A 56641-nucleotide genomic window follows, 5' to 3' on the forward strand; every position below is an offset into this window, starting at 1 on the left:
CTAAAGGGTGGAGTCTTCTCAGAAAACTAGATAATACCCATCGCATACAGGCACCTACAATACCTAGACGCACCAGATATATCGATGCATATTTTCTGATTTCGGAGTTATCAGGACCCGTCGACTGTACATCGGAATTATTGCCAGATACGTTTTCTACCGGCTCGTGAGCCACATTTTACCTTTCACACCAAGAGCACTCGAATGGGGCACGGTGTGGCACCCCGCAGTGGTTATACACCGGGTTTCGTGAAGTAGTCCTTATGGTTCATCCACGAGGCATGCCGGACGAAAATAATCGAGAAAATAAGCTCTGCCACGGGTACTGCCCCAGCCACGAGGAATATGATAAAAATGGCGAGTAATCCCGAGGATCCAAACGCCGTTATCATGGCTATACCGCCCAAGAGCATTAAACCAGCAAGCACAATCCCCAGAGACGAAAGCACAATGCCAATAATGTTAATGACAAGCACCCTCACGTGGTGCTGATTTTTCCTAACGGCAAGCAGCCCAAAAATATGACATATCGGGTACGCGATAAAAATGACAAGGAAAATCGACGACCCCGTGATTGCTGAGGTGTTATCTTCACGGCATATCCGCTGCGAGTATTCACTCCACGAGTAGCTGCCGGTTCCGCAGTCGCTAAGTTCGATGATCGCACCGATAAGGTTGAAAGTCGTTACAACAATACCGATCGCGATAAGAGCACCCACAATGCACAGGCGCAGCAGGTACATCAGCGAACGTTTGCGGACAATCTCGTCGTGCGGGTTTGCCGGATATGCAGTGTACGGGTATGCGGCGGGATTCGGCACTGCATATCCCGAATATCCGGGTACGACATGCGGATTCGCATAGGGATTTGGAGGCGTCGATGGACTCGGCGCAGGGTATCCCGGTTGTAACCCAACATACCCTGGCGCTGACGGAGCAGTCTGCTGGTTCTGGGCGTTGCCGGAGTTGTTGGGGTTTTGTTTATCCTCGGGTGAGGGATCCGACTTTGAGGTACGCCCGCTGTGTTCGTGCTGCGATGCGCCGCCGGTTCCGGCGGTTTTATGTGCGGTGCTGTCCCCCGAATGCTCGTCTACAGGCGACGTCGCCGAAGATTCCTGCGGCGTAGTTCTAGGTTCCTCAGGCTGACGGGAAGAATCATCGTTTTTCATGGGGTCTGTGCTCATATGTACATCCTCGTTACCGGTAATTTTTGTGTAGCCCGGCGCGCGGGTGCCTCGCTACACCAACGTTGGGTTATGTCATACACTACCACGCTTGCAGGGAGTAACGGCTGCAATCATGGCACGTTGGGGAGCGGATGAGCTCAGGAACTCATTACGGTATATCAGAGTCTGAGCGGTGTGTACTCTGTGCTTCGGCCTTAGTCAGCGTATGGTCGTTGACTGCCTGGTCTTCAGACAGGGAAGACTCTTCTGACAGTTCGCGAGTCTCTTGGGCTTCACGTTCGGCACGGGAGGGGAACCTGCGGAAGATCAGGAAGACGAATATAAGGGAGCATAAAATCTCGATCACGAAGGACGCCATAATCCAAATGGTCAGAATGGGGTACGAGCCTCCCAAGAGTTTCCATAGTGTTCTTGGCCCGTGAATAAACACCAAAATATAGGCGAAAAATCCGGTGATAACGGATGCCGCCAGGGCGCTGAACAGGTTTCCCACCATAACAAGCCCCATAGATTTATTCCGCGCATACGCGACCGCAAACCAGCCGTGCAGAGACAGGTACATGAGGGGAACCGCGCCGATAGGGTCAAGCCCGATAGCCTCGAAAAAATACACCAGCGTCAGTGCAGGCACCACGAGGAAAAGCATGCGGACAAGGTACAGGCGCCGCACGGGTGGCGGCGTGGAACAAGCCTGATCCCAAAAACCCGGGTTATATTTTTCGCTCATAGGTACCCTGTCTGCCGCTGGCGTTGTGAAGCACTGCCGGAGGCGCCATCGAGAAAGCACTCAATACTACGGTACGAGATGAAACTGAGATAACGCTGAAACTTACGCCCTATTTACTGAAGCGTCACCAAGAGCTTGCAGAACGCAGCAAAAATTTCAGAGTTTATCCCTCGAAAATCCCGCGGGCACGATCCTTACGCACGGTGTGCGCCGGGAAAATTCGGCCGCTCATGCTGATGTAAACGCCCGGTTCCAGCAGGTTAAGTGCGGAAATCGCAGCCCCCAGGTTGAACCCCGCATCCGAATGCGCCATGACCGCCGGCTGCATGGCACCGGTCAGCACCACAACCTTTGACCCCAGATCGGCGTGCTTGGCGATGTATCGGGCGGATTCGCTCATTGTGTCGGTCCCGTGGGTGATGAGAACCTGGTCGTGTTCAATCGCGTTGAGGGCGGCAACGAGTTCGGCGCGGTCTTCGTCGGTCATATCCAGGCTGTCTTTGCCGATGAGCGCGCGAATATCAAAACGAATGTCGGTGAGCACTCTCGACAGCACATCGTGCGCGGCAGGCTTGCCAATATCGAGGGTGCCCGCCACCGAGTAGAACTTATCGATAGTTCCGCCGGTTGCCAGGATAGTGATAACGTCCGGGTTTTTGATGGTGCTCATGGGCGCGGGCTCCTTAGGGGCTGAAACATCGCCGGGGTATATCTTTGCCCCGGTACCGCATATATTCTAGGGCATTGGAGCGATTTTCTTTACGTTCTGTGGCAAGAATTAGACAGCTACGCTTCACCCACTATCCGTCTAATTCTCTGTCTACACCGAGGGTAAAGAAGAAGAACTGGCTCAGGCGATGAATACTCGGGGGCAGTTAGTGTTTATTGATGACCCGGTTTCTCTGAAGGTGGCGGATTTTAAGACTAAATCTATTTCTATTACCCCTGAATTTATGTTTACTCGATCGATGTTTGAAACTCCTGATATGGGGTATCAGGGGGGGAGCTCTTGCAAGAGGTAGCTTCGATGCTTGATAATGGCGACCTTCAGGGAACAGCCCAAGAATATCTATCTGGTTTGTCGGTAGAGACTTTTCGGAAGGGGCATCGGGTGAGTGAAACCTCACGAACTGTGGGGAAGATTGTTATTTCTTACTAAATGCGCTGGCAACTGGTGAGCGGAGCTTCAGAAGCAAGGAGTGAGTGATAGTAGTTTATAAAACGGATACGCAGGTAGAGGATAATTCGGCTAGCTGGACCGGATTAGTCCTCTCCCTGCGTATCGTGTCAGGAGGGCGAATATCTACCTAAGAGGGATTAGCTCAATTTGGCGATAATTGCCTTATTAAATGCCTCAAGGTCGCCAGGGTTGCGGCTAGTGATGAGGTTGCCGTCTTCGACGACTTCTTCATCTACCCATTCGGCGCCAGCGTTTTGAAGATCCAGCTTTACCGAAGTATAGGAGGTCATTTTCTTACCTGCTACCTTGTTGGAGTCGATAAGCAACCAGGGTGCGTGGCAGATTGCCGCAACAGGCTTCTCTGCTTCAAAGAACTGAACGGTGATGGAGCGAGCCTCAGAGTTGATGCGCATTGCATCAGCGTTGAGGGTACCGCCGGTGAGCACGAGTGCGTCGAATTCTTCAACGCTAACGTCTGCTAGTGCAAGATCGGGAGTGAAGGTATCTGCTTTCTCCCAGTCGCCATTCATAGCCTGGAACTCTTTACCATCGGCAGCAGCAACTACAACCTGAGCGCCAGCGTCCTTGAGTGCATCACGCGGTGAGGTGAGCTCAACCTGCTCTACACCCTGTCCAGCTAGAATCAGTACTTTCTTGCTGTTAATCTCAGCCATGATTACTCCTTATATCTAGTGATATTTAAGAAAATTTACTATTTTAACGATAGTAGATAGAGGAAGATGTACAAAGTTTTTTCGCAATCACCGAACCGGGCTAAACGTCATAAAAAGATGTTAACTACCTCTGCTCTAATACCACTAGATGAACCTGGGAGGGCAAAGCGGCCAATAAAGTTCGATGCGGTACTGATGATTTAGAAGGCTTATAAATAAGTCTTCTAAATCATCAGTGCATTCTTACTTCAAGGCCGCCGCTAAAAAGGGAGCCGACGCACTTTCCGTTGAAGTAGCAACCTCCGCCGGTATACCAACCGCCACGATCTGACCGCCTCCCTCTCCCGCGCCAGGGCCCATATCAATCACATAATCAGCCGTTGCGATAATTCGCATATCCAACTCGACCATCACTACCGTATTACCAGCATCAACCAAAGTCTGAAGATGCGATATCAAACGGTCAGCATCTGAACAGTGCAGACCGGTAGTGGGTTCATCAAGTACATACAGAGTGTCGCCGCGTTGTGCCCGTTGCAACTCCGTGGCTAGTTTGACGCGCTGTGCCTCACCACCAGATAACTCAGTCGCAGGCTGCCCCAAACGCAGGTAACCCAAGCCAACATCTCTCAACGCAGCCAGTGAACGCGTAATCTCCACTTCGCCGTCGAAAAACCCCAGAGCTTCCTCCACACTCATTTCTAAAATTTGGGACACATTCTTACCACGCCAGAGTATTTCTAAGGTGCTTGACTGGTAGCGGGTACCTTGGCAGTCCGGGCACTTTGTGTACACCGAGGGTAAGAAGAGTAGCTCTACCATCACCGACCCCTCACCTTCGCAGGTGGGACAGCGCCCGCCCGCTACGTTAAAGGAGAATCTGCCTGGTTTGTATCCCCGGCGTTTGGCTTCTGTTGTATCGGCAAAACGACGGCGCACATGGTCAAAGAGCCCTGTATAGGTGGCAATATTGGAACGAGGTGTTCGCCCAATAGGTTTCTGATCGATGGCAACCACGCGGCGTATACCGCTGAAATCACCTTCAACAGTTCCCCTCGTTTCAGGGGCCTGTTCGGCCCTTAAAATTTCATCTCCCTCTACGGGTGTTTCATCTACTTGCACCGTTTTACCTAGTCGATGACCTATCAGTTGAGGTAGGCACTGGCTGACTAAGCTAGATTTCCCCGAACCTGAAACACCTGTGACGGCAGTGAGAACCCCTAGTGGGATTTGTACATCCACGTTATGGAGATTATTTCGGCTAACTCCAGAAAGTTTTATCCACTGCTCGGGTTTCCGGGGAGTATGCGGTGGGAGCCCACTGTCTCCAAAGAGATAACCGCGTGTAAGAGATTCCTGGACGTGGGCTAAACCATCAACTTCACCGCTGTAAAGGACTCGACCACCATGTTCTCCAGCTCCCGGCCCTACATCCACAATCCAGTCAGCATGTTGCATTACTTCAAGAGAATGTTCCACCACAAACAGACTATTTCCCCGTGCTTTGAGTCCGTCAAGAACGTCAAGAAGCGCACGGGTGTCTTGAGGATGTAGACCAGCAGAAGGTTCATCTAATACATAGACCACACCAAAAAGTTCAGACGTCAGCTGAGTAGCTAAGCGTAAACGTTGCAGTTCACCACCGGAAAGGGTAGGAGTCATTCGATCAAGAGAAAGATAGCCTAAGCCGAGGTCGATAATGGGGCGAAGACGCTCAATGAGGCCAGCGGCCAGCCGAGAGGTAGCGGCAAGTTTTTCAACAGGCTGAGGGGGATTTTTATGAGCTTCCGGTTCTGTCTCAGCAACAAGTTCACTTGTGTGACTGCCTGACTCTGTAGCTTCTTCTCCCCTTTTTTGGTCCAAGCTCTGCCCGAACGTTTCTTTCTCATCTGCCTTAATAGTGATTGTGTGGGAAGCATCTTCAACAGCTTTTTCAAGAAGATTGGTTAGCTCATAGAGAGGGAGCTGGGAGAAATCAGCAATATCTAACCCTGCAAAAGTTACTGAGAGAGCCTCTGGTTTGATGCGTTTGCCGTGGCAGGATGGGCAAGGGATGGATGTGAGAAACTGCGCTACCTTGCGTTTCATGGAGGCACTTTTAGTATTAGCAAAGGTATCCAGTACATAGCGTTTTGCACCCACGTAGGTGCCGCTATAAGAAGGTTCAACATGTGCTTGTTTAGCCGCTTGAGCCTCAGCAAGTGTCATACGCGAGTAGACCGGTACATGTGGTGTTTCGTCCGTATAAAGAATCCAGTCTCGATCTTTTTTGGGAAGATCTTTCCAGGGGATATCCACATCGTAGCCAAGTGCCACCAATACATCTCGAAGCTGATGACCGTGCCAGGCGGTAGGCCAAGAAGCTATGGCTCGTTCACGGATGGTTTTGGTGGGATCGGGAACCATGTGATCTTCGGGTACTTCATAGACTCTGCCAATTCCATAGCATTGAGGGCATGCCCCCTGCGGGGTGTTGGCAGAGAAATCCTCGGCATAGAGCATGCTCTGGTGCTCTGGATATTGGCCGGCGCGTGAATACAACATACGAACCAGGCTTGAGATGGTCGTGATGCTACCAACGGTCGACCGGGAGTTTTGTCCACCTCGCTGTTGTTGCAGGGCTACAGCGGGGGGCATCCCTGTAATGGAATCGACGTCGGGCACTCCCGCTTGATCGATAAGACGGCGGGCATAGGGTGCCACCGACTCTAGATAACGGCGCTGCGATTCTGCATAGAGGGTTCCGAACGCGAGGGAAGATTTACCTGATCCTGACATGCCGGTAAAGACCACGAGAGCATCACGGGGCACAGAAAGATCAACATTGCGCAGGTTATTTTGACGTGCGCCCAATACTTGAACATTTGGCTGGATGTGAGTTTCTTTATTTGTGGTGGATTCGGGTAAATCGCTCATAGATGAATTTGACCAATCGCTTCTGTGTGAGGCACCGGTAGCCTCAAAATCGTTGTGATCTTTTGTCGTTTGCCATTTTACTCCCTATCCCGGCGATTCGTAGACAACGATTTTTTATTCTCTTTCACATGGGGGGTGAAGATCTTGTTCTACCACCTCTATGCTATGGTAAGTTTGCTGAGGAACTAAACGCCCCTTGAGGTTGATAAAACACTCGCTCTCCTGTGAAGTATGTTATTGATCCGCACGGTAGCATTCCTGCCGCTAAGTAATTAATTCTTGAAAAAAAGGAATAGGTAGAGGGGATTAAGATTTCGCTTAATTCCCTCTATTTTTTAAGTCTTACCAATACGAGGTATTAGTTTGAGTGGCTTCAATAAATTTGGCATCAGCCCACACTTCAGACTTGATCTGAGCCACATCACGCATCCGTAAAAGTCTCCTCCGGCCGGTGCATCGCCGAACAATTCCGAAATAATCCCGTCTGAGGGTCAAACAAAGCCTTCGCGTGAGCGTCCCAATGAGTCACCCACCTACCGCCGGAACACAGAACGCACCCATACCCCAAGACGTACCCCAACCTTCTCCGGACCAGGCAAAACCGTCCGCATAAAAGCCTCCACGAACCTCTTCGCCCAGGACATACCCACCTCACACACAACACTGGCAATAGGAAGGAGTAGTTTCCAGAAAACAGCAACCGCAAAAAGCAACCAGCACACAACAGGATGCTCACATAAAACTTCAAAACCTTTCATGAGTCTCTAAATCCTCCCCGCCACCATCGACATCAAAAAAATTTTCTCGAACACAACAACGCACGCCCAGACCACGACGACATGAATAACTTTCATAAGTAAGTCGGGGATGAACAGGAAAAACGCAACAAGTAGAGTGAAGAACTTTCCCGACCTCAACCCGTAGAGTATCTACTGATACATCCCTTGAACCGTCTACGCTCCACACCCCACAGGTTAGGGTGCTTGTGAGTACTGTGTTCGTGGGGTGCTACAACGGCAATGGAGAACAAAAACCCTTCTCTGACCCCAAAAAATTCTCGAACAACGGCACCCACCACGAAACGAGGGACTCAATAATGTATTACGCATGTGGCAAGTAAAAACGCGGCACCGCCTGACAAAAAACTTGCAACATCACACCAGCAAGCGGTTCCAAGACACAAAAAAGGTAGTCACCCCAGGGAAACCGTAGGAGCAACCGCCTCAAAGCTCATATCATATTGAACCCATATGATATGACATGGAAAGGAACAAAATTACTTATGCTTCAAAATTCGTAAACCTTATGAAACATTATTTCCTCTCCTTCTGAACCTTAAACCATGCGATTTCGCGGTAGAACGGGTTCTGCGGAGTCACATCCATGAAGGAATCCTGAGCCGATGCCGCATCGTCGTTCATATTGGCGGCACGGTAACGAGTATAAATATAGATAACAGGTTTCCCCTCACTGTTTCCCTGCGCATAACCAACATTTCCAATAATGCTTCCGCCTGTGCGACCTTCAAAGCTGCCAGTTTGTACTTTATTCTTTAGATAACTAAAGTGAAAGAATATCAATAGTTCGAGTTGTTTTCTGTTTCGCTTGTCTAGTATGAGGTCATTCACTGGAAAGATCGTTCCAAACATTCCAAAGCTCAAAAACAACTACAAAGACAATGAATAATACAATGAGGATGATAAAAATACCGAAAATCTTTTCACCAGTGTTTAGCTTTTCATCATCCCGCAAATTACTTTTAGTGGTCATGGTTATTTTTCTTTCTTCCGATATTTTTAATATCAAGAAAATATTGACAAGACTAGGCCGAAGAAAATGACCAGAATTTCAAAAGTCGTTCCAATAAAATAATCTAACGTGACTTATGTTTCCCCTTAAGCAGTAGTGATAGTCCCGGTCTCTACCACAGACAGAACAATCGACAGCATCCGCGTAATCAGCTCTATCAGCAATCGTAACCAACAAAAACTTTGGGCTAGGCGGTAAATCCTGTTCGTATGCCCAATTAACCATCCGAAAAGACATTGAATCTATATATCCTCTAAAGGTCTTCTAAAACCGATGTTTCTAAGCCGCTGCTAGAGCTGTCCACGGAGCCGCGTGTGTCAGCTCATCCGGTGCGATCTGTAATCCCCAATCCTGCAAAAGGATTACATACCGATACATGCGTGCTTGCAAAATCTGCTCGGGTTCTCCTACACAGGCAGGCGTGTCAGACCGGCTTCGAGGAAAACAAAACTTCAGCTTGGATGAGTTATTTACACTTGCTGGTGCGCTTGATCTAACTGTTGGTGATCTCCTTGGAAACAGCATTGTCTCTGCACGGGTTCCTGAGCCTTCATATATTGAGGGACAGGGGAGAAATAAACGAAAAGTCGCCCCGAACGGCTTTGTACCGAACGGAGCGACGTACCAGATTCTTTCTGGTGAAGAGTGCGCCCTGTGGGGCTCGAACCCACGACCTGCGGATTAAAAGTCCGTAGCTCTACCAACTGAGCTAAAGGCGCGCCGTCCCGCGTGAACGCGAAGACATCATCTACTATACACTACAAATCCGTCACGAGTCGCCTTCGCAGATATGATTTTCGTCCGGCTGAATCCTTCGAAAAACTCGTGCCCTGCCCGTTACACTAAACACCTATGGCTCATCGTGCACATCATCGCCCAGTATCTCAGCCCAGCGAAAAGTTTGAACGCCGCGTTGGCGGTGAAGATCCCGCCGCCCGTGATGAGGCGGCGCATACGTCTGCTCGCATTCTGCTGGAGCGCGGACGCCAAAATTCTGACCCGGAGGTTGCCGCCCGACTCATAGACTTCACTGACGAATACGGTATTGAGGCGCTTGCGCAGCTCTGGTCTCATTCACCCGCGCGTTCCCTCCCCGGGGCGCTATGGCGCATGTATTCCCTGCGCGACATGGTACGACGCTACCCAAAGGCCACCGCACAAGCGTTCTCTACCGGTATGGGTGCCGATTACCGTTCGCATCTGCTGGCGGGGGTGCCAGACCCACCGGGCGCCTCCGAGGTCGTCAAAACGGCGGACAAAATTCTGGCCGGGCTCTACAGCGGCGATATTGATATAGCCCTCGAACGTTTTGCGGCGTTCGCGCGTGTGGTGGCACTGGGGCTGCGTCTCAACTATGAGCGTGCAGATATTAGTCGACTGTCCGGTAACCCGCAGGGAGTGCATCCGCCCAGTCATGAGGTTCGCCGCGAAGGCATTGAACGCATGTTCCGCGTGCCCGAACAATACCGAAAACTCGTGAAAATCGCCGAGGATTTGGAGGCGACCGCCGCGCACTGGCGGGCAAGCGGCGGACTCGAAGCATTGTAGCCCCGCACAGTACTCGCGCGCTATCAAATCCCGGGAAAATACAGGATTCGGAACTGATGCCGGGTGTTCTGCTTAGAGCTCATGTACCTTGACGGAGGCTCGGCGCGGGCGGATAATTTAAGACAAGATGTCGGGTTGCTAATAGGTAGCCCCGGGCTCCAAATCATTTGCCGCTTCGAGCGGCCTTCCGCCGAGAGGCGCTCCCAGCCCGACATCGCTAACGTTCACAGCGGGAGGGCTATCATGTAGCCTTCCCGCTGTTGTATTCTCAACCCGCCGCGCAGGAAGTATCAGACCCGCGCACCCTAAGCACACCCGCGTTAGACTGTAACTATGTTGCACCGCATCTTTCCACAAGCCAACAGCTCACTCACCTCGCTTGCACAAATCTCGGTGCAGGTGGCGGAGGCGGCGGCGCTCCTCTCCGAAATGGTTGGCTCATCTACCTCCGAATACCCCGAGCTCTTCGACCGCATGCTGGTGCACGAGGCGAACTCGACCGACCTATTCTTCATGACCCTCACCACCGTGCGAAGCTCATTTGCCACCCCGGTACCCCGCGAAGACCTCTACACGCTGGCCCGCAAACTCACGAACGCGGTCGAAAAGCTCACGAGTGCCGCGCACATCCTTTATCTGCACAAAATTGACGGTTTTGCCCCGCATACCACCGCGATACTCGACATTATCCAGCGGCAGGCGGTGCTGACCGAGGCAGTAATTCCCAAGCTCGCCGATATTAAGGGCCTGGATAACTATTGGATGGATATGCTGCGTATCTCGCGCCAAGCCGTTCGTACCGCCGAAGAATACGATGCAGAACTCGCCGAACGCTTCCCGATGGAACGCTACCGCCGGTACACCAAGTTCATTGCCCAACTGGTCGAAGCGGCGAATGCGATGCGCGGCGTGTCCTCTGAGATCGGGCGTATTATCGTGCAGGAGTCCTAGTGGTTCTGCTCAGTATTCTGTGTGTGGGCGCGTTTCTTTCCGCGATTTTTGTGACCGGCATGCACGATGCCTCCAACGCGATCGCGGTGCCGGTACGCACCCGCACGATGGGCGATACCGCGGCTTTGATTACCGCCGCGCTGTTCAACGGGATCGGCGTGTTTGCGGCGTATCTGCTGATTACCGATATGAGTGTGCCCTGGATTGCCGTTCCCAGCGGGCATTTGGGCCTTCCGGGGCTGACCGCCGCGCTTATCACCGCCGCCTTATGGGGTGTGGCGACCTGGGCCTTACGCATGCCAGCTTCCTCAACGCACGCCCTCATCGGCGCCCTTGCCGGGGTGGCGTGGTATGCCCGGGTTGATGGCGAAGGCTCACGGTTTATCCCCGCGATTTTCGATGCCACCCTGCTGCCGCTTCTTTACCTGCCGCCCCTGATTTTCCTCCTCTCCTGGCTTTTAGTACTCCCGTTTTATCGCTTAGCGATTCGCTCTTCGCCCAGCAGCGTGAACCGGCATTCGCGTGAGGTGCTGGCAGTGTCGGCATCCGCAATTTCGCTTCTGCACGGTATGCAGACCGGGTACCTGTACCTGTTGGTGCTGCACGTGCTGGGTGCGGTTTTTCCGCTTCCCACGCGGGATCTTCTCCCCTGGCATGTGCTCACTATTGCGCTGGCTCTGGCGGCGGGCACGCTCACGGGTGGGCGGCGCATCGGCTACACCTTCGCCTACCGTATGGTGCGCTTAGATCCAATGCGCGGCGCGGTAGCTCAAGGAACCACGGCTCTTATGCAGGCGCTCGGGTACTTCCTGCTGCAGCTGCCGTTCTCGTCTTCGCACCTGGCGACCGCATCCGCCCTGGGGGCTGGGGTGAATCAGCGGTTTAACTCGGTGAAGCCGAAGATCGTTGCGAACATTATGCTGACCTGGTTTGTCACGCTTCCGGCATGTTTTTTGTGTGCGATCGCCCTCATGATGGCTCTTGATGGCATATTTGGGTAGAATTTTTACCCCTAATGTGGGCTGGAATGCTCGCTTATTCCCGCGCAACTCCGTAGAATTCTAGACAACCCTATATATTTCCGCCCTAGGTGCCTTATGCACAGGCCTTATATATTCTTTGGAGAGCTTTGTTTTCCTCTGTCGCCGTCATTGTACGCACGAAAGATCGCCCAGTCTTTCTCGCACGTGCCCTGCAGAACATCGCCGAGCAACGGTATACGCAATACACCGTGTACGTGGTCGATGACGGCGGAAATCAGGAAGAATCTCAGCAGATTATTGACCGCAGCCCGGTTGCGGCACAGACCGTTCTTCTTCATGCTGCGGGCGGCAATATGGAAGCGGCCTCTAACCTGGGTGTGCGCTCCAGCGAGTCTACCTATATCGCCATTCACGACGACGATGACCTGTGGGATCCCCAATTCCTGGAACGTACCGTCGCAACCCTTGATGAGACCGGCGCCGATATGTGCGTGGTACGAATTATCGAGCGTTTTGAGCAGCAAACCGAGGACGGTTTTATTGTTCTGAACGAACGCACCTTCCACGAAGATCTGCCCGCCATGGGGCTGCAGTTCCTATTCCGCACCAACCGCGCGGTTCCTATCGGCGTGCTGTACCGCCGCACCCTGCACGAGAAGGTGGGGTATTTTGATGAGGAACTTCCCGTGGTGGGCGACTGGGAATTCAATATGCGCGCCGCCATGGCCAGTGAAGTTCAGCTTCTAGACGAGCCCCTGGCGTACTGGTGTAAACGCCCCGATGCGACGGGTTCTGCCGCCAACAGCGTGAGCCACGAGCAGCAGCATCGTATTTTTGATGCGCAGGTGCGCGCCAACGCGATCCGTGAAGACCTTGCCGCCGGGGCGCATATCGGGCCCTACCTTTACCAGGCGCACCTGACGAACGAACTTGACGGCCGTCTATTGGAAACTCTGGAGGCGCTTCAAGACGTTCAGGAACGTTTGGAACGTCTCGAAAATATGCAGCAGGAACAGTGTGAGCGGCTGCACCGCATGGAGCGGGCGATGTCGTGGAGAGGCAAACTTTCGCGTTTGCGTGCCGTTTTTTCACCTAAAGATTCATCAAGCAAATAGGTACGCATATGACTCGTGTTCTTGTTGTCGGCGATATTGGCCAGCCCGTCTACCATGTGGGGGACGAGGCCATGACGATCAGCACCGCCGAATACTTGGCGGATGCAGGAATGCAGGTTATCTTGGCAACCCGTGACGCCGATCAGAGCAGGCGTTATCTGGGGGCTCGGGGTTCGTCTGCATACGACTACATGCCGTTTTTACTGTTCCCGTGGGCGCCTGCCGAGCGCGAGATCACGTTGGAACGCCTCGAAGAGTTTCTTGTGAGCGGCGTTATGCCGAATCTGCCCGATTTTTGCCCGTCGGCGCAGCAGATCCGCGATTTTGTGACGAGCATTCAATCGATGGATGCGGTCGTCATCTCCGGAGGCGGCAACCTGAATTCGCGCTACGGCTGGCTGCTGTATGAGCGCGCCGCTATCGCACTGGTGGCACAGTATGCGAAGATTCCGGTCTTTGTGTCCGGGCAGTCGATTGGTCCCGTGCTTTCCCCGCGCGATGAGAAAGTTCTGCTGCGTATGCTGCGTTCGGCAACCTCGGTTGCGGTGCGCGAGCGCAGCTCCTACGAGTGGTGCCGCGAGCACGATCTTAAGGCACTTGCGGGTGTGGATGATGCCAGCGACTACCGGGCGCATATCCCCGAGATGACACTCGACTATGCGGATGCGCGGGTTGAGGTTCCTGAGCTTCCCGAGCGTTATGTGTGCGTGACGGTGCACGAGGTTTCGGGGAGCAAAGTACATGAACTAGCCGCTTTATTAGACAAGATTTACTCCGAGTATGGGCTGGCGGCGGTCTTCCTGGGGCATATGGGCGACCCGGCTTCGGAGGGCGGGCGCACCGGTGACTATAAGGCGCATGAACTGGTTGCCGCATCCATGACATTCCCTGCGACGGTGATACCGATTCTGCACGCGGATGCGACGGTGCGCATCCATCAGGGTGCCGCGTTGAATATTACCGACCGGTACCATCCCGCGGTCTTTAGCCTTAGCGCCGGTATTCCTGCGGTTGCGCTGGTGCCCGATGCTTTTACTGAGATGCGGATTTGCGGGGTCATGGGGCATTACGGGATGCAGAATTTTATGACTCCGCTTCATATGCTCGGCACCGACATTCCCGAGAAGCTCATTGCGTCTGCGCTCTCGCTCAGCAGGGGGCAACGCCAAGAGCTGCGGGCGCGGCATGAGGCAGTGACTGCGCTGCTTCACGCGTGGCGTGAGTATCTTGCGGCCTCTGTGCGCGGGGAGAAGCAGGCGCATATGCCGGAGAGTATTTCTGCGGCTGCGGCGGTTCCCGCACTGGAACCGTCCCTAGAGGCGATTAACAATGCGGTGCGCGAGCTTTTGCTGAAGACTTCGCTGGCCGAGGGCACCGAGTGGGCGCTTTCGGATCGCATGCACTCGTGGGAGGCGCATATGCGGGGCAAGTTTGAGCGTGCCGAGGATGAGCTGCAGGCGTTGAAGCGTTCGCGGATGGTGCGGGCGGCGCACCGTACCAGTCGGCAGGTGCAGGCGATGAGGCATATCGGGAGCCGGTTCCGGTAGCCTGCCGCCCCTAACCTCTTTTAAAAAAGAGCCTTGCCAAACATCAGAGATCCCGCTTTGTTTCGAATGAGGAGCCTTTGATGCATATCATCCAAGGGCGCAAAAGACCTGCGGCGGCACAATTTCAGGGCGGGTAGACTAGACACTATGGCACACGCATCCATGAAGGAACAATTCTTAAACTATGTCCGCGCCGGGGCTCACCGCGTTCGGGCGGGATTTTTTCAGTCTATTCAGATCACGATCGCCTCAATGGGGGCGTATCTTTTTGCGGAGCGTGTGCTGGGGCATGAGGAACCTATTTTCGCGGCGGTCGCGGCACTAGTCTCGCTCGGGTACGTGAGTGGCTCTACCCATTCGCGGCGCATTCTGGAGGTTTCGTTCGGTGTGAGCCTGGGCATTCTGATTGGCGATCTGTTTTTGCAGATGCTCGGGCGCGGCATCTGGCAGGCCACGCTTGCCCTGTTTATTTCGGTACTTCTGGCCAGGTTCTTGGATAACGGCATTATTTTTACGATTCAGCTCAGTTTTCAGGCCTGCCTGGTGATTCTGCTGCCGCCAACCTCGGATCTGCCGTTTACCCGCAGCCTCGACGGCGTGATCGGTGGTGTTGCGGCGTTCCTTATGATGTTTTTGATGCCCAAAGACCCGCGAAATGGGTCACGTCAGCGTGCCGAGGCTCTTATGAGCGCTTTCTCGGATGTCTTCTTTCTGGCTGCGAAGGCAATCCGCCGGTACAACTACGATCAGGCGTATCAGAGCCTGCAGGATTCGCGTAAACTTCAGCCGCTGTATGAGGCGAGTAAGAACGATTTGGTGACGGCGCGCGGTATGGCGCAGCTTTCGTGGGCGGGAAAGAAGACCCGAATCGAGCTTGATCGACTGGCGCAGACTCTCGGGGCTATCGATTTGGCGATTCGCAACACCCGCGTGTTTAACAGGCGCATGGCATCCACGATTGCACATGTGCAGCTGCGCCCGAAGGCTCTTGAAAAGCTTTCGGCGGCGCTCGAAGAACTGGCGCTTGCCACCCAGAGCACGGGGCTGGGTATGTATTCCAGTACCGAGCATGAGCGTGAACACTATATGGAGGTTGCCCGCGAGCGCCTGATTTCTCTCGCCGAGACTCTGGAACCGAAGCATCTGGGGGTAGAGACCTTCGAGGGCGAGTCGTTGGTGCTTATGCTGAGGCTTATAACCGTGGATATGTTAGAGGCTACCGGTATGGATCATGAGGATGCAGTCGCCACGCTGGTACCGCTGGGCGAGGCCGTGACGGAGCATGCGCCGCGTACCTCCGAGATTCCGATTGTGCAGGCTGATGTTGCGGGCGCTCAGGAGGAAGATTTGCGCACCCGCACCGTTAATATCATGCTACGCGATGAAGACCTTGAAGAGGGGCTGGGGTAGGTCTTTCCTGTTCGTATCGTGTGACTGATGGTGTGCACCTAATCCCCATGAGATCCGTCTATAAAACCCGACCATGAGACCCGCGCGCAGATAGTATTTTGGCGAGCAGATAGCAATCCGTTATCTGCTCGCCGAAATACTATCTGCTCGCGGTCACGTTACGATGTGCGGCAGTTATTTATCCTGCGGGAAGAGCAGGTTCAGCGCCTCGCCTAAGGTGGCGACCTCGCGCACGGTCACACCATCGGGCATCTGCCCCACGCCCGTTGGGGATGCGGGCACCAGCACATGCGTGAACCCCAGCCTGCCGACCTCGGCGATACGCTGGCGAATACCCGGCACGGCACGCACCTCCCCCGCCAGGCCGACCTCGCCAAACACCGCGAGTTTACGCGGCAGCGGCTTATTCTGCGCTGCCGATGCCAGCGCCATCACGCACGCCAAATCGGCAGCAGGCTCAGAGATTTTGGCGCCTCCCACCGTGGAAACATAGCAGTCGAGTTTGCCCACGTTCAGCCCGGCACGGCGCTGCAAAACCGCCAAAAGCATCTGGATGCGCGCCGAATCCAACCCCGCCACCGTGCGCCTGGGCGCGGGTGCCACCGCCTGATCCAAGAGCGCCTGGACTTCGGCCAAAAGCGGGCGGCGCCCCTCCATCGTCACGGTCACGCAGGTTCCCGCCACCGGATGCGGCGTGCGCGAAACGAACATGCCGGACGGGTCGAGCACGGGCGCGATCCCGTCCTCGTGCATATCGAAACAGCCGACCTCGTCGGTGGGTCCGTATCGGTTTTTGATGGCGCGCAGCATGCGAATATTGGAGTGTTTATCGCCCTCGAACTGGCACACCACATCGACCAGGTGTTCCAGCAGGCGCGGCCCGGCGATCGTGCCTTCCTTGGTCACATGCCCCACCAGCAGGGTGCACATATTGCGTGCTTTCGCGGCCGCTATCAGCGATGCGGCAACCTCCCTCACCTGCGTAACACCCCCGGCGCTGCCCTCAACATCTGCGGACGCAAGGGTCTGCACCGAGTCGATCACCAGCATCGCCGGGTCTACCTGCTCAATATGCGCCAGCGCGGTCCCCAGGTCGGTTTCGCTCGTCAAGTACAGGGTATCGGCGACGGCGTGAATGCGGTCCGCACGCAGCTTAACCTGCGCGGCGGATTCTTCACCGGTCACATACAGCACGTCGCGGGTTTTCGCTCGGGCACGCTCAGCGGCGGGAGTTCGCGGGGTGTATCCGCGCGCGAAGGTGGCGGCAACATCCAGCAGCAGGGTAGATTTGCCCACGCCGGGTTCGCCAGCCATCAGAATCACGGCGCCGGGCACCAGGCCCCCGCCGAGCACCCGGTCGAATTCGGGGTTGCCGGTGCTCATATAGGCAGCGACGGTCGAGTCTACCTCGCCAATCACCTGCGCCGGTTTCTGCACGCTGGATGCGGTACGGGTGCGCGCCACGGTACCCCCGGCGGCTTCCTCGACAGAGCCCCAGGTTTGGCATTCACCGCATCGGCCCACCCATTTGGCGGTGGTCCAGCCGCATTCGGTACAGCGGTAGGCGGGGGTTCCTTTAGTGGTTTTTGTGCGTGCAGCCATGGTTTTTATTGTACGGGCGGCCCTAACGTTTTAAACACCTAGATCGTCAAAAGCCGAAGAAGAGAATATCGGGGCTGGGTACGCACAAAGGCGGTGACACAGGCTAAAACGATACAATATATTCCGTGCAGACAGATTACAGTGACCTCCTCCTGAAGACCATTGCGCAGATCGCCCCCGGCACCGAGCTGCGTGAAGGGTTAGAACGCATCCTCCGCGGGCGCACAGGCGCACTCATCGTGCTCGGTTCAGACCGCACCGTCACGGGGCTCTCCTCCGGTGGGTTCACCATCGACACCGAATTTTCTGCCACCCGCCTGCGTGAGCTCGCCAAGATGGATGGCGCGATCATCTGTGATCGCGACGCCACCCGCCTACTCATGGCGGCAGTACAGCTCATGCCGGATGCAACCATTGACACCAACGAATCCGGAACCCGGCACCGCACCGCCGAACGCATGGCAATCCAGACGGGTTTCCCGGTGATCTCGGTTAGCGCCTCTATGTCCGTCATTTCGGTGTATGTGGACGGCACCCGGTACACGGTTGAAGACACCCAATACTTGATGGCGCGCGCCAACCAGGCAATCCAGACCCTTGAAAGCTATAAGAAGCGCCTCAACAAGGTGCTTTCCACGCTGTCCGCGCTCGAAATCGAATCACACGTTACGCTCAGCGATGTCGCTATCACCCTGCAGCGCATGGAGATGGTGCGGCGCATTATCTCCGAAGTCAGTCACTATGTGCTTGAACTCGGTGTGAACGGTCGCCTGGTGGCGCTTCAGCTTGAAGAGCTTCGCAGCCCCGATATGGCGGGTATCGACGTTATTCTGCACGACTACCTGCCGCGGCCCACCGCGCAAAGTATCTCCATCGCAATTCGGACTCTGCGCGCCCTTACCGACATGGATATTGTGGATCTCACTATGATCGCCCAGGCTGCAGGGTTCGGCGATTACGAGCTCGACACTCCCCTGCAGCCACGCGGCTACCGCCTGCTTGACGGCATCGCCACTATTCCGAACACAATTGCCGAACGCCTCGTTGAACGGTTCGGCACTTTGCAGGCGCTCATGGCCGCATCCTTAGAAGATCTGCGTGATGTTGATGGCATAGGTGAGCATCGTGCCCGCACCGTGCGCGAATCGCTCTCCCGCATGGCCGAAAGCAGCCTCGAAAAATACCTCTAACATTAGCCGGGTACGGTCCGAAGAACACCAGCCGCCCGATAGAAAGAGCCTTTATTTCAATAAAGCATTAAAACCCTCTTTATTGAAATAAAGGCTCTTTCTATACGTCTTTTATATATTCCCGCAGGGAAATACCGTGGGCGCTATTTCAACAGGAAGTTCACTCGCTGCGAGGTCACCCCGTTCACGGTAGCCGTCACCCAATATGTGCCCTTCGCCGTATTCTTCAGCGCATTACACCCGGAGGTATTGAGCTTACGATCCCACGCAATATCGCTGGCGGCTTCCTTGCCCGCAGGAATCTCGGTCTTCTTCGTGGGAGTGGGCGTGCACTTCGCAGACGAATACACCTGGGTATCGCCCGATGTAATGTTGATCTCCACACCCTCAGCAACCTTCTCGCCGCCAATAAAGCAGGGATTACCCGCAGAATTCGTGTACACCACATGGAATGACGGCATTTCACCGGGCGCATACTGCTTCTTTGAAGGCTCGACCGTCACCTTTAGATCCTTGGCATTGCACAGAGCCACGGCTGGCGTTGCGGATGCGCTCGCCAACCCAGACGGAGTTGCACTGCCGGATACCGCGGGAGTCCCAGAAACAGACGGGGTTGCCGATGCATTCGGGCTGCCGGATGCTGAACCGCTCACCGACCCCGAAGGCGCAACCGTAGAAGGTGTGGGGCGAGCGCTGAAATTCTGGAAAGGTTCGCCGGTGGCTGTCGCCTCTGCGGCGGCGTCGTCTTGAGGCCCCTTATTAATCTGGTTCACTAGGGTGGTAATACCAACAATGCCAACCAGCAAGACAAGAATAAGCACTACCACGGCAACGATACGACGGCGGCGGTATACTTCGGGGGGTAATTCGGGACCAAGTTCAGACATACCGTTAAGAATAACGGTTTTTTGGGTGTCGTGCATGCAAAACCATATATATAAACTACATGGAATAGATAAAAATACGTTGCCTGTATATTGTGGGTCAATTGGCACCCGACGCCCAATATAACCTACCCTAGAAACAGTAATACATTACAACGCAAGCAATTATTGCCATGTTCAATTTACAAAACTCACACGAACTACACCACCGCATAAATACCTGGTACCAGCATCATGCCCGCGACCTGCCGTGGCGCCGCGCCGACTGCACGGCCTGGGGCGTGATGGTGAGCGAATTCATGCTGCAGCAGACCCCCGTGAACCGCGTGCTTCCCGTTTGGGAAGAGTGGATGCGCCGCTGGCCCACGCCCGCATCCCTCGCAGCCGAGGACAGCGCGGAGGCGGTGCGCGCCTGGGGTCGTCTGGGCTACCCGCGCCGCGCCCAACGACTGCACGGCGCGGCGGTCGCTATTACGAAGCATCATGACGGCGAGGTTCCGGCGGATTATGACGAACTTCTTGAGCTTCCCGGTGTGGGGGCATACACCGCGGCGGCGATTACGGTCTTCGCCTTCGGCAGACGTGCCACCGTTATCGACACTAATATCCGCCGGGTGCACGCCCGCGCCGTCATGGGCAAGGCGCTGCCCCACAAGTATTTGAACACCGCCGAAACAACCCTTGCCGAAGAGCTGATGCCGCAGAATACCGCCGTATCCTGCGTGTGGAACGCTTCCGTTATGGAGCTGGGCGCACTCGTATGCGTCGCCAAGAATCCCCGCTGCGAACAGTGCCCTCTTGAGGATATCTGCGCGTGGGTGAAGGCGGGAAAACCGCAGGCCGAGTATACGCCTACGGGACAGAGCTGGCACGGCACCGACCGGCAGCTGCGCGGTGCCATGATGGCGGTTCTGCGCGCCGCGCACGCACCGGTGCCGCGGGAACTTCTAACGGACTTCTCCACCGATATTACGGTTCCCGATGCCCTGAAGGTTCCGGTGCAGGATTTACGCAAACTCGACTCGTCCCAAGAACAAATCGATCGATGCTACAGCGGGCTTCTGAAAGATAAACTCGCGAAAGAGCGTAAGGACAGAGTTTCGCTTTAGATTTTGACCTTTTATTCACTATTCCCCAACTCACGATAAACCCCGAAAAAATATTGTTTTCACCTGAAATCTTTGGAAAAATGGAGAAAACATTCTGGAAAGCTCATTTCTTCGTGAAGGAGGACTCCATGAAAATAGCGGTCATAGGGGCGACCGGCACCATCGGCTCGAAAATTGCCGCCGAACTGGAAAAACGCGGTCACGAGGTAGTTCCGATCAGCCGCTCACACGGGGTAGACGTTTCATCGCTCGCGGATTTAAGCGCGGCGCTGACCGGAGTGGATGTTGTGATCGACGCGATTAACAACATGATCATGAGCAGCAAAAAAGCGCAGACCGCCTTTATCAGCACCTCCAGCAATATCGCGCAAGCGGCGGCTGATAACGATGTGAAGCGCATCGTCTGCGTCTCGATCGCCGGAGTAGAAAACCCGGCGGTTAGCCGTGGATACGGCTACTATGCGGGCAAGGCGGCGCAGGAGAAAACCTATCAGGATTCCGCCGTAGACACCGTTATTATTCGTTCGACGCAGTGGTTTGAGCTTCTTGACCCCATTGTTCAGCAGGTTACGGTGGGGCCCGTCTCGGTGCTGCCGACCATGAAAATGGCGCCTATTCCCGCGGATGCTGCAGCACAGCTGGTATGCGATGTTGCCGACGGTTCCGAGAAGGTATCGGGTACGGGCATCGTCTCGATTCGCGGCGAAGAAGAAGGAACAACGGCGGAGTTCGTGAAGCGTCTTCTCACGGCACGCGGCGAGGTCGGCGGCAAAACGCCGAAGGTGGTGCGGCAGCTGCCGTATTTCGGTTCCGCTATTGCCAAGGGCGGGTTGATTCCCGATCCCGCAAATCACACCGTCTCCACCACGCTTGAGGAGTGGCTGGCAAGCCTGTAGCGGTTTCGATACTGCGCGAACCGATGCGGTCTTCGTATGCACGAAGACCGCATCATCGCGTTAAGCGCTCGTATGCCTATGCGCCCTTATGCTCAAGAAACCCGATAAGCCGGTCAAGCAGGTCTTGCAGCTGTTCACGCTCCTGTGAGGTGAATTCAGCGCTCATGGCACGCTCGACGGCGCGAACCTTCTCGTCAGCCTGAACAACCAGTTCTTCGCCCGCATCGGTGAGGGTCACGATATTCACGCGGCTATGAATTTCGGAGGGCACACGGGTAATCAGGCTTTTCGCATCCAGACGGGCAAGAATGGTGGCCATCGTCTGCGGGGTTACCGCTGCGGCACGCGCCAATTGCGCCGCAGACTGCCCGGGCACATAGTAGAGCGAAGTCATGGCGGCATACTGTGCGACGCTCAGATCGTACTCGCGCAGAACCTTAGATTTGACCGCCATCATCGCCTGCTCGGCGCGTTTAATCGACGACCCTATGCGCGACCGGGTTTCGGCGAGATAGGCTTCTTGCCCCTGTCCCGGCTGCGGAGGGTATTTTACAGACTGCTGTGATTTTTCCGATGATGCGGGCATGTACTAAGCATACTATCCCCCAGCGCCGTCTCGCTTTATTATTCACCGACATACACACTTATCAGAAGCGCAGCGATATTGGGAGGGGTACAGCAATAATTATCAGAAGCACGGCAAAAACACCCTGCACAACTAAGGCTTGTCCCCGAACCCTCACGCGAAGGATTCGGGGACAAGCCTTAGTTAGTAACTCCCGCAGGATTGCCTACAGGGGAAAGCCGCTAGTCAGAGGCCCCTCCGGTAATCTGCTCGGCTTCTTCCACGGCAGATTCCGCCATCTTATTGACGGTCTCCAGGGGTAAATCCCGCATCTGCTGCGAGGAGAAGACGAACTTCGCATCGTCGCCTTCACCCTCGACACCCACGGTAATCTTCTCGCCAGGCTTGATTTCGCCGAAGAGGATCTTCTCGGAGAGAGCATCCTCAATATTACGCTGCATTTCGCGGCGCAGCGGGCGGGCACCCATCGCCGGGTCGTAACCCTTCGAGGCCATGAGAACCTTTGCGGCATCCGTAAGCTCGATCGACATTTCCTGATCTGCCAGGCGCTTTGCCAATCGGCCCACAAAGAGATCCACAATCTGCAGAATCTCGTTCTCGGAGAGCTGCGGGAACACGATAATATCGTCCACACGGTTCAGGAACTCGGGGCGGAAGTGTTCCTTGAGGTTCTCCATCACGCGGGCCTGCATGCGCTCGTAATCGGCGTCGCCGTGATCCATCGCCTGGAAGCCCACGGGAACGCGACGGTTCACATCGCGTGAGCCGAGGTTCGTGGTCATAATGATCACGGTGTTCTTGAAGTCCACCACACGACCCTGTGAGTCGGTCAGGCGACCGTCTTCAAGAATCTGCAGCAGCGAGTTGAAGAGATCGGTGTGAGCCTTCTCGACCTCATCGAAGAGCACCACCGAGAACGGCTTGCGGCGCACCTTCTCGGTCAGCTGACCGCCCTCGTCGTAACCTACGTATCCGGGAGGCGCACCGAAGAGTCGAGACACGGTGTGCTTCTCCTGGTATTCGGACATATCCAGGGTAATTAGGGCGTCTTCATCGCCGAAGAGGAATTCTGCCAAAGCTTTCGCAAGCTCGGTCTTACCAACACCGGTTGGACCAGCGAAGATAAACGAACCACCGGGGCGGCGCGGATCCTTCAGACCGGCACGGGTGCGGCGAATCGCACGGGAGAGAGCCTTGATAGCGTTATCCTGGCCGATCACGCGCTTGTGCAGCTCGTCCTCCATCTTGATCAGACGCGAGGACTCTTCCTCGGTGATCTTGTACACCGGAACGCCGGTTGAGGATGCGAGCACCTCAGAGATAACCTCGGGGGTCACCTCGCCGAAAGCATCGCCGTTTTCGCGCCAAGCCTTCTCAGCCTCAGCCTTCTCGGCGAGTACCTTTTGCTCCTGATCGCGCAGCGCGGCGGCCTTCTCGTAATCCTGGCCCTTGATAGCGTCTTCCTTCTGCGTGCGCAGCTTAGACGCCTTCTCGTCAAGAATCTTAATCTCGGGCGGGGCGGTCATACGCTTGATGCGCAAGCGAGCGCCCGCCTCATCAATCAGGTCAACGGCCTTATCCGGCAAGAAGCGGTCGGAAATATAGCGTGCCGCCAAGTTCACGGCAGCCTCGATCGACTCGTCGGTAATGGTTACGCGGTGGTGAGCCTCGTACTTATCGCGCACGCCCTTGAGAATCTGCACGGCGAGCTCTTGGGAAGGCTCGTCCACCTGAATTGGCTGGAAGCGGCGTTCCAAGGCGGCATCCTTCTCAATGTGCTTGCGGTACTCGTCCAAGGTAGTGGCGCCAATGGTCTGCAGCTCACCGCGAGCCAGCATCGGCTTCAGGATGGAGGCAGCGTCGATAGCGCCCTCTGCGGCACCGGCACCGACGAGAGTGTGAATCTCGTCAATGAACAGGATAATGTCGCCGCGGGTGCGAATCTCCTTGAGCACCTTCTTGAGGCGTTCCTCAAAGTCACCGCGGTACCGGGAGCCCGCAACCAGGGAACCCAAATCCAGGGTGTACAGGTGCTTATCTTTGAGAGTTTCGGGAACATCGCCATGTACGATGGCCTGCGCCAAGCCCTCAACAACGGCGGTTTTACCAACACCGGGTTCACCAATAAGCACGGGGTTGTTCTTGGTACGGCGTGAGAGAACCTGCATCACGCGTTCCATCTCGTGGTGACGACCAATCACCGGGTCAAGCTGACCCTCGCGTGCGGCGGCGGTGAGGTTACGCCCGAACTGATCGAGAATCGTCGAACCCGCCGGGGTGCCCTCACGGGAGTTGCCTGCGCCCACACCGGCGGTTTCCTTATTCTCGTTGTTGCCGGGGTATCCGGAAATAAGATCCATGACGGCCTGGCGAACCTCGGCACCCTGCACGCCTACTTTGGAGAGAACCTGGTTTGCCACGCCCTCGGAGGCGCGCACCATACCCAGCAGGATATGTTCGGTGCCAATATAACCGTGGTTAAGCTGAATGGCCTCACGCATGGAAAGTTCGAGGACCTTCTTGGCGCGCGGGGTGAAGGGAATGTGACCGCTTGGCGCCTGGGGGCTGGGACCCACAATGCTCTGCACCTGTTCGCGCACGGCATTCAGGGTAACCCCGAGGGACTCAAGAGCACGGGCACCGATGCCCTCGCCCTCGTGAATCAGCCCGAGCAGCAGATGCTCGGTGCCGATGTAATTGTGGTTGAGCATGCGTGCTTCTTCTTGGGCAAGCACCACAACGCGCCGAGCTCGGTCGGTAAAGCGTTCAAACATTGCGCACTCCTTGGAAATTTTGCTTGATACTAGATTACGTGGAAAAGCGCGGCTACGGTGCACTGTTCGCCATCAAGAGAACGTCTGTGTCGCTATTTTTCGGGGAGCCTTTTACCGAGCCAAAACCGGGATGCGCATCGGGCGTTTCTCGACGGTCATAAACATTTTCATGAAACTTTTATCGGGCTCCATCAGAAGACCTAATATTGCTTTAGCTTATAGCAATACTAATGTACCTCCGCGCCCTTTACTAAAACGTTATAATTCTGCTTCGGTATTTAGATTCTTAGGAGACATTCTTGAGGATTGCTCTCATAAGATAACGGGGATTCCATAAACACCAAGAAAAGACCCGGGGCGATACCCGCCACGTGATTACCTAAATACATATCACGGGGCTAATAAAAAAGCCGGAAGATGATAGCTCTTCTCATGAAGGGCTTTTTCTAAAACCTCGTTATACAGAAGGCGGGATAACACTTGATGTGTCATCCCGCCTTCGGCAGATGAAATACCATCACAGAATTAGCGATGGTATCAATACTATTTACTTACCTTCTGCCTTCATAGCTGCGTAGTAAGCATCCTGAATTTCCTGGTGGATGCGACCGCGGTCAGAAACTTCGTGACCGTTTTCGCGTGCCCACTTACGAATTGCAGCGGTTTCAGGGTTACGCTTCACCGGAGCTGAAGAGCCACGACCACCGCGGGAACCGCGCTGGGAGGCGCCTACCTGAACGCGACGACCCTTAGATGCGAACGGACGAATTGCATCACGAAGACGAGCGGCATTAGCACTGGATAGGTCAATCTCGTAATGAGCTCCGTCGAGGCCGAATCGTACAGTCTCTTCTGCGGGACCACCATCAAGGTCGTCCTCAAGAATAATGCGCACCTTCTGTGCCATAGGGGTTTTCTCCTTAGTTTGGTTTATTGCTCCAACTATGAGTTTTACACTGCACGTTGTCACACTCTCTAATTTATCTCCTTCATAATAACAGAAATAAATGACTAATGACTACCAACATAGAGAATTCTAAGGAATGACACAGAATAGTGTTGTCATTTAACGGTTATATTTATTGACGCTCCGTTTTATTACCCGTTTTATCAGTACCAAAAGGATTTACCGTTCCTTGTGAACCCTTTACCTTCTCGTACCACTGTTGAGCGTCTTTTTCGACATCACGCTGTGCTGAACGTTCTGCGCGATCCGCCCGGTTAATCCAACGCAAAATGAAATATAACGCAATCCCGGCAAAAATAGGAGGCAGCAACGCAATCAAAATCTCCATGAAAATCCCTCACAACCTTTCGTGCTGATGACAGCATACCCGATAGCGCAAAATGCCGCCCGATAACGCATACACGTTACGAACGGCATCTACGGTTTAACGCGGTTTACAGACCTTTACGAAAGAAAAGCCTTGATCAAGCCCGAAATTACGACTCCGGTTTCATCAGCGGGAACAAAATAGTTTCACGAATACCCGGCTGACGCACCACGGTTCCAGGGCGTTCAGGATCCTGCTCACCCGCCAAAAGCATAATCAGACGGTCAACACCCAGCCCGAGACCGCCCATCGGCGGTGCACCGTGCTCCAGAGCGCGCAAGAAGTCCTCATCAAGTTCCATCGCCTCGTCATCGCCCGCAGCGGCCTTATGGGACTGCTCAGTCAAACGCTCGCGCTGAATCACAGGGTCGATCAGCTCAGAGAACGCGGTACCGCGCTCCATACCGCCAATAATCAGATCCCACGCCTCAATCGTGCGGGAACCATCGCGGTTTGGCCGCGCCAGAGGCTGGGCGCTTGGCGGGTAGTTATACACAAAGGTCGGGTTCAGCAGAGTCGGCTCCACAATTTCACCGAAAAGCTCAATCACAAGTTTCTCAGCATCCCAGGCGGGATCAACCTCAACCTCATGCTTGGCGGCGATCTCGCGCAGCGTCTCAGCGGGGGTGTCCGGGGTTATTTCAACGCCCACGGCCTCAGACAGTCCGGGGTAGACGCTCAGCCACGCCCACTCACCGCCCAGGTCGATCGTGCCGTCCTCAGTCTCAATCGCGGTAACCCCGAGCTCCTGTGCGCACGCAACAATAATCTCCTGCATGCGCTCAGCCATTACGTACTGATCGGCGTAGGCTTCGTAGCATTCCAGGGTTGTAAATTCGGGGCTGTGCGTCGAATCCACGCCCTCGTTGCGGAATACGCGACCAATTTCGTAGACTCGCTCAATACCGCCCACCACGGCACGCTTGAGCGGAAGTTCGGTGGCGATGCGCATCGTCATAGGCTGGTCGAAGGCATTCAGGTGGGTGCGGAACGGGCGAGCCGTCGCGCCGCCGTGCACCAGCTGCAGCACCGGGGTTTCCAGCTCAATATAGCCATGATCTTCCAACACGCGGCGCACAGTGCGGGTAATCAGAGCGCGCTTTTTCACCAGGTCACGTGCCTCAGGGCGAACCATCAAGTCCAGGTAGCGACGGCGCACCCGAGTTTCCTCGTTCAAATCCTTGTGCAGCACGGGCATGGGGCGAATCGACTTCGCGGCCATCCTCCACTCACGCACCATAATCGACAGTTCGCCGCGGCGAGAGACCACCACGCGGCCGGTCACATACACGTGATCGCCCAAATCCACCAGGGATTTCCAGTCGGCAAGCGACTGTTCACCAACCTCATTGAGCGAGAGCATCGCCTGAATGCGGTCGCCATTCGTACCCGCCTGCAGGGATGCAAAGCAGAGTTTACCGGTATTGCGCACGAACACAACACGACCCGGCACGTGCACCACATGGTCGGTTTCATCCCCGGCGGTGAGCTCGCCGGACTCTAATTTCGGGTCGTATTGAGCGCGAATATCGGCGATATGATCCGGTTCGATGCGCTTGCCTTCGGCATCCAGAAGCCCAACGGGATACGCTTCACCCGCGGTCTCCAGGAACTTAGCGCGCTTCTCCAAGCGAATCTTCATTTGCTCGGACATATCTGCAATGGCCGGTGTGGCGCTCTGCTCGTTGCTCAAAAGGTACCTATCTCGTGTTTTAGGAGGTCAAATGTGACGGTTTGCTACAGCAAATCCATGTTGTCGATCAAGCGTGTGGAACCCACATATGCCGCAACTAGTGCGAGCACCCGCTCGGAATCAGCGGTCGGCGGCTGGAAATTGCTCGGATCCACAAGCTCCAGGTAGTCCAGGCGCACACCCTCGGTTGAGTTAATACGTGCCCGTGCACTCTCTAGATCAATGCTCTCAAACCCGCGGTTCAGCGAGTTTTCGCGCATCAACGCAAGGGTTCGGGAAATCACCAGCGCAGCTTCGCGTTCCTGCTCGCTGAGGAATTCATTCCGTGAGGAAAGAGCCAAGCCGTCGTCGTCACGCACAATAGCGACAGGACGCAGGGTAATGTCGTGGTTGAAGTCGTGAATCATGCGCTGCACGAGCAAAACCTGCTGGGCATCCTTCTGCCCGAAGTAAGCGTTAACCTCGTGCGAACCCGCGGCGGGGCGCACAATATTGAAGAGCTTATTCACAACGGTGAGCACGCCGTCGAAGTGTCCGGGGCGGGTGATTCCCTCAAATTTGTTGCCCAGTTCGCCGCTGGAAATGCGAATAAGCGGCTCGCCTTCGGGATACATTTCATCCACGGAGGGCGCGAAGATAATATTGACGCCCGCATCGGCGGCGACCTGCGCATCCGTTTCCAGGGCGCGCGGGTATTTGTCATAGTCTTCGTTGGGGCCGAATTGAAGCGGGTTAACAAAGATCGACGCCACCACAACATCGTTCTGTTCACTCGCGCGGCGCAAAAGCGTGGCGTGCCCTGCATGCAGAGCACCCATCGTAGGTACATACCCGAGCGTAGCGCTGCGGTACTGCACCTCGCCTTCCTGTTCGGCGGCTTCGGCACGGGCGCGCTCATTCAGCCGTTCCTGGGCGGCAGCAAGCGCCTCCGCAATAGCGGAGCGAAGCTCGGTAATAGTCGTGACGATGCGGGGCATCGAGGTCTCAGTCATGACGAGAACTCCTTATCGTCAGGCATCGCACCGGATTGACGCGTGCCCGTGGTGTGGGTTCGCAGGGTAGATTCAATCCGAGCCTTCTGGTCGTCGTTTAATAAGTTTCTATTATGCGCCCTAGATGCGGTTGCGCGCACCATGGCGGCATATGAGTCAGCGATATCCTGTGTATTTTCGTGGTCGGTGTACTCTACCAGCGCATTAAGATGCGCATCCAGGGTACCTGCATCGCCGCGTGCCACGGGACCGGTTAGCGCGCCTTCGCCACTCGCAAGCGCGTTATCGACGGTCGCACGAACCAGCGGACCGAGGTAACGCGCCGGGTCTTCAATACCGATACTAGCAAGCATCTGCTGGGACTGTCCCAAAAGTGTGACGAGATGGTTCGAGGCATGCGCCAGTGCGGCGTGATAAAGCGCACGATCGGCTTCGGCAACGTGGACGGGTTCACCGCCCATTTCAACGACGAGCGCCTGAGCTATAGGGATAAAAGGCGCAGGCCCGGTCACGGCAAAGCTCGTACCGGTGAGTCGTTGTAAATCCAGGGACAAACCGGTGAAAGTCATGGCGGGGTGAATCGCCAAGCCGATAGCGCCCAATGTGGTTGCGGGAGCGAAAATATCGGTGCCGTGCCGCCCGGAGGTGTGCACAAGCAACTGCCCACTGGTTAAGGACCCGGAAGATGCCAAATACTCGATCAGACCAGCCAATTCATCGTCGGGGACAGCCAACAGCAGCAGCTCGCTGCGTTCGGCAATCTGTTCCACCTCAAGGAGCGGTACGCCGGGTAAGAGCACATCCGCCCGTTCTTGAGAAGCTTCAGAAACCGCATGCACACCCACCAGGGAATGCCCGGCAGCGCGCAGGGCGGCACCGAGCACAGCGCCAACTTTACCGGCGCTGATAACGCCGATTCCGAGGCGTGCGGGTTTCAGATGATTCGTGGTCACACTCTTAATTATATGAGGTACAGCAAAATCGGCGTGTTTTTCAGCGTTCACCAGGTGCGTCGAAGATCATGGCGGATCGTTACAGGGAATTATGCCGAAGGCGATGTGTAATAGGCCCGGGTGCCGTCAGTACGGGCGATGATCTCGGCGGCAATGCGTTCGGCATCGTGCGCCTCTAGGTTCTGGACGGTGGGTTTAACCGGTCCCGGAACGCTGCCTAAACTTATGCATGCGGTTTTGAGGATGCGATTGAGCGGCCCCTGCGACCACTGCACCACGAGCACCTGCCGCTCGGGGACTACCGAGAGGAACCGCAGCAGGCAGCCGCCACGCAGCAAGAGAAGATCCCGGGTGGGGGCGTGTCCCGGGGTTTGCAGCTCACGGTTCTGCTGATCATCGACACCCGCTTGTTCGGTATTCACCCGCGCGAAGCCGTCACGCCGGAAGGTGAGCGGGTTAAGCCAGCGTGTCCGGCGCGGTGCTGTCACCACGCCTAACTCGCGGCTGTCGGCGGGGTTGTACCTTGATGATTCCATGACCGCCTGCACGGTTTCGAGGCTGTGCGGTGAAACATTCGGCAGCAGCAGGTGAAGAAGCCGCTGCATTTCGCGGGCGGTGCCCACGGGCAGGGCGGTGTTGCGGGTAAATAAGTCGTCGGATGAACCCTCCGTATTTACCGCCACGCCCGCAATATTGACCACCACCCGGTACCACCCGAAGGGCTTCCACAGCAGGGGCTGTTCGATCTTGAGGGCTTGAATACGCTGCGGGAACAGGGTTTGCGTATGCGTTCCCGTGAATCCGTAGGTGATACGCAGGCTGTCGCCGCGCGCATCCGAAGTGTTCTGGCGGATGCGCTCCACCGTGAAATTTGCGCCCTGATCGAAGCTGCTCCACAGCTGCCAGAGAAAACCGAGAATTGGAATCAGGGACGGAAAAATAAACTGCGATATCTGTCCCAACTCCTTTTGGGGGTTCATCAGCCACCCCATGATCGTAACGCTCACCCAGATAATCGCTACCGGAAGTGCCCACAGGAGCGAACTGAGCACAATCGCGGCAAGAACCCGCAGATTGGGGACTTTGAGGAGCAACCGTTCCGGCTTGTAGCCTGCTTCTGCCTGCTGCTCCCCTGCAAGGTCCGCCTCCTGAGCCTTCTCAGCCGGAGCATTCACAGCATCGGCGAACTCTGACCTATTGGCGGCACGCAGGGTACTCACCCTGCGCAGCAGGCGTTCCTGCAAATTCTGCGCTTTCGCATGCGAGAGGTATTTGATATGCAGGGCTTCTTCGGCACCGTCCGCAGCCTCAAGCCGAAGCTCGGACAGCCCCAAAATACGGGCGACAAGTGAGCGTGAAATATCGACGCTTTGCACGCTTTCCAGGCGAATCTGCCGCTGTTTCTTGAAAAATATTCCGTTGTGGCGGTATACCGAATGCGCGCTCACACTGTAGCGGGTAAACGCCCACGAAAGAATACTTCCGCCAAAAATAAGGACCGCCGCAGCACCGTAGCCATACAGCATTACCGGGTTATGTCCAACGTGGTTCAGCAGATATTCGGGCAGCTGCCGCAGAATATTCCAGTAATCATTCTCGGCATTATTTTTGAAGGAATTCTTAATATAATCCCACGCGAGATAAATAATAAACGCGACGAAAACCCATATGTTCATGATGAACGTGCGCGCATCGGTACGCCACCACGTGAGAGTCTCCGCAGCTTCATCCGGGGCTATCTGGTGTTCAGAAGTGTTAGAAGACTCGACAGAACGCACGTCCTGGTTATTCGAGTTTCGGGGTTCCTGTGTCATTACAGCGCCGCCATGCGTTCATCGGCGCGGCGTATCAAAAGCTCGCGCAGCTGCTGCCCACGTTCAGTGGGAATACCGTACAGCGTCACCTTAGAAGCGGTCACCCCAGCGGTGCGGATCGTCAGACGCACCAGGTGATGAGCACGCTCCAAGGGACCGGAATCTACATCTACATACTGGATGCGCCCATACGGAATGGACGTCACATGCCGAAACAGCAACCCCTGGCGCGCCATCAGATGGTTGGGGCGCAGACTATAACCCAGCGCTCGGGTGCGGCGCGGTAGCAGCGCCGCCCACCAGATGCCCCACACCACCAGGACAGCGGCGATCGCCCCAGTAAGAGCGGGCAGCCACGTGGTTTTGGGCAGAACGCCGGAGGAACGCATCATCTCAAACATCACGGTCAGCGCCGCAAAAACGCCTACCAGCGTGATAAAAAACCCTACGACGCGTATTAGCTGAATCTTGGTATATGAAGGATGCGCGCGCACCCACTCATCCTCAGTCGTGGTCACCGAGCTCTCACCCTCGTGCGAGAAAGAAGCATCCTCAGCATGTGAAAGTTGTGACATACATACCCTCTATCGTCGATCGCTCGTACGGGAGTATCCGTCAGCGGCAAGCTTACCCGAATTCGAACCGCCCGAAGACGAATTACCGTCCGGATCATCCGGCGGAATACGGCACAGATACTGCGCCCACAACCCGCCCGCCAGCAGCAGCACAGCACCAACCAGATTCACCACAGTAGACCAGAAAAACCCGGGAATACCGCGAGCGCTCGCCAGCGCTACATCGTAGACAATAAGCCCGAGCATCCAGCCCGCCAGCAGCGCCCCGGTCAAAATCGCGCCCTGCGCACACGCCAAAGTACGCGCAGCCATGAGAGAGTTCATGGATTTCGCTTTGCGCCGGGTCTCAACATTGCGAAAACGCGCCACCTGAAACGCAAACCAGAGCGTAATACCCGCTATTACCACGCAAATCAGTGCCACCACAGGCGACATCGCGAGCTCACCGCCGCCAGCGTTCACCACCAGATTATTCAGGATCGTTGCAGCAACAAGCCCCAGCGCCACGGCACACGCAATAACGGATATTCGGATGGGCTTCATACGCCCTCGCTTTCAGCACCACTATCAAATAGGTTCTTGGGCAAATTCATGTCTCGCATAAATCGTACCGCGTTAACCCCCGCCCGTTCATCGGCTGCGCGTACCCTGCGAGCTAAATCAGCAACGAGATGCCGGGTCTGTTCGCCCGTAGCGGCATCACGAGAGGGTATTACCGCCTGCGGGTTTGCCTGTTCCCACGGAACCAGCACGAAAGCGCGCTCATGCGCACGCGGATGCGGCAGCGTCAGAACCGGGTCATCGCTGACAAGGTCGTCATAGCTAATAACGTCAATATCGAGAGTGCGCGGGCCCCATCGCACAAGCCGCACCCGGTGGTGATGCGCCTCCACCTGCTGGCACAGCACTAACAGCGCGTAGGGGTCAAGGCTTGTGTGTACTTCAAGGACGGCGTTGATATAGTCCGGTTGGTCGGCGGGGCCGCCCACCGGTTCCGTCACATACAGCCCAGAGGCACGCACTAGCCGCACTGCACCCCCGCTAAGATGCACGAGATCGGCGGCGGCCTGCTCTAACGTGGTTTCGCTCTCGCCCAGGTTTGATCCCAGAGCCAGCACCGCCGTATGCGCTAACGCGTCCATGCCGGGCGCAGGGTGCGATTGGTTCGCGTTCGGTACATTACCCACGCGCGCAGGCACCCTTTCCGCCCTGAATCTGCGTGCCTTCACGCTCCCGGAATACGGTCACTGCCACGTTCCCGAAGGTCACCTCAATCGGGGCCTTCGGTTTATTGACGGTCACCTCAAGGGCATGCACATACGCGCATTCGTCCAGAATGTTCTGGGCGATACGCACGGCAAGAGTCTCAATCAGATCGAGGGACTCCCCCACAATATGCGTGCGGATAATCTCGGCAACTTCCGCATAGTTCGTGGTTTGGGCGAGGTCGTCGGTTGCAGCAGCCTGCGTGAAGTCGGTGTACAAAACCGTATCTACCACGAAGGGCTGACCTTCACGTTTCTCAAAATCAAGCGCTCCGTGAAAACCCACGGCGGCAACACCGGTCAGGGTAATGCGGTCGCAGGAGGCATAGGCGTGCGCTGGGTTCGGCATGGTGTTCCTTAGCTGATGTGAATACTGGTACATAATTTTAGGTATGTTTGGTGCGGGAAATAGTGCGTAAAGTATTCGCCACGGTCACGGCATCCACCGTGGGGGGCACATTGTGCACGCGAACCCCCCACACTCCCTGGGCCGCCACGAGTGCAGAGAGAGCGGCGGATGCGGCATCACGGTCTTCGGGGGCGCGTGCGGGCGGCATTTGGTCGGGCACGGTGTTCGCGCTCGCGGCCAGATTCTGGGTTTTGGTGCGCGCCGCATCCGCAGCGTTCAGTGTATTCGCCAGAAAACGCTTACGCGAACCGGCGATTAGTACCCGGTGCCCCAGCGTGTGCAGCTGCCCAAGGGCGGCGAGCAGCTCCCAATCCTGCATGCCGCCCTTCGCAAATCCCAGCCCGGGGTCAAGGATAATGTTCTCGGCATGAACACCTGCGGTAACCAGGCGATCACGCAGGGTGGCGAGCTCGTCCAGCACCTCGGCGACGGTGCCGCGCGGGTAGGCGGCGAGCGCATCCATTGTGGTTGAGGTGCCGCGCGCGTGCATCAGAATATAGGGTACGCCCAGCTCGGCGACGGTCTGTATCATCTCATCGCTCACGCTCATGCCTGAAACGTCGTTGATGATGTGCGCCCCGGCGGCTACGGCGGCGCGGGCGGTCGCTGCGTTCATGGTGTCTACGCTGATGGTGATACCGGTTTCGGCAAGCCCCTCGATCACGGGCAGAATACGCCGAAGTTCCTCCTCAACACTGATGCGCACCGCACCGGGCCGGGTGGATTCGCCGCCTACATCAATAATGTCTGCGCCCTGCGCGATCATGTGCCGTGCGTGGGTGAGAGCGTCGTTCGCGGTGTAGTGTTCGCCGCCGTCACTGAAGGAATCGGGGGTGACGTTCAGGATTCCCATCACCAGGGTTCGCTCTGCGGCTGCGGCGTCACAGGGCAGGTGTGCGGGGGGCTGCGGGCTCATCATTGCGTGCATGATTTAATCCTAACGGATGCGCACCTGTCCCCCTTCGCGTCGCGAGCAGGTGGTTTCTGGTACAAGCAGGTCGGAAAATCCTACCTTGTCGTCGAAAAACAACCTTCTCGCGACCGGATTTAATATTGCATAATCTATGCGCATTTTTTCATGCAGGGCGTAGCGGGGGTATGCTGGATTTATGACTATAGAGTTCTGTACGGCTACGGTGCCGGACGGAACGTAACGACGCATCGTAGAGACTGACGGTTTTGGAGGTTCAGATGAATCTGAAAGTTGGCGCCTGGATTCTTGGCTTTATCGCTCTTGCGGCGTTTATCACGGTTGTTCTGGCGAATGGACTTACCGCCGTGCGCTGGGTCGCGTTCGGTGTCGCAACCTGCGCAGGGTTCCTCTCCCTGGGTATGGTCGTAACCCTAGTCCTCGGCTGGGATGACCCCACGGGAACGAAAACCGACTCCCACTAGTTTTATCTCGTGCAGAGGCGTTCCGCTAGGATTAAGCCATGCCGGATGCCCTCATGATTCGACCCGCCACCCCCTACGATGCGCAGTCAATAGCGCGCATCCGTGTTCAGGGGTGGCGGTTTGCATATCAGGGCTTAATATCTCAGGATTACCTTGATTCGCTCAGCGTCGCCGAAGACACCGAGCGGATGCGCGGGTACCTCAGCCAGTTTCCCCAGAATTCGCCGCCCAGCAGGTCAGAGTCCGTGCAGGGTTCGGGCGACGGTGAAAAACAGTCGTTTATGCTCGCTGCACGCGGCGATGCGGTGCTGGGGTTCTGCAGTTTCAGCGCGGCACCGAACAATGCTGACCGCGCCGAAAGGGCTACTCCGGGCGGGACAATGGTCGGGAGACTCCACTCACTCTACATAGACCCGGATGCCCTCGGCCAGGGTGTCGGCCACGCCCTTATGAGCCATGCACTCAGCACCTTTGCCGCATGGGGATGTGAGCACGCGACTCTCTGGGTGTTGGAGGGAAATTCCCGCGCCATCAGCTTCTACGAACGGCAGGGCTGGCGGTGTACGGGCGCTACAAAGGTGGACCAGTCCTTTGGGCCGTGTCTGGTTGAGCACGAAATGGCGGTGCAGCTTTAACGCGAAACCGCCCGGACGATCGTGCGACTTGTTGAGGCAGGTTCACGATTCATCGAGGCGGTCGCTAAGTTAGTCGACGCTATTAGCCGCTGGCTAGTATAACGTCCTCACAGGGTGGTCACTCAGAGTTTTAGCGGACCTGGGTGCTCACCCGATTGCTGCTACCTTACCCTATATCGCGCGCATGCTCCACCCTCTGCAATTATCTACACTTCCAGATACGCATATAGAAGCAAACAAAACTGCTTTGTAAGAAATTGGAGGCAGAATAAAATGTCTATTCCTCGGGAAGAACTATACACATACCGCGTCGAATGGTCTGAAGAAGACCAAGAATTTGTGGGAACCGGAACCACCCATGCACACGCGGGGCAGACCCGCGAGGTTGACGGCCAGAGTTGATTTGCTGGGAACCACCCATGCACACGCGGGGCAGACAGAGTTAGTAAAAGAACTGCATGACATCATCCGGAACCACCCATGCACACGCGGGGCAGACTAGGGTCAAAAGTTAGAGCCACGATGTATGTGGGAACCACCCATGCACACGCGGGGCAGACCTTTGCGTACCGCTCAGGATTCTTAGCGGTAAGTGAACCACCCATGCACACGCGGGGCAGACACGCTGTTCATAGCTTCGTAGACGGCATCCAAGGAACCACCCATGCACACGCGGGGCAGACCCCATTCGGCATTTGCTGAGTTGAACTCAGATGGAACCACCCATGCACACGCGGGGCAGACGGCTGAATTTCTGTTGCGGTTCTTCAGCGGCGGGAACCACCCATGCACACGCGGGGCAGACGACATTACCGCTCGTAACTCGGGTAGAGAGTGGGAACCACCCATGCACACGCGGGGCAGACGGACTTGACTTTTAAGGACACTAGCGGGTCTGAGAACCACCCATGCACACGCGGGGCAGACTTAATACTTGGGCGGATACTACGGCTGCGCGTGGAACCACCCATGCACACGCGGGGCAGACACACTTGCTGACTAGGTATAACGCCCACATGTCTGCAAAACTCTATTCAGTTGCGTGCATAATGCAATAGATGGGCAGATGATTACTCATCTACGGTGACCCTCTACGATGACTCGCAGGTGGTCTTGACGCTTCCACAGTCTCAGCACCCCGAAGAGCGCCTCGACTTCCACGTCCGTTTAGACTCTCCCTATCTTCTGAGGCGAGTTTTTCGTCAAAAAGCCTCTGCGCCTCACGGCAAATATTGACGGCCGCGTTAAGATCACGATCCATCATATTCCCACAGTACGCACAGTCGAAGACACGGTCGCGCAGAGTCAGCTTGGTTTTCGCTTTCCTCCCACACTCCGAACACGTCTGCGACGAAGCAAAATAACGGTCAACCTTCTCAAACGCAGAACCATACCAGACAGCCTTATACTCCAGCTGGTTACGGAACACGCCGAATGCCGCATCCAAAACTACCCGGTTCAACCCAGACTTTTGGGCAACATTCTTCCCCGGATTCTCAACCGTCCCCTTCGCAGAGGCGGTCATACCGGAAACATTCAAATCTTCAAATCCTACCAGGGTATACTCGGTAGCAAGTTTTTTCGTCAGCTGATGCAGATTCGACTCACGACGCAACGCCGTCATATGGTGCAACCGAGCTATCTGCTTCACTAAACGAGAACGTCGATTCGACCCTTTCTGAGAACGTGCTAGAGCACGCTGTAACTTATGCAGCCGTCGCGAGCTTGCCTCACTCCAGCGCGGGTTCTCAAGGCTAGGCAGCCCTTCGACAAATTTTAGATTCGGGAAGCGTTGTGGAGCCTCGGAATCTGAAAGTGACGCCAGGTACTTAACTCCTAAATCAACACCTACAGAACCAGCAGCACGAGCACGCTTTGTTGCAGAACGACGTATAGGCTCCGAAAACTTCACTAAGAAAGATACATACCAGCGGTCAGCATTCCGAGAGACCGTATATCTACGAATCTTAGCGCCAGCTGCAACCGCTTTCACTAGTGGCTTGGTCGAGTTAAAGGTGCGTATAGTACCTAGATAAGATAACCGCACATGACGATAGTCTGTAATCTTACGTCGCCCCTGCTTGTAGGCAGGTTCCCCTCGCAGATACGCGGTGCCGTAAGCGCCCATCTTTTCCGGTGCCGGAACCGTAAAAGAGTCCCGCGAAACACCTTTCTTCTTGAAACGCGGTGTACCCACCAGACGCCCAGCACGTTTACCCGTACGGGAAGCCCAGAAATTGTCCCAAGCATCACTCGCATTTTGCAGACCACTCACCAGCACTCGCTGATTTGCGGTATGAAGCCACGGATTAGCCGACCGCTCCGTCTCTTGGTTCCACACAACTGACGGATCTTCGCCATTTTCAATATGGTGTTCGGCTTGTTCATGACGTTTTTTCTCAGGAGTCAAATATTGGGTTCCAAATGCTCCGTAATTTAACTGCTTATAGCGTTTATCTTCTTTGGCAAGCGCATTAAGTTCTTTTTTAATATCTGCGTCGGAGATACCCTCATCATGGCGTCTCTTCCAATAATCATCACGAAGTCTATTAACTTCCAAGTTATATGCGGTGAGCATATTGTATGTATACCGAGCCGCACCGACTGCCTGATAGAGAGCGGTAGTCTGAGCTTGATTTGGGTCAAGACGGAACTTATACGCTCGAAGGTTTTCTTCATCCTTCTTATCAGTAGTAGCCATAAGTTCCTCCCTTCTCAGACCATATTATAGAATTCACTTCCTAATAGTAAAGGGTTTCTAATGTACACGCACTCTATGTCGTCATTTGCATCAGCGGATTATCATAATCTCACCCAAGCATGGTTTACAGGTTGTCTACTGCACTCTTAGGCCATTAATTGTTTCTTCCATAACCCGCAATTTTTCGGGATCAGTCTCACCAAAGGGCTTGTTTGGCGTGGTGAATTTATTTCGCAGCACCCTAGTGCCGGGAATATAGTAATCATCCCAGGTGTGAAAGGTAGCGTCGTCTCTCACGATGCCCTTTGCACATGGCGGCGGATCTCTGCGATAGCCTCATCGGCAGTGATGTCATGATGAGCTGCCCGAGCCACAATATCTTTCAGCACAGGGTCAGTGACATGATGACCAGCTAATGCCAAAGCCGCATCTGCAAAAACCTGATTCTCCTTAGCCTCGAGTGCGGTAATGCAGGTACCAGACCGTATATGAGTCATAACTCCCTCCTACAGCCTTTATCGTACGTGAGAATGGTTCAAAGCCAAGGGACTCTTCTGTCTTTAACGCGAGCAGGTGGTTTTTGGTCGAAAAGGTAGGATTTTCCTACCTGCTCGAGCCAAAAACCACCTGCTCGCGAAATAAGAAGCTAGTGCTTCGAGAAAATCAGGCTCATCGCCTCGGCACGAGTTGCCGCGTTCTTGAGCTGCCCGCGCACCGCACTCGTAACGGTTTTCGCGCCGGGTTTGCGCACGCCGCGCATCGACATGCACATATGCTCAGCCTCAATCACAACGATCGCACCGCGCGGGTTTAGGTGCTCCTCCAGCGCCTCCACCACCTGCGTAGTCAGCCGCTCCTGCACCTGGGGGCGGCGCGCATACACCTCAAGCACCCGCGCCAGCTTGCTCAGCCCCGTCACCTTGCCGTCAGCCCCGGGAATGTACCCAACATGCGCCACCCCGTGGAAAGGTACCAGGTGATGCTCGCACGTGGAATAGAACGGGATATCCTTCACCAGCACCATCTCGGAATGGGCAATATCGAAGGTCGTGCCCAACACATCGGCGGGGTCGGCGTGCAGACCCGAGAAAAACTCCTCGTAGGCGCGAGCTACTCTCGCCGGGGTGTTCTGTAAACCATCACGGTCAGGGTCTTCACCGATTGCCAGCAGGATTTCCCGCACCGCCGCCTCAATGCGCGGCTTATCTACCCCCGAGCCGTTATCCTCGCTCATCCGACCCTCCATAGGGGTTCTGGTTCGGGTTGTTATACGGGTACGGGTTCTGCTGCTGCTCATTCTGCTGACCCGGATACTGCTGCTCAGGATACTGACCGGGGAACTGCCGCTGCTCAGGGTATTGCTGTGGAGGCATCGCCACGGTCGGGTCGGTATCCTCAATATCCTGCGTGCCCGGATGCGGCATCTGCTGAGGCTGACCACCCTGACCGGGCAGGTTCTGGCCCGGCACCGTGTGCTCGGGCGCAGTCGGCATAGATGCAGTCGTAGGAGCCTTCATCGCCACGGTCGGATCGGAATCGCCCTCCAGACCGTTCTTCTCTGCGGCAAGTTCGCTCGGGGCCTTCACCGGCGGAATGTCGGTGCGTTCGCGGCCTTCCTTGGAGTACCAGTGCTTGCGTTCGGGGCGCTTACGCACATCCTTGAAAATCTCCGCGATCTCGTTCTCCAGCAGAGTCTCTTTCTCCAGCAGGGCGAACGCCAAGCGGTCAAGCACATCGCGGTTCTCCACGAGAATCTGGAAAGCCTCATCATGAGCTTCTTCCAGAAGTTTACGCACCTCGATATCGATCTTGTAGGCGGTCTTGTCAGAGTAGTTACGCGCCGCCGAAGGATCGCCGCCCATGAACGGTTCGGTGTCGTCGCTGCCAAGCTTTACCGAACCCAGCAGGGCGCTCATACCGTAGTCGGCTACCATTTTGCGCGCGGTATCGCTCGCCTTCTGAATATCGTTCGCAGCACCCGTAGAGGGATCGTGGAATACGATTTCCTCAGCCGCGCGGCCACCCATCGCATAGGCCATCTGGTCCAGCAGCTCGTGGCGCGTGGTCGAGTACTTATCGTCCTGCGGCATTACCATCGTGTAACCCAGTGCACGACCACGCGGCAGAATCGTAATCTTGGTAACCGGCGCGGAGTTGCGCAGGGCGGCAGCCACGAGCGCGTGACCGCCCTCATGGTACGCGGTCACCTTACGCTCGTGCTCACTCATGATGCGCGAAGTACGCTGCGGACCCGCCATCACGCGGTCGATAGCCTCATCGATAGCACGGTCATCAATCACGTTGCCGTTATCGCGGGCGGTCAGCAGGGCTGCCTCGTTCATCACGTTCGCCAGGTCTGCACCCGTGAAACCGGGGGTACGCTTAGCGACCTGCCCCAAATCGACGCGACGGTCGATCGGCTTACCGGCGGCGTGCACCTCCAGGATGCGCTGGCGGCCCTTCATATCGGGCGCATCCACACCGATCTGGCGGTCGAAACGACCCGGGCGCAGCAGGGCGGGATCGAGCACATCCGGGCGGTTGGTCGCGGCAATCACGATCACGTTGGAGTTGCCGTCGAAACCGTCCATTTCGACAAGCAGCTGGTTAAGGGTCTGCTCACGCTCGTCGTTACCGCCGCCCATGCCGACGCCGCGGCGGCGACCGACCGCATCGATCTCGTCCACGAAGACGATCGCGGCGGGGTTAGACTTCGCTTCCTTGAACAGATCGCGCACGCGGGATGCACCCACACCCACGAACATCTCAACAAAGTCGGAACCGGAAATCGAGTAGAAAGGCGCGCCAGCCTCGCCCGCAACAGCTTTCGCGAGCAGGGTCTTACCGGTACCGGGAGGGCCGTACAGCAGCACGCCCTTAGGAATCTTAGCGCCTAGTCGGGTGAACTTTTCGGGCTCCGCAAGGAACTCGCGCACCTCTTCAAGCTCAGCCAGCGCCTCATCAACACCGGCGACATCGGAGAAACGCACGGTCGGGTTATCTTTGTTGAACTTCTTCGCGCGCGACTTCGCGAAGCTCATGACCGAGGAGTTACCGCCCATGCGACCCATGAGCAGCCAGAAAATTGCACCAAAAAGAAGCACCGGCAGCAACAGAGAGATCAGGGATCCCAAGAAGCTGTTTTCCACCGGCTGATCGGTGTAGCTCTCCAGCTGGGCACCGTTCATGGCCCGCACGACTTCTTCGGCACGCGGCTGCACATAGTAGAACTTCACAGAGGAACCGTAGTTGTTGCTGCCCTGCTTATAGTCTTCCTTCAGCTGCAGCTCAACACGCTGGTCGCCATCATAGATTTTCGCGCTCTTCACCTGGTGGTCGTTGAGCAGCTGCAAACCAACGTTGGTATCTACCTGGCGTGCGCCCTGCGCAAAAAGCGAGCTCAGCGAGAACGCCACGACAACAATTGCAATAACGATAGCCCACAGCCAGCGACCATTGATCAGCCTGCCTAAAAAGTTATCGGGGCCGTTCGGCGAGTTATTGGATTTTTGCGCCAATGCTTAATTCCTTACGTTTACGACGGCTACACGCCGGGTACGCGCCGCAGCGTGCCGTAGCACTCCGTGACGATAGAAAGATGCAACTTTAAATGTACCCTAACCCCGCCAGATTACGCCCACATCGGCGGCATTTCACCTCAAGGCTAAAAGGAGTCAGTGCGGGCGTACAGAAGCATGTCTAAGCGATCGATCCCCAACTCTGTTCTCTGCATACCTCCAAAAAGGTTTGCAGGCTTGCTGTGCCTTCCCGGTGCAAATCGGCAACGTTATCTGCATAAAAATCTGCGCCACCATTCAAACCAATAAATTCACCACGCAGCACGTCTGTTTCCAGATCGTATTGAATGACAGCCTTATGACCATCAAATCATCACATTATTCATAGATTTCGCTCTACAGCTCGTCAAGGGAAACCTTTACCCCTGACCACGGATTAGCTAGGCGGTAGCGCACGGTTTCGAGAAGCTCTGCGCGCAGGCATAAGCGTGCCCGCGCATCCAGAATTTTCATCAGGATGCGCGGGCACCAAAATCTTGTACGCACGCTGCGCACGACCGAGTTTTAGGAGTATACGTGCGGATGTAGCGTCGCCACGCAGTCGAGGTTGCGGTACTTCTCAGCGAAATCGAGCCCGTAACCAACCACGAACTCAGGTTCGATATCCCAGCCCACGTATTTGACCTGAACGTCAGTCTTGACGACCTTCGGCTTACGCAGCAGGGTGCAGATTTCCACAGATTCCGCGCCGCGCGATTTGAGGTTCTGCTGCAGCCACGCAAGAGTCAGCCCGGAATCAATAATGTCTTCAACAATCAACACATTACGATCGGTCAGGTCGGTATCAAGGTCTTTGAGAATACGAACCACACCCGAGGATTTCGTGCCGGATCCGTACGAAGAAACCGCCATCCAGTCCATCGTGTAATGCCCCTTGAGCGCGCGGGACAGGTCTGCCATCACCATAATGGCGCCCTTGAGAACCCCCACGAGGAGCACGTCTTTGCCTTCGTAATCTTCGTCGATGCGCGCCGCCAGCTCGGCAACTTTCGCATTAATCTCTTCCTTGGTAAAGAGTACGTTCTTCAGATCGTCCTGCACGTCTTGAGCCTGCACGGATTCTTCTTTCTTGCCGGGGCGTCTTCACGCCGAACCCGCCCAAACGTTCCGCCGGGTCGAGTATATTTTCTTGGTCCGCTTTAAGTATGACTTAAATTCTGATGCGCGGCTTACGTTTCACGGGTGTCTGCTGGGGTGCTTTGGAAGAATGCTCCCGAAAACACGGATAAACCGCTACCGCGCCGCCTTCGCCGTCTGCTCAACCAGGTAGGTTGCGGTTTTCAGATCAAGATTCAGCTCTGTGCGGCGCAACTCGCGAATCAGCTGAACCTCATCCTTCGCGGGGTCAAGACCCGCCTTGTCCGCTACGGAACGAGCCCAATCGATGGCGGCTTCCATCGGTTCGTCTGCCTTCGCGAAGAGAACGGCAAGTTCCGCCCTCGGGTTCTTATCGCTGCCAAAAAGTCCCATACTTTTTCCTTCCGCGTGCCGCTGAATCCTTGTGATATATCGAGATTTAAGGGTTTTCAGTACCCTGCTATTTTAACACTGCACTGTAGTCGCTTTGAGAGCTGCAACACAATAACTGAATTATGAAGTCGAAGGTTTTCTCTTACCGCTGGGAAATAAGTACCAGTGCATCCACGCGTGTATCGGTGCGGGGATCGTGCACCCTGCGGCGGCGGTAGACGCTCACATGCCCGGGCAGCTGCACCGGCCCGGCAGTGGCGTGCTCGGCGACGAACTCGTCAAGCGCCTGCAGCCGCTCAAACCCGGGGTTCTCCCCCTGCACGGCGCGGGTCGCCAGGGCGAGCACGCGCATCCGGAGGGCAGGATGCAGTGCCGCCGTTTCCGCGCGGTTCAGGGTAATAACTGTGGGAGTAGGTTTCTCAGAGGCGGCCTCCGTGGAGTGGTCGCCGGACACCGTATCAGCCCCGGGAATGTCCGGCAGATGAACTCCAGCGGGCAGCTTCAGGCGGGTGTACTCGGTGGCAGCGAGCGCATCCAAATATTCGGCGTCAGGCCCGGCGACTGCGGCGGTTCGCGCCAGAGAGAGTGCCACATCCCCACCAAGATGCTCTTGCAGGAACGGCAGGATTGTGTGCCGAATGCGAGCGCGCATGAGCGTCTGATCGGTGTTAGTGGGGTCGTTCCAGGGGGTGGCACCTTCGGCTTCGCAAATATTCAGCATATCGGCGCGGCGCAGAGTAAGGAAGGGGCGCAGGTAGGTGACTCCATTTTCGATGCGCGCGGGCGGCATTCCGGCGAGGGAACGTGTGCCCGAGCCGCGCCCAAGCCCCAGGAGCACGGTTTCCGCCTGGTCGTCAAGGGTGTGACCCAGCAGAACAGCCCGTGCGCCGGTATCTTGCACTGCGCGTTCAAAGGCGCCGTAGCGGGCGGTGCGCGCCGCCATTTCGGGACCCATGCTGCCCTGCGGAACCTGCACGCGCTCCGTGAGCACGGGATATAGCCCCAGGTTCGTGAGGGTTTCTACGGTGGCTGCGGCAACCTCGGCGGAGTCGGCTTGCAGTCCGTGATCGACCACGACGGCGCCCACACGCACATCGGAACGACGCGCAAAGTGCGCGGCAATACAGGCAAGCGCGAGCGAATCTGGCCCGCCGCTGCACGCAACCAGCACGAGGGGCTTCTCGGTTTCTGCGCCCTGCTGCGATACGGTCGAGCCTCGCCGCGCACGCCCGGTCCCCTTGATGGCGCCTTCACCCAGCAGGTTCGTCAGCGCGCGAGCCAGTTCCCGGCGAGCCTTCCCCACCGCCGGATGCAGCCGCCCCTGCCGTCCATGTTGCATGTGTTGTCCTTCTCTGTTGTATATGCCGTCTACAGACAATTCCGCAAGAATCCCCCCTCCTGGGGCGATTCACGGTAGTTATGGTGTGATGAGACGATACACCGTATTCCGCGGTCCCGCCGATGCGTCCATTTCCACGTATCCTTCACGCATAAGTGCGTGAAGGACGTAGCGTACCTGTCGCGCCGTTAACCCGGTGAACCGCGAAATTTCGGTGACGGATCGGTCTTGCCCTTCAAAAGCATCCATGACCACCTGGGCGTTCTTCAGCGATTTTAGTGTTGGATAAACAGCGCTAGGTTCTGGTTCGTGGGGTCGGGGAAGGTCTGTTACCGTTTGAGGGGCACTATACGAGCGCCGAGATACTTCAGGTATCACATGGCTGACCGATGTTTTAGGAAAGAAAATAATAACCTTGAATTTGACACCCGTATTGATGAATTGCGGCTTGGGAAGCTGGTAGGTGTGCGCGAGTTCAAGAACCTCACGGATTCCACCGCCTTCGCCCTCGATAACTTGAGCTCCGTCGGGTGTGCGCAGATGACGCACAATGTTGTAGAGACGCTGATTCACTGCAACCTGCGCATGCTCCGAGCTTTCCAGTTGACGGACAGACAATCCAATAACGCCTCCAGGGCTTTCGACCACGAGGCGATCCGGCAGGATTCGCACATGAACGCTTTTGCCCAGTCCCAAGGTGTAGGGTCCCAAGTTCCGGTGTACAAGCGCATTAGCGATAATCTCTCGGGCGATAGCAAGTGGAATGATGGGAACGTTCCTGAGGTTGCCGTCGTCCCCGTAGTAGGCGGTGGTAGGTAGGTTCCCTTCCGTCCAGCGGAGCATATCGCTGAGCATTTCGGGGAGGGGGCCATCAAATGTTTGCAGGTTTTGGTGCCGCCCGGGAGCATCTGCCGGAAGGATGACGGCTGCGGTTGCCTCGAGTGCCGGGCGTGGACCCTGCGGGTAACTCGCGAGCGCATAAAGTCCAGCAAGGGTAAGTTCACCGGATGCAGTTGTCACGCTTGTCTGGCGCAGTATGTCAGTATCGCTTTTCTCACGCAGACGGCGGCTTGTTTGGCGGATGGCTCCCACATATTCCTGGGTGAGCGATTGGTCGAGATTCTGCGCGCTGGTGCCGGGTACGGGGGCTTCATCATAAGAAACCTGCTCGTCAGCGTGAAATTTGGCGACTTCTAGCATCCGCAGTTCGGCATCGTTCATAGGGTAATCTCCATCAGCCTGCCGCAAATATGCTTTGCCTTTGTAGCGGGCTGGTTTATCGCCGATGGGTAATCCTTGTACCTCGGCGACGAGAACAGTTTTGCCGTTAAGAACCGGGGTAGAAAACTCTATGTACGGTGATGGGGAGATATTATTGCGAGCCAGCGATACGATACTTGCCTGAAGTTGTGCCGGTTTTTCAATTTCCGTAATGGCGAAATTGTCTTTTTCATCGACTCCGAGAATGAGGGTTCCGCCGTCAGGCATATTTGCGAAAGCGCACAGAGTTGGACCTAAGTTTTGAGGCATGCCGCCGCTGGCTTTTTTGAGTTCGAGGTAGGGGCTGTCACCACCGTGAGAGCGAAGAGCATTAAGGGCCGTCGTAATATGTTCTGCAGTCCACTCCATAGTTCTGGTGTTCCCCTAGTGTTGACAGGATTTTGTTACGTGACATGTTATACGACAAATTTTGTCATATAACAGGGCATTTTGTCACATAAAGTGTCACGTAAAAGGGTTTTACATGACAAAATGTCATGTAAATCTAGAGTTTTGTCACGTAATTTTGTCACATAAACATAAGACTCACAGCGATTAGTCCCGCTTTATACCGGGGATTTACGGGTATATATACCATATAAACACCCCCGTGTTTCGTGACATTTTATGTGACAAAAATTGTCACGAAACACGCGGTTTTGTCATATAACCCGTTCTGGGATTACGCGGTATTCTCTTCATCCCTACCACCAGCCACAGCCGCCTTAGCATCCTCGTCCAGCACACGCTTGATCCAGGCGTCCGGGTTGTGAATCTCCCGCTCGGTCGGCAAGTTCTCGGGCCGCTCCCACACGACATTGAAGCGTTCCATGCCAACCGCATCCACAATATGCTGCACGAACTTCTGCCCATCGCGGTACTGCGCCATCTTTTTGTTCATGCCCAGCAGACGGTAAATGAGCTTCGTGAGGAACTTCTGGGTTGAGCTGCGGCGGTTGAACCTACGGCGAATCGTCTTGACGGTCGGCACAATCTGGGCGTCCACGGCATCCATCACCACGTTTGCGTGCCCCTCAAGCAGACTCATAATAGCTGTCAGCTCGCTCGCAATTTTGCGTGCATTTGCGGTAGCTTCTTTCACAGGATGCGCCCGCCCCTCCCCGGGTTCTTCAGCGCGGGCCTGGGCTGCGGCACGGAAAGCATCTTTGAGGTCGAAAGTGCTGGCGGCGCTATCACCCAGCTCCGTAATCTTGGCAAGAAAATAGTCGCGCAGCCACGGCGCGGCGGCAAACTGCACCCGATGCGTCTGCTCGTGCAGGCACACCCACAGGCGAAAATCCTCGGGTTCAACGTTGAGTTCACGCTCGACGGAGACCACGTTAGGCGCGAGCAGCATCAGACGACCGCCCGGCTGCCCGTACCCGGCCAGCGCCGCATAGGGTTCATATTGCCCAAGCACTTTGGTGGAGAGGAACGAGAGCACGGCACCGACCTCGAAGGCCAACCCTTCTTGGAGTTTATTCAGGTCAGCATGCGGTTTTTTATGCTGGATCTTCTCGAATGCAGGCTTGACGAAGGGTACGAGCATGATCGAAAACGCCTGCGCGTTCGCCTTCGCCCAGGTACTTCGATCGACCACCAAAACCTCGGAGTCGCGCAGGTCTTGTGCCGCATCAAGTCCGGTAATACGGTGCACATGGTCAACGGATTCTTCCGCCGCTTTGCGCAAGGATGCGACCACGCCAGCCATCTCCTGGGGCTTCATGCGCGGCCCGGCGGGCGCCAGGCTGCCCACGATTTTGGCGATGCGCTCAACATTTAGCAGGTTCTGTGTGTTGTTCTCGCTCATATGCACAGTGTATCGAACTGTGCTGTGTGAGCCGCGCGGCTAGATGTCCCGCTTTATAGATGTCTGCCCTGAGGAATCCTGGATTAGGCATGATCTGCACCTTCTACAACGAGGTATATACCCAGCACTTCAGCGGTTTTGAGCACAGACCCAAAAGATGGTCCCGGCTTACCACGTTCAATATCACGAATCGTTTTATCGCTTACACCCACCATATAGGAAAGTTCCAGCTGGGTAAGCCGTTCTTCCTTACGGATGCGCCGCACTCGCTGCCCGAAGTTCTGAGCAAACTCTTCTGCATGAAAAGCCATCGTGTGTGCGGCATGATGGCCGCATCCCCCTTAAAAATACGAATAATAGTTCGGTTTTCAAGAATTTTACACCGCAGGGAGACTAAAAATACAGTAAATACGAATTATTATTCGGAAAAATTTTGAAATTCTCTAGATGAGAAGACACACATACACAAGCGGGAGCGGTTTCTTCATTTGGGAGCACTTTAAGTGCTCCCAAATGAAGAAACCGCTCCCGGAACACGCAGACACTTACAGGTGCAGCACAAGAAAGAAGCGAGCTAGGGACGCCTCTCGTCATGATCGAGAGGTGTCCGATAACGATTACCCGGCAGGAACAGATCCTTGACCGCAGGGGCATCAACCTCAGCATTCTTCTGCATCGTCTCAGCACGCTCCTGCGCAATTTCACCAAACATCTCACGAGTCATCTGCTTGGTCTGCTCAATCTTGCTGCGTACCTCTGTCCGAGTGAAACCAGGCTTCCAGGGCTTAAACCGTGCCACGTAGGCCAGATAGAAAACTAAGGCACAGGCCCCCACCATTACTGCCTTACCTATATCTTGAGTTACTACCAGTGCCACAACCAAGTACACCGGTGGAGGCACTAAGATTTCGTATGCAGCAAACAGCCTCCCTCCTGGAGAGGGGTGCTGTGCACGCACCACCAACGGACGCTGCACCAATGCGCGTACTAGCGGAAAGATGAGGTAAGAAATCAGTACGGTCTTAGTCGCCTGATACAAAGAGAGGGACAGGGCAGAAAGCCCCAAGGCTGAGACAACAGCCCCAGCACCAAGAATCAACAGAAATACGCAAAATCCTTCGAGCAAACCCCCTATAAAACTACCCATCAACGCAGCGCTCAGCGGTACATACTCAGGGTGATCCGGCGTATACTGGCTGCTCTCCATATGTATCCCTTCCCGCATTCTCTACGTGTTGGAGTGTTTTCACCGCTTACGCGGAAGTGCTCCTCGTTTTTCATAATCGAGGGGTATACGGTAGCGATTAGTCGGCAGAAATAGGTTCTTAATAGCTGGGTCATCAACATCAGCGTACTTCTGCATAACCTCAGCACGCTCCTGCATCATCCCGGCGTACTCCTGAGCGATATCGATCACCAGTTCACGGGTCATCCGTTTAGTCTCTTGAATTTTGTGACGCACTTGGGTACGGGTTAAACCAGGCTTCCAGGGCTTAAGCCATGCCGCGTAAATCAGATAGAAAACTAAGGCACAGGAACCTACTGTTGCCGCCTTGCCTACCTCCTGAAACATCCCTAGTGTTACCACCAGATACACCAGCGGCGGCACTAAGATATCGCATACAGCGAATAGCAGTCCTCCCGGAGAGCCATGCTGCGCACGCACCACCAACAGACGCTGCGCCAATACGAGTACTAGCGGAAAGATGAGGTAGGAAATCCATACGATACCAGCTATCTGCAGCCGCGGAAGAGACAGCGCAGAAAGCTTTGAAGCTGGTACAACAGCCCGAGCACCGAGAATCATAAGAAAGACACAGACCGCTTCGAAAAAACCACTGAAGTAACCACCCTTCAGTGCACTCGTCAGCGCTACATACTCTGGATGATCCGGCGTATACTGACGCTCCTTCGTGCGCCCTCCACGCAACATAGACACGCTGCCCCAAACGAGTGATACCACATAAAGTTGCGAAGATAGCCTCTGGAAGGCAGGCTGAGGTAACCCCCTCAAGATTGAGTACTGCTTCCCAGGGATTTGCGGCGCATTCACCGACCTCATTGACAAGGTCCTTTGATGGATAGCGTTCTCTATATCAGACGCACTATTCCAAAGCCGCTTCATTTTTCGGCTCCGCCCAATGGCCTTAATGTATTCCGTTATTGCCCCGGCTAGGGCTGAAGCGCGCGTTCGCAGGGCGACAACGGGCTTAGTTTTGCCGGTAGTGCCATGCGACGCATCATTTACATTTTCAGTACCAAGAACCTTGCGCATTACGTTCGGGGCAGTAGTCCGCGCAGCAGTATCAGCGCCCGCAAAAATCGCAGAAACCCCTGCTGTGGCAGTTAAACGAATGGCATTTCGACATTCACATATCAAGCCTTTCATTTATACTCCTCACCACGGCATATCTATTCAAGGACGTCATATGCTGCAAATTTCCTGGTGCACAACAAACTCTTAATTAAGAAATACGTAATGCTATATCGCGTACAGATACCCAGATTATGGGCTAATTATCCGTCTCTGTATGTATAGAAGATTTAATGAACAGCGTATTATTTCCCACACTATACGTTCACGTAGCGCAGTGCAACGACAATAAAATTAATTTTTAATAAAGCTCCTCGGGAAAACTGCGGCTCCATAATAGCAACCGCAAGAACCGCTCTTGCCCCCCCCTAATACAAAAGGGAGCGGTTTCTTCATGCGGGAGCAAATAAGGTGCTCCCGCATGAAGAAACCGCTCCCGTTATTAACAGGAACGCGAGTAAGACCTAGTGGCCTTCAGCGGCGAAGCGGTCGATTGCCTCCTGAACCATCTTCTCTGCCGCGGCGATGTCGTCCCAGCCTTCACCCTTCACCCATTTGCCGGGTTCCAGATCCTTGTAGCGCTCGAAGAAGTGCTGAATCTCGGCCTTGAGCTGCTCGGGCACGTCCGCCAGCGACTTGATGTGATCGTAGCGCTTATCGGTGGGCACGCACAGTACCTTCGCATCGCCACCAGCCTCGTCGGTCATGTTAAAGACGGCAACCGGGCGAGCCTCCACGATCACACCGGGAACAATATCAACGTCTAGAACCAGCATGGCATCCAGCGGATCGCCGTCCTCGCCGAGTGTGTTCTCAAAGTAGCCGTATGCGGTGGGATACTGCATTGAGGTAAACAGCACGCGATCTAGATGCAAACGACCGGTTTCGTGGTCTATCTCGTACTTCACCCGGGAGCCGCGGGGGATTTCAATCGTGACGTCGAGTTCCATGGGAACCTCTTTCTATGAATGTAAGCCTCTGCACCGCGCATCAAGGCGGCGAACAACTCCCCCATTGTACCCCCTGAACGCATGCACAACACCCATTCAATGCCACAAAAATCGTGCTTTCGATACGTTGCCGCGAATATCATCCACGCTATCCTGGCGAGCCGGTAGCCTGTAGTCCTCGCGATGCGTGTAACCGGCTCGGTATTTCGCAGCGGAATTCGTTATGCTCTTAAGATGCGTTCACCCCAACCGATAAACACCCCGTTCACTCGCCGCGCCCTGCTCGGTGCAGCACCCGCGCTATTCCTTGCCGCATGCTCAAACCCCAGCGGCGGACAGTCGCAGGGCGGTACCGCATCCATAACCCCGTCGGTCACACCCACGCCGACCCCCACTCCGGTACTGGATGCCCAGCAGCTTCAAGACCTGAAAGCCCGGATTGATAAGCTCTTTCAGGAGCGCCCCTACCCCGCCCATTCCATGCTCGTGACCGCCCTTGACGGCACACGTGAGCTCTATGCGGATGCCCCGGATACCCCGCGCCTGCCTGCCTCAAATATGAAGATTCTGACCTATTTTGCGCTCGCACAGACCGCGCCGGAACGCACTTTCACAACCTCGGTGGCGCAGGGTAAAAATGGGCTGTTTCTGGTGGCAGGCGGCGATACTCTGCTCGTGGAAGGAGCCACGGAACCGGCCACTGCGGGTTCGCCGACGATGCGCGCCGGGCTGAGCACGCTCGCTGCGGATACCGTGCAGCAGATGAACGAACGCAAGGTCGCGCACGGCACCTTCCCCGTCTACCTAGACACCACTATTTACACGGGTTCCGCGACTAACCCCGGTTGGGAGCCCGGCGACCTCGAATCCGGGCAAATCACCCCGATTAACCCGATCGCGCTGGCCTCGCACACCGTACCCGAGCAGTCCACCCCCGATAAACCGGCGCGCCCGCAAGACGCCGGAATCGCCGCCCTAGAGGCGTTCGTGAAGGTGCTCAATAAGGCGAGTGAAGAGCATGCAGAGGTCAAAGCAGGGTACGTATTTACGGTTGCCGACCGCCGCCCCCGTGAGGCCGATGCCGAGCAGATCGCTCAGATTCAGTCGGCGTCCGCGCTCGATCAGGCCTTTGTGATGATGTTAGAGTCCGATAATGTGCTCGCCGAGGTGCTGGGGCGCAATATGGCGATTGCCGCCGGTCGTGAGGGCAGCGCATCCGAGGCGCAGAAACTTGTGCGCGAGAAACTGCAGGAGGCGAAGATTTCGGTTACCGGGTTGGTGCAGGCGGATGTGAGCGGTATGTCCCTGCAGAACCGGGTGACGGCACGCACCCTGGCGCAGACCTTGGGGGCGTTGGCGGCGCATCCGAAGCATGACGAGCTTGAGCGCAGATTCCCGGTTGCGGGTGTTTCGGGTACGCTCAAGGATCGTTTTAGCGGGGAAGCGAATAAGTATGCGCGGGGGCATGTGGCGGCAAAGACCGGCACGCTGTTCACCGCCATTTCGTTATCGGGGTATGCGACCCGCCCAGACGGCACACGCCTGATTTTCGTGAGTATGCTCAACGACGTCGGCGGTGCGGAGGCTCTGCCCGGGGCGAAGGATACGGTTGATAGCGCCGCAGCGATCGTAGCGGCGCGTACTGAACCTCCCGCGGCTCCCACGGGAAATCCCGCACCTTCGGGCTCGCAGGTACCGGGTTCGTCCTCGGTACCCGATGCGACAGGTTCGGGTTCTGCCCCGAATTCCTCGCAGTCCCCGGATGGTTCGCCTTCCACTTCGCCCGCCGGCGGCAGCGTGCCGCAGGAGGATGCACCTTCCCAGGAGGCGGAACAAAACCCTGCCGAAGTTCCCAGCTCGCAGTAGAGCACAAATATGCAGAATACTGTATATTTATCTGACTGCCGAGTGTATCCGAGGGCATACGGCAACCGCGCATCGCAAGCGCCCCTGCGGCTATCCATGCATATTCACTCACCCCGTTCCGAAGGATAGTTTCGTGTCTTTACCCTCTGCCGCATCCGCGCCCGACGATCTGCCGAGAGTCGCCGTCGCGGAGCTTTTGCGTGTTCACCACTGCGAGACGGCGCTCTACGCCGATTTTTCGCGGTATACGGCAGGCACCCGGGAGAACGAACACGACACTACCGCGAGCGGTCCCTCTTATGTCGTGCGTAGTGATAGCGGCGCGCCCCAGCTCGACCCCGAAGTTGTGACACTTTTGCAGGCGGCACAGGCTTCATGCGGCGCGGGTACGGGGAATTCGGCGGCTGACGAGGTGGAAATACGCACCGCGCAGGGCACGGAACGCTACCCGCTCGCGCGGCTGATCCCGGTGCTGGAAACCCTCACGGAACGCTACGAATTTTTGCGCGCATCATGGCGGGAGGGTATAGCGCTCACCGATATTCCCGATCTGCTGAGCTGCGGTGACTGCCCGGCGTGCGCGGCACGTGTGGAGGCCGAAGCTGGCGCATCCGAAACGCTTGACGAGCCAGAGCTCGTCCCTCATAGCAGCGATGATTCAGACGAAGAATCCTGGGCGGATTCCGGTGACTCCGCGGCGGAATCGACGTTTGAGGGCATTCCCGCGAAGGCACAGCATCCGTACCGGGTGCGTCCTGCCGTCCCTGCCGACGATGATGAAGAGTACGCTCAGCTTGAGCGCCTGCGGGAACGCCTTGCCGAGCTCGAAAAGCAGAATCAGAAGAATCGGGGGCTATCTACCGAAAATTCCCGGTTGGCGATGCTCCTCTCCGGTGTCGATTTCTATCGCCGCGAAAAGGCGCCGTTTTGGCGGGATCATCTGCGCCGCCTGCACGAGCCCTACGAGAATTGGGCGAATACGCGCAATTGCGTGATTTTCGAGAGTGTTGAGACCGCAACCGATTGGGAGCGCGTGCGCGGGGCGAAAATGCGTACTCTGCGCGCGGTCGCTACCCTGGCGGATTCGCACACTCTCAAGGCCGACGATACCGGGCATTATCTGCTTTATAGTGCCGACGATGCGCCTGCGAAGGCATACGAAAGCATCGATTCCCAGGTGGAGGCGTTTCGCGCGACTAACCCGCAGGTCCGCGTGCCAGATACACTGCATAGACTCGGGTTTTTCGGGGCAAAAATTATGTCTCTCGAACCGTATGAGGAACCGGGCGAACCTGCAGAGGACGCTACTTTGGCGACAGGCGGCGGGCAGCGTGTTGTGATGGTAGTTGCCGAGCGCATCCGTGTGAACGATGAAGAACATGCGGCCTTCCCGCTGGGGCTCACCCCGGGCGCACCCGTGACAACGAAACAGTTAGAGGCGTCGCTTGTGCGCGTAGCGGTCGAGGCTGAAGGCTCGTTCCCCAACGTTGCCGCGACCGGGACGCTTGACCTTATCGAACGCCGCCCGCCGCGGCTCAAAACCCGCGTGAGCCTGCCCCAAGAGACGGAGTTTTCTCACGCCGAGCTGCCCACTGTTGAGGCGGTGCTCGCGGCGGTTCGTGACCTTGACCGTTCCTATGTGGCGGTTCAAGGCCCGCCCGGGTCTGGCAAGACCTTCTTGGGGTCGCAGGTGATCGCCAGGTTGGTTGCGGCGGGCGCGAAAGTGGGTGTGGTGGCGCAGTCTCACGCCGTCGTGGAGAATATGCTGACCGCGTGCCTGGAACGTAACCTGTTTCCCGCCGAGCGGGTGATGCGCGCCAAGGGCAAGTCTCAGCTCCCCGATTACCCTTGGGTTGAGGTCAGTGATAAAGATCTGACCGCTTTATTAGATAAATCCGGTGGGCTCGGCGGCGAAAAATCCGGTGCCGGAGCTTCGCCCGGCGTTCTTTTTGGCGGGACCGCCTGGGATTTTGCGAATCCGAACCGTATTCCTGAGGGCTCGCTAGACCTACTCGTTATCGACGAAGCCGGGCAGTTCTCGCTCGCTAACACCCTGGCGGTTGGAAGGGCCACACGGAATCTGCTTCTGCTGGGTGATCCGCAGCAGCTGCCGCAGGTTGCGGTGGGTGAGCATCCGTACCCGCTGGATACCTCGGCGCTGGGCTGGTTGTCTGGCGGGCAGTCGGTACTTCCCGCTGCATTCGGTTATTTTCTGCAGGTCACCTGGCGTATGCACCCGCAGCTGTGCGCGCCGGTTTCTGCACTGTCCTACGGTGGGAAGCTGCACTCGGCAGCGGCGGCGAGCGAGCGCATCCTCAAGGTTCCCGCACTGGAAGAACCTGTTATCCCTGCCGATCCCGGGCTGTATATGTACGGCGTTCACCACGAGCACTGCACCGTACGTTCCGAAGTAGAGGCGGCAGCCGTCACGCGCTTAGCGGGCGAGTTCGTGGGTGCTTTATGGACTCCCGGGGCGAATCAGCCCGCACGCGAGCTCACCGGCGAAGATATTGTGGTGGTCGCCGCCTATAACGCGCAGGTCGATACCATTGCGGAGCATCTGCGCCGCGCCGGGCTTCTGGATGCGGACGGTCACGGCGTGCGCGTGGGAACCGTTGATAAGTTTCAGGGTCAGCAGGCGCCGGTGACGATCGTGTCAATGGCCTCCTCAAATGCCGGAGTGTCGGGGCGAGGCGCAGAATTTCTGCTCTCCCCTAACCGCCTGAACGTGGCACTCTCACGCGGGCAGTGGTGTTCCGTGCTGGTCGCATCCGACAGCCTGCACCGGTTCGTGCCGCAGAGCATCACCGAACTCTTGGCGCTGGGCGGATACCTGGGTTTGATACGCTCCGCCGCCTCCTGGGAATCACCCGCAATCGAGGGCTGACAAGGCATATTAGACAGTTTTATACGGTACGCCCGGTCATCGGACCAAACCCGGCACGATTGTGAGAAACGGCATCGCCCGGGTGTGCTTGCCCCTGCCAACCCGTACCGCGAAACCCTATCAAAACCCGAGGCGCTCAGGCATAATGGAGGGGTGTTCGTGTTAACCTTCATTCAACGTTCCCCACAGGTTTCATTGCCTGCGCTCCTCGACAAGCTCTCCAAGCTCAACCCCCGAGTTGAATTCACACAAACCTATCCGGACGAAATTCAGGGTGCCTTCGAGAGTTCCGCAGACGCCCTGCAGGCGGCCC

At 56.0% G+C, this 56641-nt stretch carries 50 protein-coding genes, 1 tRNA gene and 1 CRISPR repeat array; of the genes, 13 read left to right on the forward strand and 38 right to left on the reverse strand.

The features are described from left to right. Nucleotides 1-233: 233 nt before the first annotated feature. The 8 genes from HMPREF3016_RS06420 to HMPREF3016_RS06455 form a co-directional block, all read right to left on the reverse strand. A complete protein-coding gene (locus HMPREF3016_RS06420) occupies nt 234-1184 on the reverse strand; it encodes a hypothetical protein (RefSeq protein ID WP_070741152.1) in 951 nt (316 codons plus the stop codon). A gap of 151 nt (nt 1185-1335) precedes the next feature. Continuing rightward, nucleotides 1336-1914: a peptidase gene (locus HMPREF3016_RS06425; RefSeq protein ID WP_246822662.1), complete on the reverse strand. Its 579-nt coding sequence runs from the start codon at nt 1912-1914 to the stop codon at nt 1336-1338. A gap of 163 nt (nt 1915-2077) precedes the next feature. Further along, the gene (locus HMPREF3016_RS06430; RefSeq protein WP_070450547.1) at nt 2078-2584 is read right to left on the reverse strand and encodes an asparaginase domain-containing protein; all 507 of its coding nucleotides are present in this window, start codon (nt 2582-2584) and stop codon (nt 2078-2080) included. A 647-nt stretch (nt 2585-3231) separates the two neighbouring features. Further along, complete coding sequence (locus HMPREF3016_RS06435) at nt 3232-3768, reverse strand: type 1 glutamine amidotransferase domain-containing protein (RefSeq protein WP_070741154.1); 537 nt, start codon at nt 3766-3768, stop codon at nt 3232-3234. A gap of 243 nt (nt 3769-4011) precedes the next feature. Beyond that, nucleotides 4012-6684: an excinuclease ABC subunit UvrA gene (locus tag HMPREF3016_RS06440; protein ID WP_070741157.1), complete on the reverse strand. Its 2673-nt coding sequence runs from the start codon at nt 6682-6684 to the stop codon at nt 4012-4014. 1313 nt (nt 6685-7997) lie between these two features. Continuing rightward, nucleotides 7998-8312 carry a hypothetical protein gene (locus HMPREF3016_RS11325; protein ID WP_070741162.1) on the reverse strand — a complete coding sequence of 105 codons (315 nt, stop codon included), beginning with the start codon at nt 8310-8312 and terminating at the stop codon, nt 7998-8000. Continuing rightward, nucleotides 8305-8454, reverse strand: coding sequence for a hypothetical protein (locus tag HMPREF3016_RS11070; protein ID WP_168165984.1), 150 nt, complete (start codon nt 8452-8454; stop codon nt 8305-8307). Before HMPREF3016_RS11070 ends, HMPREF3016_RS11325 begins: the two co-directional genes overlap by 8 nt. Nucleotides 8455-9139: 685 nt before the next feature. Next, nucleotides 9140-9212 (reverse strand) — tRNA-Lys (locus HMPREF3016_RS06455). A 133-nt stretch (nt 9213-9345) separates the two neighbouring features. On the opposite strand from HMPREF3016_RS06455, the gene HMPREF3016_RS06460 reads away from it, so the two are divergent. The 6 genes from HMPREF3016_RS06460 to HMPREF3016_RS06485 all read left to right on the forward strand — a co-directional run bounded on the left by HMPREF3016_RS06460 (nt 9346) and on the right by HMPREF3016_RS06485 (nt 16047). Beyond that, the gene (locus HMPREF3016_RS06460) at nt 9346-10041 is read left to right on the forward strand and encodes a hypothetical protein (RefSeq protein ID WP_004005703.1); all 696 of its coding nucleotides are present in this window, start codon (nt 9346-9348) and stop codon (nt 10039-10041) included. Nucleotides 10042-10374: 333 nt separating this feature from the next. Beyond that, nucleotides 10375-10992, forward strand: coding sequence for a DUF47 domain-containing protein (locus HMPREF3016_RS06465; RefSeq protein WP_048778854.1), 618 nt, complete (start codon nt 10375-10377; stop codon nt 10990-10992). Beyond that, nucleotides 10992-11993, forward strand: coding sequence for an inorganic phosphate transporter (locus HMPREF3016_RS06470; RefSeq protein ID WP_004005701.1), 1002 nt, complete (start codon nt 10992-10994; stop codon nt 11991-11993). Before HMPREF3016_RS06465 ends, HMPREF3016_RS06470 begins: the two co-directional genes overlap by 1 nt. A gap of 128 nt (nt 11994-12121) precedes the next feature. Beyond that, nucleotides 12122-13090 (forward strand): glycosyltransferase family 2 protein, encoded by a 969-nt coding sequence (locus tag HMPREF3016_RS06475; RefSeq protein WP_246828500.1) that lies wholly within the window; start codon nt 12122-12124, stop codon nt 13088-13090. Nucleotides 13091-13098: 8 nt separating this feature from the next. Next, a complete protein-coding gene (locus HMPREF3016_RS06480; RefSeq protein WP_070741168.1) occupies nt 13099-14637 on the forward strand; it encodes a polysaccharide pyruvyl transferase family protein in 1539 nt (512 codons plus the stop codon). A gap of 147 nt (nt 14638-14784) precedes the next feature. After that, nucleotides 14785-16047, forward strand: a complete 1263-nt coding sequence (locus HMPREF3016_RS06485) for an FUSC family protein (RefSeq protein WP_070741171.1) — start codon at nt 14785-14787, stop codon at nt 16045-16047. 174 nt (nt 16048-16221) lie between these two features. Here the strand turns inward: HMPREF3016_RS06485 and radA are convergent, their stop codons facing one another. Further along, complete coding sequence (gene radA, locus HMPREF3016_RS06490; protein WP_070741176.1) at nt 16222-17649, reverse strand: DNA repair protein RadA; 1428 nt, start codon at nt 17647-17649, stop codon at nt 16222-16224. Nucleotides 17650-17774: 125 nt separating this feature from the next. On the opposite strand from radA, the gene disA reads away from it, so the two are divergent. After that, nucleotides 17775-18839, forward strand: a complete 1065-nt coding sequence (gene disA / locus HMPREF3016_RS06495; RefSeq protein ID WP_070741178.1) for a DNA integrity scanning diadenylate cyclase DisA — start codon at nt 17775-17777, stop codon at nt 18837-18839. A 143-nt stretch (nt 18840-18982) separates the two neighbouring features. Here disA and HMPREF3016_RS06500 read toward each other — a convergent pair whose 3' ends face one another. Continuing rightward, complete coding sequence (locus HMPREF3016_RS06500) at nt 18983-19762, reverse strand: hypothetical protein (RefSeq protein ID WP_070741180.1); 780 nt, start codon at nt 19760-19762, stop codon at nt 18983-18985. 134 nt (nt 19763-19896) lie between these two features. Here HMPREF3016_RS06500 and HMPREF3016_RS06505 point away from each other — a divergent pair, with 134 nt between their 5' ends. Together HMPREF3016_RS06505 and HMPREF3016_RS06510 are read left to right on the forward strand one after the other, a co-directional pair. Next, complete coding sequence (locus tag HMPREF3016_RS06505) at nt 19897-20832, forward strand: HhH-GPD family protein (RefSeq protein ID WP_070741181.1); 936 nt, start codon at nt 19897-19899, stop codon at nt 20830-20832. A 128-nt stretch (nt 20833-20960) separates the two neighbouring features. Continuing rightward, nucleotides 20961-21728: an SDR family oxidoreductase gene (locus tag HMPREF3016_RS06510; protein ID WP_070741189.1), complete on the forward strand. Its 768-nt coding sequence runs from the start codon at nt 20961-20963 to the stop codon at nt 21726-21728. A gap of 76 nt (nt 21729-21804) precedes the next feature. Here the strand turns inward: HMPREF3016_RS06510 and HMPREF3016_RS06515 are convergent, their stop codons facing one another. The 13 genes from HMPREF3016_RS06515 to folP form a co-directional block, all read right to left on the reverse strand. Beyond that, complete coding sequence (locus HMPREF3016_RS06515) at nt 21805-22314, reverse strand: MarR family winged helix-turn-helix transcriptional regulator (protein WP_048755020.1); 510 nt, start codon at nt 22312-22314, stop codon at nt 21805-21807. A gap of 221 nt (nt 22315-22535) precedes the next feature. Then, on the reverse strand, nt 22536-25088 hold the full coding sequence (locus HMPREF3016_RS06520) for an ATP-dependent Clp protease ATP-binding subunit (protein ID WP_013397971.1): 2553 nt from the start codon (nt 25086-25088) through the stop codon (nt 22536-22538). Between the two features lie 547 nt (nt 25089-25635). Further along, nucleotides 25636-25995, reverse strand: a complete 360-nt coding sequence (locus HMPREF3016_RS06525) for a histone-like nucleoid-structuring protein Lsr2 (RefSeq protein WP_004005751.1) — start codon at nt 25993-25995, stop codon at nt 25636-25638. 172 nt (nt 25996-26167) lie between these two features. After that, nucleotides 26168-26383 carry a hypothetical protein gene (locus HMPREF3016_RS06530; RefSeq protein WP_004005752.1) on the reverse strand — a complete coding sequence of 72 codons (216 nt, stop codon included), beginning with the start codon at nt 26381-26383 and terminating at the stop codon, nt 26168-26170. Between the two features lie 148 nt (nt 26384-26531). Continuing rightward, complete coding sequence (lysS, locus tag HMPREF3016_RS06535; RefSeq protein ID WP_238382396.1) at nt 26532-28064, reverse strand: lysine--tRNA ligase; 1533 nt, start codon at nt 28062-28064, stop codon at nt 26532-26534. Nucleotides 28065-28159: 95 nt separating this feature from the next. Further along, complete coding sequence (panC, locus tag HMPREF3016_RS06540) at nt 28160-29107, reverse strand: pantoate--beta-alanine ligase (RefSeq protein WP_048753177.1); 948 nt, start codon at nt 29105-29107, stop codon at nt 28160-28162. Further along, on the reverse strand, nt 29104-30060 hold the full coding sequence (locus tag HMPREF3016_RS06545; RefSeq protein ID WP_070741424.1) for a Rossmann-like and DUF2520 domain-containing protein: 957 nt from the start codon (nt 30058-30060) through the stop codon (nt 29104-29106). The genes panC and HMPREF3016_RS06545 overlap by 4 nt, the downstream gene beginning before the upstream one ends. A gap of 89 nt (nt 30061-30149) precedes the next feature. Then, nucleotides 30150-31874, reverse strand: coding sequence for a PH domain-containing protein (locus tag HMPREF3016_RS06550; RefSeq protein ID WP_246828501.1), 1725 nt, complete (start codon nt 31872-31874; stop codon nt 30150-30152). After that, nucleotides 31874-32449 carry a PH domain-containing protein gene (locus tag HMPREF3016_RS06555; RefSeq protein WP_246828502.1) on the reverse strand — a complete coding sequence of 192 codons (576 nt, stop codon included), beginning with the start codon at nt 32447-32449 and terminating at the stop codon, nt 31874-31876. The genes HMPREF3016_RS06550 and HMPREF3016_RS06555 overlap by 1 nt, the downstream gene beginning before the upstream one ends. A gap of 9 nt (nt 32450-32458) precedes the next feature. Then, on the reverse strand, nt 32459-32992 hold the full coding sequence (locus tag HMPREF3016_RS06560) for a DUF3180 domain-containing protein (RefSeq protein WP_004005758.1): 534 nt from the start codon (nt 32990-32992) through the stop codon (nt 32459-32461). Then, nucleotides 32989-33591, reverse strand: coding sequence for a 2-amino-4-hydroxy-6-hydroxymethyldihydropteridine diphosphokinase (gene folK / locus HMPREF3016_RS06565; RefSeq protein ID WP_070741432.1), 603 nt, complete (start codon nt 33589-33591; stop codon nt 32989-32991). The genes HMPREF3016_RS06560 and folK overlap by 4 nt, the downstream gene beginning before the upstream one ends. Nucleotides 33592-33628: 37 nt before the next feature. Next, nucleotides 33629-34063 carry a dihydroneopterin aldolase gene (folB, locus tag HMPREF3016_RS06570; protein ID WP_037231372.1) on the reverse strand — a complete coding sequence of 145 codons (435 nt, stop codon included), beginning with the start codon at nt 34061-34063 and terminating at the stop codon, nt 33629-33631. A gap of 37 nt (nt 34064-34100) precedes the next feature. Continuing rightward, nucleotides 34101-35051 carry a dihydropteroate synthase gene (gene folP, locus HMPREF3016_RS06575; protein WP_070741191.1) on the reverse strand — a complete coding sequence of 317 codons (951 nt, stop codon included), beginning with the start codon at nt 35049-35051 and terminating at the stop codon, nt 34101-34103. Nucleotides 35052-35314: 263 nt separating this feature from the next. On the opposite strand from folP, the gene HMPREF3016_RS06580 reads away from it, so the two are divergent. Then, nucleotides 35315-35518, forward strand: coding sequence for a hypothetical protein (locus HMPREF3016_RS06580; protein WP_048755025.1), 204 nt, complete (start codon nt 35315-35317; stop codon nt 35516-35518). Nucleotides 35519-35556: 38 nt separating this feature from the next. Next, on the forward strand, nt 35557-36153 hold the full coding sequence (locus tag HMPREF3016_RS06585) for a GNAT family N-acetyltransferase (protein WP_070741194.1): 597 nt from the start codon (nt 35557-35559) through the stop codon (nt 36151-36153). Nucleotides 36154-36501: 348 nt separating this feature from the next. Continuing rightward, nucleotides 36502-37141: a CRISPR direct-repeat array (repeat unit 28 nt; unit sequence GAACCACCCATGCACACGCGGGGCAGAC). A 90-nt stretch (nt 37142-37231) separates the two neighbouring features. Here HMPREF3016_RS06585 and HMPREF3016_RS06590 read toward each other — a convergent pair. The 15 genes from HMPREF3016_RS06590 to ppa form a co-directional block, all read right to left on the reverse strand. After that, nucleotides 37232-38854 (reverse strand): RNA-guided endonuclease InsQ/TnpB family protein, encoded by a 1623-nt coding sequence (locus HMPREF3016_RS06590; RefSeq protein WP_070741197.1) that lies wholly within the window; start codon nt 38852-38854, stop codon nt 37232-37234. Between the two features lie 293 nt (nt 38855-39147). Then, nucleotides 39148-39351: an antitoxin VbhA family protein gene (locus HMPREF3016_RS06595; RefSeq protein WP_070741199.1), complete on the reverse strand. Its 204-nt coding sequence runs from the start codon at nt 39349-39351 to the stop codon at nt 39148-39150. Nucleotides 39352-39500: 149 nt separating this feature from the next. After that, a complete protein-coding gene (gene folE, locus HMPREF3016_RS06600; protein WP_041321610.1) occupies nt 39501-40088 on the reverse strand; it encodes a GTP cyclohydrolase I FolE in 588 nt (195 codons plus the stop codon). Beyond that, complete coding sequence (gene ftsH, locus HMPREF3016_RS06605; RefSeq protein WP_070741201.1) at nt 40075-42372, reverse strand: ATP-dependent zinc metalloprotease FtsH; 2298 nt, start codon at nt 42370-42372, stop codon at nt 40075-40077. Before ftsH ends, folE begins: the two co-directional genes overlap by 14 nt. A gap of 181 nt (nt 42373-42553) precedes the next feature. After that, nucleotides 42554-42697: a hypothetical protein gene (locus HMPREF3016_RS11135; protein WP_210399793.1), complete on the reverse strand. Its 144-nt coding sequence runs from the start codon at nt 42695-42697 to the stop codon at nt 42554-42556. A gap of 71 nt (nt 42698-42768) precedes the next feature. Beyond that, nucleotides 42769-42918: a hypothetical protein gene (locus HMPREF3016_RS11140; RefSeq protein WP_210399794.1), complete on the reverse strand. Its 150-nt coding sequence runs from the start codon at nt 42916-42918 to the stop codon at nt 42769-42771. 18 nt (nt 42919-42936) lie between these two features. Then, nucleotides 42937-43488, reverse strand: a complete 552-nt coding sequence (gene hpt, locus HMPREF3016_RS06615; protein WP_048753308.1) for a hypoxanthine phosphoribosyltransferase — start codon at nt 43486-43488, stop codon at nt 42937-42939. Nucleotides 43489-43665: 177 nt separating this feature from the next. Further along, nucleotides 43666-43902 (reverse strand): hypothetical protein, encoded by a 237-nt coding sequence (locus tag HMPREF3016_RS06620; RefSeq protein ID WP_070450600.1) that lies wholly within the window; start codon nt 43900-43902, stop codon nt 43666-43668. A gap of 142 nt (nt 43903-44044) precedes the next feature. After that, nucleotides 44045-45241 (reverse strand): tRNA lysidine(34) synthetase TilS, encoded by a 1197-nt coding sequence (tilS, locus tag HMPREF3016_RS06625; protein WP_070450602.1) that lies wholly within the window; start codon nt 45239-45241, stop codon nt 44045-44047. 78 nt (nt 45242-45319) lie between these two features. Next, nucleotides 45320-46870 carry an ATP-binding protein gene (locus HMPREF3016_RS06630; protein WP_070741202.1) on the reverse strand — a complete coding sequence of 517 codons (1551 nt, stop codon included), beginning with the start codon at nt 46868-46870 and terminating at the stop codon, nt 45320-45322. Nucleotides 46871-47183: 313 nt separating this feature from the next. Continuing rightward, nucleotides 47184-48311, reverse strand: coding sequence for a zinc-dependent metalloprotease (locus HMPREF3016_RS06635; protein WP_070741204.1), 1128 nt, complete (start codon nt 48309-48311; stop codon nt 47184-47186). Between the two features lie 83 nt (nt 48312-48394). Next, nucleotides 48395-48622, reverse strand: coding sequence for a helix-turn-helix transcriptional regulator (locus tag HMPREF3016_RS06640; protein WP_004005772.1), 228 nt, complete (start codon nt 48620-48622; stop codon nt 48395-48397). A gap of 263 nt (nt 48623-48885) precedes the next feature. Beyond that, entirely contained in the window at nt 48886-49518 is a 633-nt protein-coding gene (locus tag HMPREF3016_RS06645) for a hypothetical protein (RefSeq protein WP_070741206.1), read from the reverse strand. 39 nt (nt 49519-49557) lie between these two features. Beyond that, nucleotides 49558-50274 carry a hypothetical protein gene (locus HMPREF3016_RS11330; RefSeq protein ID WP_246828503.1) on the reverse strand — a complete coding sequence of 239 codons (717 nt, stop codon included), beginning with the start codon at nt 50272-50274 and terminating at the stop codon, nt 49558-49560. A gap of 815 nt (nt 50275-51089) precedes the next feature. Next, the gene (gene ppa / locus HMPREF3016_RS06655; RefSeq protein ID WP_048753300.1) at nt 51090-51575 is read right to left on the reverse strand and encodes an inorganic diphosphatase; all 486 of its coding nucleotides are present in this window, start codon (nt 51573-51575) and stop codon (nt 51090-51092) included. A 234-nt stretch (nt 51576-51809) separates the two neighbouring features. Between ppa and dacB the strand changes: the two genes are divergently transcribed. Together dacB and HMPREF3016_RS06665 are read left to right on the forward strand one after the other, a co-directional pair. After that, a complete protein-coding gene (dacB, locus tag HMPREF3016_RS06660; protein WP_246828504.1) occupies nt 51810-53441 on the forward strand; it encodes a D-alanyl-D-alanine carboxypeptidase/D-alanyl-D-alanine endopeptidase in 1632 nt (543 codons plus the stop codon). 133 nt (nt 53442-53574) lie between these two features. Further along, on the forward strand, nt 53575-56328 hold the full coding sequence (locus HMPREF3016_RS06665; RefSeq protein ID WP_070741215.1) for a DEAD/DEAH box helicase: 2754 nt from the start codon (nt 53575-53577) through the stop codon (nt 56326-56328). Nucleotides 56329-56641: the final 313 nt, after the last annotated feature.

The sequence above is a fragment of the Rothia sp. HMSC065D02 genome (assembly GCF_001815285.1).
Taxonomy (GTDB): Bacteria; Actinomycetota; Actinomycetes; order Actinomycetales; family Micrococcaceae; genus Rothia; species Rothia dentocariosa.

Bases quoted from the DNA above. Each gene is read 5' to 3' on its own strand.
- HMPREF3016_RS06420 (WP_070741152.1), bottom strand. From the start codon at position 1,184: ATGAGCACAGACCCCATGAAAAACGATGATTCTTCCCGTCAGCCTGAG.
- HMPREF3016_RS06425 (WP_246822662.1), bottom strand. From the start codon at position 1,914: ATGAGCGAAAAATATAACCCGGGTTTTTGGGATCAGGCTTGTTCCACG.
- HMPREF3016_RS06430 (WP_070450547.1), bottom strand. From the start codon at position 2,584: ATGAGCACCATCAAAAACCCGGACGTTATCACTATCCTGGCAACCGGC.
- HMPREF3016_RS06435 (WP_070741154.1), bottom strand. From the start codon at position 3,768: ATGGCTGAGATTAACAGCAAGAAAGTACTGATTCTAGCTGGACAGGGT.
- HMPREF3016_RS06440 (WP_070741157.1), bottom strand. From the start codon at position 6,684: ATGAGCGATTTACCCGAATCCACCACAAATAAAGAAACTCACATCCAG.
- HMPREF3016_RS11070 (WP_168165984.1), bottom strand. From the start codon at position 8,454: ATGACCACTAAAAGTAATTTGCGGGATGATGAAAAGCTAAACACTGGT.
- HMPREF3016_RS06460 (WP_004005703.1), top strand. From the start codon at position 9,346: ATGGCTCATCGTGCACATCATCGCCCAGTATCTCAGCCCAGCGAAAAG.
- HMPREF3016_RS06465 (WP_048778854.1), top strand. From the start codon at position 10,375: ATGTTGCACCGCATCTTTCCACAAGCCAACAGCTCACTCACCTCGCTT.
- HMPREF3016_RS06480 (WP_070741168.1), top strand. From the start codon at position 13,099: ATGACTCGTGTTCTTGTTGTCGGCGATATTGGCCAGCCCGTCTACCAT.
- HMPREF3016_RS06485 (WP_070741171.1), top strand. From the start codon at position 14,785: ATGGCACACGCATCCATGAAGGAACAATTCTTAAACTATGTCCGCGCC.
- radA (WP_070741176.1), bottom strand. From the start codon at position 17,649: ATGGCTGCACGCACAAAAACCACTAAAGGAACCCCCGCCTACCGCTGT.
- HMPREF3016_RS06500 (WP_070741180.1), bottom strand. From the start codon at position 19,762: ATGCACGACACCCAAAAAACCGTTATTCTTAACGGTATGTCTGAACTT.
- HMPREF3016_RS06505 (WP_070741181.1), top strand. From the start codon at position 19,897: ATGTTCAATTTACAAAACTCACACGAACTACACCACCGCATAAATACC.
- HMPREF3016_RS06510 (WP_070741189.1), top strand. From the start codon at position 20,961: ATGAAAATAGCGGTCATAGGGGCGACCGGCACCATCGGCTCGAAAATT.
- HMPREF3016_RS06515 (WP_048755020.1), bottom strand. From the start codon at position 22,314: ATGCCCGCATCATCGGAAAAATCACAGCAGTCTGTAAAATACCCTCCG.
- HMPREF3016_RS06520 (WP_013397971.1), bottom strand. From the start codon at position 25,088: ATGTTTGAACGCTTTACCGACCGAGCTCGGCGCGTTGTGGTGCTTGCC.
- HMPREF3016_RS06525 (WP_004005751.1), bottom strand. From the start codon at position 25,995: ATGGCACAGAAGGTGCGCATTATTCTTGAGGACGACCTTGATGGTGGT.
- HMPREF3016_RS06530 (WP_004005752.1), bottom strand. From the start codon at position 26,383: ATGGAGATTTTGATTGCGTTGCTGCCTCCTATTTTTGCCGGGATTGCG.
- lysS (WP_238382396.1), bottom strand. From the start codon at position 28,064: ATGAAGATTCGCTTGGAGAAGCGCGCTAAGTTCCTGGAGACCGCGGGT.
- panC (WP_048753177.1), bottom strand. From the start codon at position 29,107: ATGACTGAGACCTCGATGCCCCGCATCGTCACGACTATTACCGAGCTT.
- HMPREF3016_RS06550 (WP_246828501.1), bottom strand. From the start codon at position 31,874: ATGACACAGGAACCCCGAAACTCGAATAACCAGGACGTGCGTTCTGTC.
- HMPREF3016_RS06555 (WP_246828502.1), bottom strand. From the start codon at position 32,449: ATGTCACAACTTTCACATGCTGAGGATGCTTCTTTCTCGCACGAGGGT.
- HMPREF3016_RS06560 (WP_004005758.1), bottom strand. From the start codon at position 32,992: ATGAAGCCCATCCGAATATCCGTTATTGCGTGTGCCGTGGCGCTGGGG.
- folK (WP_070741432.1), bottom strand. From the start codon at position 33,591: ATGGACGCGTTAGCGCATACGGCGGTGCTGGCTCTGGGATCAAACCTG.
- folB (WP_037231372.1), bottom strand. From the start codon at position 34,063: ATGCCGAACCCAGCGCACGCCTATGCCTCCTGCGACCGCATTACCCTG.
- folP (WP_070741191.1), bottom strand. From the start codon at position 35,051: ATGCACGCAATGATGAGCCCGCAGCCCCCCGCACACCTGCCCTGTGAC.
- HMPREF3016_RS06580 (WP_048755025.1), top strand. From the start codon at position 35,315: ATGAATCTGAAAGTTGGCGCCTGGATTCTTGGCTTTATCGCTCTTGCG.
- HMPREF3016_RS06585 (WP_070741194.1), top strand. From the start codon at position 35,557: ATGCCGGATGCCCTCATGATTCGACCCGCCACCCCCTACGATGCGCAG.
- HMPREF3016_RS06590 (WP_070741197.1), bottom strand. From the start codon at position 38,854: ATGGCTACTACTGATAAGAAGGATGAAGAAAACCTTCGAGCGTATAAG.
- HMPREF3016_RS06595 (WP_070741199.1), bottom strand. From the start codon at position 39,351: ATGACTCATATACGGTCTGGTACCTGCATTACCGCACTCGAGGCTAAG.
- folE (WP_041321610.1), bottom strand. From the start codon at position 40,088: ATGAGCGAGGATAACGGCTCGGGGGTAGATAAGCCGCGCATTGAGGCG.
- HMPREF3016_RS06620 (WP_070450600.1), bottom strand. From the start codon at position 43,902: ATGGGACTTTTTGGCAGCGATAAGAACCCGAGGGCGGAACTTGCCGTT.
- tilS (WP_070450602.1), bottom strand. From the start codon at position 45,241: ATGCAACATGGACGGCAGGGGCGGCTGCATCCGGCGGTGGGGAAGGCT.
- HMPREF3016_RS06630 (WP_070741202.1), bottom strand. From the start codon at position 46,870: ATGGAGTGGACTGCAGAACATATTACGACGGCCCTTAATGCTCTTCGC.
- HMPREF3016_RS06635 (WP_070741204.1), bottom strand. From the start codon at position 48,311: ATGAGCGAGAACAACACACAGAACCTGCTAAATGTTGAGCGCATCGCC.
- HMPREF3016_RS06640 (WP_004005772.1), bottom strand. From the start codon at position 48,622: ATGGCTTTTCATGCAGAAGAGTTTGCTCAGAACTTCGGGCAGCGAGTG.
- HMPREF3016_RS06645 (WP_070741206.1), bottom strand. From the start codon at position 49,518: ATGGAGAGCAGCCAGTATACGCCGGATCACCCTGAGTATGTACCGCTG.
- ppa (WP_048753300.1), bottom strand. From the start codon at position 51,575: ATGGAACTCGACGTCACGATTGAAATCCCCCGCGGCTCCCGGGTGAAG.
- dacB (WP_246828504.1), top strand. From the start codon at position 51,810: ATGCGTTCACCCCAACCGATAAACACCCCGTTCACTCGCCGCGCCCTG.